Annotated in this window: 63 protein-coding genes and 3 pseudogenes (2 of these 66 running past the window's edge); 48 read left to right on the top strand and 18 right to left on the bottom strand. The window is 41.5% G+C overall.

Annotated features, from left to right (window positions below):
• The 7 genes and pseudogenes from BZ167_RS00650 to BZ167_RS00615 all read left to right on the top strand — a co-directional run.
• On the top strand, window positions 1-330 hold the 3' portion of the coding sequence (locus BZ167_RS00650) for a MerR family transcriptional regulator (RefSeq protein WP_007410366.1). 75 nt of this gene lie to the left of the window's left edge; 330 of the gene's 405 nt are visible here — the last part of the coding sequence; its start codon lies beyond the left edge, outside the window; the stop codon is at window positions 328-330.
• A gap of 57 nt (window positions 331-387) precedes the next feature.
• The gene (gene glnA / locus BZ167_RS00645; protein ID WP_007410365.1) at window positions 388-1722 is read left to right on the top strand and encodes a type I glutamate--ammonia ligase; all 1335 of its coding nucleotides are present in this window, start codon (window positions 388-390) and stop codon (window positions 1720-1722) included.
• Window positions 1723-2334: 612 nt separating this feature from the next.
• Window positions 2335-2589, top strand: coding sequence for a SunI/YnzG family protein (locus BZ167_RS00635; protein WP_033574791.1), 255 nt, complete (start codon window positions 2335-2337; stop codon window positions 2587-2589).
• 49 nt (window positions 2590-2638) lie between these two features.
• Window positions 2639-3196, top strand: coding sequence for an SMI1/KNR4 family protein (locus BZ167_RS00630; RefSeq protein ID WP_031379094.1), 558 nt, complete (start codon window positions 2639-2641; stop codon window positions 3194-3196).
• A gap of 98 nt (window positions 3197-3294) precedes the next feature.
• Window positions 3295-5094, top strand: a complete 1800-nt coding sequence (locus tag BZ167_RS00625) for a T7SS effector LXG polymorphic toxin (RefSeq protein ID WP_060674204.1) — start codon at window positions 3295-3297, stop codon at window positions 5092-5094.
• Window positions 5095-5108: 14 nt separating this feature from the next.
• Window positions 5109-5567, top strand: coding sequence for an SMI1/KNR4 family protein (locus BZ167_RS00620; RefSeq protein WP_060674206.1), 459 nt, complete (start codon window positions 5109-5111; stop codon window positions 5565-5567).
• A 75-nt stretch (window positions 5568-5642) separates the two neighbouring features.
• A pseudogene (locus tag BZ167_RS00615) lies at window positions 5643-6062 on the top strand (SMI1/KNR4 family protein); the annotation flags it as partial.
• A gap of 357 nt (window positions 6063-6419) precedes the next feature.
• Here the strand turns inward: BZ167_RS00615 and BZ167_RS00610 are convergent.
• A complete protein-coding gene (locus BZ167_RS00610; protein ID WP_061890623.1) occupies window positions 6420-7514 on the bottom strand; it encodes an L-dopachrome tautomerase-related protein in 1095 nt (364 codons plus the stop codon).
• A 564-nt stretch (window positions 7515-8078) separates the two neighbouring features.
• Between BZ167_RS00610 and BZ167_RS00605 the strand changes: the two genes are divergently transcribed.
• Window positions 8079-9470 carry an MFS transporter gene (locus BZ167_RS00605; protein WP_061890624.1) on the top strand — a complete coding sequence of 464 codons (1392 nt, stop codon included), beginning with the start codon at window positions 8079-8081 and terminating at the stop codon, window positions 9468-9470.
• Window positions 9471-9512: 42 nt separating this feature from the next.
• Window positions 9513-11114: a xylan 1,4-beta-xylosidase gene (xynB, locus tag BZ167_RS00600; protein WP_060674216.1), complete on the top strand. Its 1602-nt coding sequence runs from the start codon at window positions 9513-9515 to the stop codon at window positions 11112-11114.
• Between the two features lie 143 nt (window positions 11115-11257).
• On the opposite strand, the gene xylR is transcribed toward xynB, so the two are convergent.
• The gene (gene xylR / locus BZ167_RS00595; protein ID WP_015417532.1) at window positions 11258-12412 is read right to left on the bottom strand and encodes a transcriptional repressor XylR; all 1155 of its coding nucleotides are present in this window, start codon (window positions 12410-12412) and stop codon (window positions 11258-11260) included.
• Window positions 12413-12674: 262 nt separating this feature from the next.
• Between xylR and xylA the strand changes: the two genes are divergently transcribed.
• The 3 genes from xylA (at window position 12675) to ppsA (ending at window position 18419) form a co-directional block, all read left to right on the top strand.
• Window positions 12675-14012, top strand: coding sequence for a xylose isomerase (gene xylA, locus BZ167_RS00590; RefSeq protein WP_077391907.1), 1338 nt, complete (start codon window positions 12675-12677; stop codon window positions 14010-14012).
• A 135-nt stretch (window positions 14013-14147) separates the two neighbouring features.
• Window positions 14148-15647, top strand: coding sequence for a xylulokinase (xylB, locus tag BZ167_RS00585; RefSeq protein WP_077391906.1), 1500 nt, complete (start codon window positions 14148-14150; stop codon window positions 15645-15647).
• A gap of 174 nt (window positions 15648-15821) precedes the next feature.
• Complete coding sequence (gene ppsA / locus BZ167_RS00580) at window positions 15822-18419, top strand: phosphoenolpyruvate synthase (protein ID WP_061860574.1); 2598 nt, start codon at window positions 15822-15824, stop codon at window positions 18417-18419.
• Between the two features lie 542 nt (window positions 18420-18961).
• On the opposite strand, the gene BZ167_RS00570 is transcribed toward ppsA, so the two are convergent.
• Window positions 18962-19060, bottom strand: coding sequence for a YjcZ family sporulation protein (locus BZ167_RS00570; RefSeq protein ID WP_072589120.1), 99 nt, complete (start codon window positions 19058-19060; stop codon window positions 18962-18964).
• 813 nt (window positions 19061-19873) lie between these two features.
• Here BZ167_RS00570 and BZ167_RS00560 point away from each other — a divergent pair.
• Window positions 19874-20059, top strand: a complete 186-nt coding sequence (locus BZ167_RS00560) for a hypothetical protein (protein ID WP_003154035.1) — start codon at window positions 19874-19876, stop codon at window positions 20057-20059.
• Between the two features lie 346 nt (window positions 20060-20405).
• Window positions 20406-20867 (top strand): DinB family protein, encoded by a 462-nt coding sequence (locus BZ167_RS00555; RefSeq protein ID WP_051058659.1) that lies wholly within the window; start codon window positions 20406-20408, stop codon window positions 20865-20867.
• Window positions 20868-21017: 150 nt separating this feature from the next.
• Here BZ167_RS00555 and adhP read toward each other — a convergent pair whose 3' ends face one another.
• Window positions 21018-22034 carry an alcohol dehydrogenase AdhP gene (adhP, locus tag BZ167_RS00550; protein WP_077391905.1) on the bottom strand — a complete coding sequence of 339 codons (1017 nt, stop codon included), beginning with the start codon at window positions 22032-22034 and terminating at the stop codon, window positions 21018-21020.
• Window positions 22035-22642: 608 nt separating this feature from the next.
• On the opposite strand from adhP, the pseudogene BZ167_RS20690 reads away from it, so the two are divergent.
• From BZ167_RS20690 to BZ167_RS00505, 10 genes and pseudogenes are all read left to right on the top strand, one after another.
• A pseudogene (locus BZ167_RS20690) lies at window positions 22643-22749 on the top strand (DNA polymerase); the annotation flags it as partial.
• Between the two features lie 437 nt (window positions 22750-23186).
• Window positions 23187-23390: a hypothetical protein gene (locus BZ167_RS20420; protein ID WP_017417852.1), complete on the top strand. Its 204-nt coding sequence runs from the start codon at window positions 23187-23189 to the stop codon at window positions 23388-23390.
• A 92-nt stretch (window positions 23391-23482) separates the two neighbouring features.
• Entirely contained in the window at window positions 23483-23626 is a 144-nt protein-coding gene (locus tag BZ167_RS20415; protein ID WP_007611678.1) for a hypothetical protein, read from the top strand.
• Window positions 23627-23808: 182 nt separating this feature from the next.
• Window positions 23809-24225, top strand: coding sequence for a UPF0715 family protein (locus BZ167_RS00530; RefSeq protein WP_039254920.1), 417 nt, complete (start codon window positions 23809-23811; stop codon window positions 24223-24225).
• A gap of 35 nt (window positions 24226-24260) precedes the next feature.
• Window positions 24261-25022 (top strand): N-acetyltransferase, encoded by a 762-nt coding sequence (locus tag BZ167_RS00525; protein ID WP_077391903.1) that lies wholly within the window; start codon window positions 24261-24263, stop codon window positions 25020-25022.
• A 217-nt stretch (window positions 25023-25239) separates the two neighbouring features.
• Window positions 25240-25782, top strand: coding sequence for a GNAT family N-acetyltransferase (locus BZ167_RS00520; protein WP_077391902.1), 543 nt, complete (start codon window positions 25240-25242; stop codon window positions 25780-25782).
• Between the two features lie 210 nt (window positions 25783-25992).
• A complete protein-coding gene (locus BZ167_RS20025; protein WP_156886060.1) occupies window positions 25993-26157 on the top strand; it encodes a hypothetical protein in 165 nt (54 codons plus the stop codon).
• 322 nt (window positions 26158-26479) lie between these two features.
• A complete protein-coding gene (locus tag BZ167_RS00515) occupies window positions 26480-27100 on the top strand; it encodes a DUF3885 domain-containing protein (RefSeq protein WP_064107776.1) in 621 nt (206 codons plus the stop codon).
• 229 nt (window positions 27101-27329) lie between these two features.
• On the top strand, window positions 27330-28403 hold the full coding sequence (locus tag BZ167_RS00510; RefSeq protein ID WP_012117638.1) for an LLM class flavin-dependent oxidoreductase: 1074 nt from the start codon (window positions 27330-27332) through the stop codon (window positions 28401-28403).
• A 207-nt stretch (window positions 28404-28610) separates the two neighbouring features.
• Window positions 28611-29231, top strand: a complete 621-nt coding sequence (locus tag BZ167_RS00505) for a lytic polysaccharide monooxygenase auxiliary activity family 9 protein (protein ID WP_003154023.1) — start codon at window positions 28611-28613, stop codon at window positions 29229-29231.
• Window positions 29232-29395: 164 nt separating this feature from the next.
• Here BZ167_RS00505 and BZ167_RS00500 read toward each other — a convergent pair whose 3' ends face one another.
• Complete coding sequence (locus tag BZ167_RS00500; RefSeq protein WP_003154022.1) at window positions 29396-29494, bottom strand: YjcZ family sporulation protein; 99 nt, start codon at window positions 29492-29494, stop codon at window positions 29396-29398.
• Window positions 29495-29636: 142 nt separating this feature from the next.
• On the opposite strand from BZ167_RS00500, the gene BZ167_RS00495 reads away from it, so the two are divergent.
• Complete coding sequence (locus BZ167_RS00495) at window positions 29637-30179, top strand: GNAT family N-acetyltransferase (RefSeq protein WP_061860579.1); 543 nt, start codon at window positions 29637-29639, stop codon at window positions 30177-30179.
• A gap of 69 nt (window positions 30180-30248) precedes the next feature.
• Here BZ167_RS00495 and BZ167_RS20575 read toward each other — a convergent pair whose 3' ends face one another.
• The 4 genes from BZ167_RS20575 to BZ167_RS00485 form a co-directional block, all read right to left on the bottom strand.
• Window positions 30249-30383 (bottom strand): hypothetical protein, encoded by a 135-nt coding sequence (locus BZ167_RS20575; RefSeq protein WP_023356917.1) that lies wholly within the window; start codon window positions 30381-30383, stop codon window positions 30249-30251.
• 134 nt (window positions 30384-30517) lie between these two features.
• Entirely contained in the window at window positions 30518-31054 is a 537-nt protein-coding gene (locus BZ167_RS00490) for a hypothetical protein (protein ID WP_015417542.1), read from the bottom strand.
• 284 nt (window positions 31055-31338) lie between these two features.
• A complete protein-coding gene (locus tag BZ167_RS20275; RefSeq protein WP_162492831.1) occupies window positions 31339-31500 on the bottom strand; it encodes a hypothetical protein in 162 nt (53 codons plus the stop codon).
• A 168-nt stretch (window positions 31501-31668) separates the two neighbouring features.
• Window positions 31669-34086, bottom strand: coding sequence for a peptidase G2 autoproteolytic cleavage domain-containing protein (locus BZ167_RS00485; RefSeq protein ID WP_061860580.1), 2418 nt, complete (start codon window positions 34084-34086; stop codon window positions 31669-31671).
• Window positions 34087-34463: 377 nt separating this feature from the next.
• On the opposite strand from BZ167_RS00485, the pseudogene BZ167_RS00475 reads away from it, so the two are divergent.
• From BZ167_RS00475 to BZ167_RS00465, 4 genes and pseudogenes are all read left to right on the top strand, one after another.
• Window positions 34464-34896: pseudogene (locus BZ167_RS00475) on the top strand (dUTP diphosphatase).
• Between the two features lie 405 nt (window positions 34897-35301).
• Window positions 35302-36123, top strand: a complete 822-nt coding sequence (locus BZ167_RS00470) for a poly-gamma-glutamate hydrolase family protein (RefSeq protein ID WP_061860582.1) — start codon at window positions 35302-35304, stop codon at window positions 36121-36123.
• 108 nt (window positions 36124-36231) lie between these two features.
• Window positions 36232-36381: a DUF8570 family protein gene (locus BZ167_RS20270; protein ID WP_007410334.1), complete on the top strand. Its 150-nt coding sequence runs from the start codon at window positions 36232-36234 to the stop codon at window positions 36379-36381.
• Window positions 36368-37198, top strand: coding sequence for a prohibitin family protein (locus tag BZ167_RS00465; RefSeq protein ID WP_007410333.1), 831 nt, complete (start codon window positions 36368-36370; stop codon window positions 37196-37198). Before BZ167_RS20270 ends, BZ167_RS00465 begins: the two co-directional genes overlap by 14 nt.
• Window positions 37199-37225: 27 nt before the next feature.
• Here the strand turns inward: BZ167_RS00465 and BZ167_RS00460 are convergent, their stop codons facing one another.
• Window positions 37226-37675 carry a YndM family protein gene (locus tag BZ167_RS00460; RefSeq protein WP_003154009.1) on the bottom strand — a complete coding sequence of 150 codons (450 nt, stop codon included), beginning with the start codon at window positions 37673-37675 and terminating at the stop codon, window positions 37226-37228.
• A gap of 153 nt (window positions 37676-37828) precedes the next feature.
• Here BZ167_RS00460 and BZ167_RS00455 point away from each other — a divergent pair, with 153 nt between their 5' ends.
• Entirely contained in the window at window positions 37829-38257 is a 429-nt protein-coding gene (locus BZ167_RS00455) for a hypothetical protein (protein ID WP_015417546.1), read from the top strand.
• Window positions 38258-38595: 338 nt separating this feature from the next.
• Here BZ167_RS00455 and lexA read toward each other — a convergent pair whose 3' ends face one another.
• Entirely contained in the window at window positions 38596-39216 is a 621-nt protein-coding gene (lexA, locus tag BZ167_RS00450) for a transcriptional repressor LexA (protein WP_003154004.1), read from the bottom strand.
• A 156-nt stretch (window positions 39217-39372) separates the two neighbouring features.
• On the opposite strand from lexA, the gene yneA reads away from it, so the two are divergent.
• From yneA to BZ167_RS00420, 6 genes are all read left to right on the top strand, one after another.
• Window positions 39373-39684 (top strand): cell division suppressor protein YneA, encoded by a 312-nt coding sequence (gene yneA / locus BZ167_RS00445; protein WP_003154001.1) that lies wholly within the window; start codon window positions 39373-39375, stop codon window positions 39682-39684.
• Window positions 39685-39699: 15 nt separating this feature from the next.
• Window positions 39700-40350, top strand: a complete 651-nt coding sequence (locus tag BZ167_RS00440) for a YneB family resolvase-like protein (RefSeq protein WP_015417547.1) — start codon at window positions 39700-39702, stop codon at window positions 40348-40350.
• A 68-nt stretch (window positions 40351-40418) separates the two neighbouring features.
• Window positions 40419-40652 (top strand): DUF896 domain-containing protein, encoded by a 234-nt coding sequence (locus tag BZ167_RS00435; protein ID WP_003153997.1) that lies wholly within the window; start codon window positions 40419-40421, stop codon window positions 40650-40652.
• Between the two features lie 166 nt (window positions 40653-40818).
• Window positions 40819-42822 (top strand): transketolase, encoded by a 2004-nt coding sequence (gene tkt, locus BZ167_RS00430; protein ID WP_007611727.1) that lies wholly within the window; start codon window positions 40819-40821, stop codon window positions 42820-42822.
• A gap of 151 nt (window positions 42823-42973) precedes the next feature.
• Window positions 42974-43420 (top strand): sporulation inhibitor of replication protein SirA, encoded by a 447-nt coding sequence (gene sirA, locus BZ167_RS00425; RefSeq protein ID WP_003153995.1) that lies wholly within the window; start codon window positions 42974-42976, stop codon window positions 43418-43420.
• A gap of 85 nt (window positions 43421-43505) precedes the next feature.
• Window positions 43506-43724, top strand: a complete 219-nt coding sequence (locus tag BZ167_RS00420; protein WP_003153994.1) for a YneF family protein — start codon at window positions 43506-43508, stop codon at window positions 43722-43724.
• Between the two features lie 73 nt (window positions 43725-43797).
• Here BZ167_RS00420 and BZ167_RS00415 read toward each other — a convergent pair whose 3' ends face one another.
• A complete protein-coding gene (locus tag BZ167_RS00415; protein ID WP_012117647.1) occupies window positions 43798-43971 on the bottom strand; it encodes an aspartyl-phosphate phosphatase Spo0E family protein in 174 nt (57 codons plus the stop codon).
• Window positions 43972-44172: 201 nt separating this feature from the next.
• On the opposite strand from BZ167_RS00415, the gene BZ167_RS00410 reads away from it, so the two are divergent.
• The 3 genes from BZ167_RS00410 (at window position 44173) to BZ167_RS00400 (ending at window position 45898) form a co-directional block, all read left to right on the top strand.
• Window positions 44173-44880 (top strand): cytochrome c biogenesis protein CcdA, encoded by a 708-nt coding sequence (locus BZ167_RS00410; RefSeq protein ID WP_088056486.1) that lies wholly within the window; start codon window positions 44173-44175, stop codon window positions 44878-44880.
• 84 nt (window positions 44881-44964) lie between these two features.
• Window positions 44965-45327: a response regulator gene (locus BZ167_RS00405; protein WP_007410327.1), complete on the top strand. Its 363-nt coding sequence runs from the start codon at window positions 44965-44967 to the stop codon at window positions 45325-45327.
• Window positions 45328-45406: 79 nt separating this feature from the next.
• Window positions 45407-45898 (top strand): CcdC family protein, encoded by a 492-nt coding sequence (locus tag BZ167_RS00400; RefSeq protein ID WP_007611735.1) that lies wholly within the window; start codon window positions 45407-45409, stop codon window positions 45896-45898.
• Between the two features lie 27 nt (window positions 45899-45925).
• Here BZ167_RS00400 and BZ167_RS00395 read toward each other — a convergent pair whose 3' ends face one another.
• The 4 genes from BZ167_RS00395 to sspO all read right to left on the bottom strand — a co-directional run bounded on the left by BZ167_RS00395 (window position 45926) and on the right by sspO (window position 47375).
• Window positions 45926-46354: a DUF2621 domain-containing protein gene (locus BZ167_RS00395; protein ID WP_060674236.1), complete on the bottom strand. Its 429-nt coding sequence runs from the start codon at window positions 46352-46354 to the stop codon at window positions 45926-45928.
• Between the two features lie 233 nt (window positions 46355-46587).
• Window positions 46588-46959 (bottom strand): Hsp20/alpha crystallin family protein, encoded by a 372-nt coding sequence (locus tag BZ167_RS00390; RefSeq protein WP_007410324.1) that lies wholly within the window; start codon window positions 46957-46959, stop codon window positions 46588-46590.
• Between the two features lie 93 nt (window positions 46960-47052).
• Window positions 47053-47199: a small acid-soluble spore protein P gene (locus BZ167_RS00385; protein ID WP_003153984.1), complete on the bottom strand. Its 147-nt coding sequence runs from the start codon at window positions 47197-47199 to the stop codon at window positions 47053-47055.
• 29 nt (window positions 47200-47228) lie between these two features.
• Complete coding sequence (sspO, locus tag BZ167_RS00380) at window positions 47229-47375, bottom strand: small acid-soluble spore protein SspO (RefSeq protein WP_003153982.1); 147 nt, start codon at window positions 47373-47375, stop codon at window positions 47229-47231.
• 231 nt (window positions 47376-47606) lie between these two features.
• Here sspO and acnA point away from each other — a divergent pair, with 231 nt between their 5' ends.
• The 7 genes from acnA (at window position 47607) to BZ167_RS00345 (ending at window position 52403) form a co-directional block, all read left to right on the top strand.
• A complete protein-coding gene (gene acnA / locus BZ167_RS00375; protein ID WP_015417550.1) occupies window positions 47607-50333 on the top strand; it encodes an aconitate hydratase AcnA in 2727 nt (908 codons plus the stop codon).
• A gap of 61 nt (window positions 50334-50394) precedes the next feature.
• Entirely contained in the window at window positions 50395-50904 is a 510-nt protein-coding gene (locus BZ167_RS00370; RefSeq protein ID WP_003153980.1) for a TlpA family protein disulfide reductase, read from the top strand.
• Window positions 50905-50982: 78 nt separating this feature from the next.
• Window positions 50983-51108, top strand: a complete 126-nt coding sequence (locus tag BZ167_RS00365) for an FbpB family small basic protein (protein ID WP_012117651.1) — start codon at window positions 50983-50985, stop codon at window positions 51106-51108.
• A gap of 63 nt (window positions 51109-51171) precedes the next feature.
• Window positions 51172-51318 carry an acid-soluble spore protein N gene (locus BZ167_RS00360; RefSeq protein ID WP_003153977.1) on the top strand — a complete coding sequence of 49 codons (147 nt, stop codon included), beginning with the start codon at window positions 51172-51174 and terminating at the stop codon, window positions 51316-51318.
• Between the two features lie 24 nt (window positions 51319-51342).
• The gene (gene tlp / locus BZ167_RS00355) at window positions 51343-51585 is read left to right on the top strand and encodes a small acid-soluble spore protein Tlp (protein ID WP_003153975.1); all 243 of its coding nucleotides are present in this window, start codon (window positions 51343-51345) and stop codon (window positions 51583-51585) included.
• Window positions 51586-51671: 86 nt separating this feature from the next.
• Window positions 51672-52088 (top strand): YbgC/FadM family acyl-CoA thioesterase, encoded by a 417-nt coding sequence (locus BZ167_RS00350; protein ID WP_003153973.1) that lies wholly within the window; start codon window positions 51672-51674, stop codon window positions 52086-52088.
• Window positions 52089-52103: 15 nt separating this feature from the next.
• A complete protein-coding gene (locus tag BZ167_RS00345; protein ID WP_061860583.1) occupies window positions 52104-52403 on the top strand; it encodes a hypothetical protein in 300 nt (99 codons plus the stop codon).
• A gap of 33 nt (window positions 52404-52436) precedes the next feature.
• On the opposite strand, the gene BZ167_RS00340 is transcribed toward BZ167_RS00345, so the two are convergent.
• Window positions 52437-52724 (bottom strand): HesB/YadR/YfhF family protein, encoded by a 288-nt coding sequence (locus tag BZ167_RS00340; protein WP_007410318.1) that lies wholly within the window; start codon window positions 52722-52724, stop codon window positions 52437-52439.
• 88 nt (window positions 52725-52812) lie between these two features.
• The gene (gene plsY / locus BZ167_RS00335; RefSeq protein ID WP_007410317.1) at window positions 52813-53394 is read right to left on the bottom strand and encodes a glycerol-3-phosphate 1-O-acyltransferase PlsY; all 582 of its coding nucleotides are present in this window, start codon (window positions 53392-53394) and stop codon (window positions 52813-52815) included.
• Window positions 53395-53545: 151 nt separating this feature from the next.
• On the opposite strand from plsY, the gene BZ167_RS00330 reads away from it, so the two are divergent.
• Together BZ167_RS00330 and parE are read left to right on the top strand one after the other, a co-directional pair.
• Window positions 53546-53953, top strand: a complete 408-nt coding sequence (locus BZ167_RS00330) for a CoA-binding protein (RefSeq protein ID WP_077391901.1) — start codon at window positions 53546-53548, stop codon at window positions 53951-53953.
• Window positions 53954-54376: 423 nt separating this feature from the next.
• On the top strand, window positions 54377-56033 hold the 5' portion of the coding sequence (gene parE / locus BZ167_RS00325; protein ID WP_007611767.1) for a DNA topoisomerase IV subunit B. It continues 311 nt past the right edge of the window; 1657 of the gene's 1968 nt are visible here — the first part of the coding sequence; its start codon is at window positions 54377-54379; the stop codon falls past the right edge of the window.

Genomic DNA, 56033 nt, shown 5'->3' with positions numbered 1-56033 from the left:
CGGCAAATTCGATATTATGAGGAAAATGGATTGATATTTCCAGCGAGAAGCGAAGGAAATAGACGATTATTTTCATTCCATGATGTAGATAAACTGTTAGAAATCAAAAATCTGATTGAACAAGGCGTCAATATGGCGGGAATCAAACAAATTCTGGATAAGGCATCTGCCGAACCGGAAGAAAAATCCGAAAAAACCGCCAAACCGATGAAGCACAATCTGTCTGATGACGAACTCAGAAAGCTTCTGAAAAACGAACTGATGCAGGCAGGCCGTTTCCAGCGGGGAAATACTTTCCGCCAAGGTGACATGTCCCGATTCTTTCATTAATCCGTTAGCAACTGTTTTGCTATATACATTTACCTTTTAGAGGAGGAGTTTTACGAAATGGCAAAGTACACAAGAGAAGACATCGTAAAATTAGTAAATGAGGAAAACGTAAAGTATATCCGCCTTCAATTCACAGACATTCTCGGAACGATTAAAAACGTGGAAATTCCTGTGAGCCAGCTTGAAAAAGCACTTGATAATAAATGCATGTTCGACGGTTCTTCCATCGAAGGTTTCGTCCGTATCGAAGAGTCTGATATGTACTTATATCCTGATCTGAACACATTTGTAATCTTCCCATGGACGGCTGAAAAAGGTAAAGTAGCACGCTTCATCTGTGACATTTACAATCCGGACGGCACGCCGTTCGAAGGTGACCCGCGTAACAACCTCAAACGGATTCTGAAAGAAATGAAAGAACTCGGTTTCAGCGATTTCAATCTTGGACCCGAGCCTGAATTCTTCCTGTTTAAATTAGATGAAAAAGGCGAACCGACGCTTGAATTGAACGATAAAGGCGGATACTTCGACCTGGCTCCGACTGACTTGGGAGAAAACTGCCGCCGCGATATCGTGCTTGAGCTTGAAGAAATGGGCTTTGAAATCGAAGCATCTCACCATGAAGTTGCTCCGGGTCAGCACGAAATCGATTTTAAATATGCTGGTGCCATCCGTTCTTGTGACGACATCCAAACTTTCAAACTGGTTGTCAAAACGATCGCCCGCAAACACGGTCTGCATGCGACATTCATGCCAAAACCGCTGTTCGGCGTAAACGGTTCCGGTATGCACTGCAACCTATCACTCTTTAAAGATAGCGTTAACGCGTTCTTTGATAAAGACGCTGATCTTCAGCTGAGTGAAACAGCAAAACATTTCATTGCCGGTATCGTAAAACACGCGACAAGCTTTACGGCTGTCACAAACCCGACAGTGAACTCTTACAAACGCCTTGTTCCGGGCTATGAAGCACCTTGCTACGTGGCATGGAGCGCGCAAAACAGAAGCCCGCTGATCCGTATCCCGGCTTCCCGCGGCATCAGCACGCGTGTTGAAGTCCGCAGCGTAGACCCGGCGGCAAACCCGTACCTGGCGTTAAGCGTATTGCTTGCAGCAGGCCTTGACGGAATCAAAAACAAACTTGAAGCACCGGCTCCGATTGACCGCAACATCTACGTCATGAGCAAAGAAGAGCGCATGGAAAACGGCATCGTAGATCTTCCGGCGACGCTGGCGGAAGCTCTCGACGAATTCAAATCAAACGAAGTCATGGTTGCGGCACTCGGTGAGCACCTGTTCGAACACTTCATCGAAGCAAAAGAAATCGAATGGGATATGTTCCGCACACAGGTTCATCCGTGGGAGCGCGAACAATACATGTCTCAGTATTAATCTCTCATTCCCTTGGCACTATTGGTGTCAGGGGATTTTTTGGTTTTGGTCATAAGATTAAAAGAACAATATTTTTGGTCCTTGACCAAAATATGACCAAAAAAATTTGAAGTTATGAATCTAACTCCGCAATTGATGACTCGTATTTCTCGTGATTCTTTATTCGGTTTTGGTTTGAGTAGACGGCTTCTAAAAATGGGGGCAGCTAACAACGGAATTGATGGCTGTTGCGTTCTGAAAACAGTAACTGCGAAACGTATATATGGCTTGTCTGCTGACGGAGTGTCCGACCAAAAACTAAAGCAAAAATGCTGTCTCTTCTGACATAAATGAAACAGACCTTTAATAGGGCTTACAGGGTACGGTAGAACTGGTGAAATGAAAAAATGAACAAGACTAAAGACTTCCATCCCTCCACCTCCTCTTTGAAACTGAAGACGCCAGGTAAGGCGTTCTTTCGTAATATTTTTTTACAGCTTTTACTAAAACGATTTCACAACATTCTTATTTGAAAATTGTGGGCAATCATTTTCATTTTCCTTAATATGTTATTTTATGCAAACCCTATGTTACAATTTAACTTAGTATATAGACGGAAGGGGAAATGCAATTTTGCTTGGGATTAAAGTTGAAAAATCTGATGGTAAATTAATTATCAATTGGCAACTATCTAAAATTGAAATTCCAATCAAAGAAATCAACGATGTATTACTGGATCCATACTACGGGGGACAGGAGAAAAATGCAGTAAGGATTGGGTTTCCTTATGGCTCTACGGATAGGATAGTAATTAAAACGGCAAAAAACACTTATATTTTGTTTACTTCTAATGCTGCTTCAATTATGAATAAAATTCTTACTGATTAACAAATTCGTATCCTCAGTAATTATTCTGAGGAGTATGGGGGTGTTTTTATTGACTAACTTTGTCCATAAGACTATCAATGGTTTGAAAAGTCTTTTAGATGAAAAAGGGGCCATTAAATTGTTTTGTTCTGAGGGATATATTATAGAGAGTCTTGTGACTTTTTCTCCGAACAAAGCGTCTCTTAGTGAAATCCAAAACTTTCAGTCGAATCATAAATTCACTCTTCCTGATGATTACCTGAAGTTTATTTCTCAGCATAATGGCGCAAAAATTTTCGAAATCCTTTCAAAGGGTGAGAATATTGGCGGAGGGCTTCATTTATTTAGCCTTGAGGAAATAGAGGAAGAACTAAAATATGAGGATTTGTTTGATGGGATCAATGGAATACCTATTGGCTATCTGTTGGAAGAATGTCATTTAATGATCGATAAGGATAGAGTGAATCAAGGTGATCCTAACTATCTATTTATATTTGAAAGTGGTTCAGAATATAATCCATTAAATTTAAACTTTGAAATATTTTTAGACCGATATATTATGTCGAACGGGGATGCTTTTTGGGATTGGAAATACTATACCGCTGAAAATTATTACAGAACGAGATAAAACCGTGTATGACAGTCAGAACAGACTGTATTTTTCTGTTAATCAAATAATAACGCTGTGGTAAAATTTAGATGAGAATTAGTGGAAGGGAGTCGGAAATGAAAGTATTTGAAGCAGCCTCTTTAATTTCAGCAGCGGAAAAGCGAGCAAAAGAATATGATCAGATTAGAGAACAATTTATCAATCTCAGGAAAGCTTTTCAGGGAATGGCTGACTTAGATGACAATGAGTTTTCGGGCAAAGGTGCTGATAACATCAAAGCATTCTTTCAAGATCACGCTAGTGTCACAGACAGCTGGCTTGATCTGATCGATATGAAGATTGCTTTTCTTAACAGTCTTTCTGGAAAAGTAACTGATGCGGGATTGGCCGATTCGTTTGTGGAAGAGTCATTTTTAGAACATGAGCTGATTCATGCGAAGAATAAATCACAAGCCATCATGCAAGAGCAGCGCAATGAAATGAAAGGTATCCTTGATGAAATCAGCGATATCATTCATCTTGATGTTTTCTCTACAGAAGATGTCGATCAAAAGCTTGAGTCAGCAGATAAAAAAAGGAACGATACCATACATAAACTCGGAAAGCTTGATCACGATCTAACGAAAGAATACGCAGAAACCGAGGCAAATGAACATTTCATTCAGGCAGACTTTCAACAGCTCCAAAACGCTACGGGCAAAGGAAAAAACGCCACTCCGCTTCATTATAACGCCAAGGCATACAGGGAAAGTGACATACATAAGAAGAAAGGCGAGATTGCAAGACATTCAGATGCTTATTTGACGATTAAAAAGGAAGAAGCGAAAGAGCGGGAAATCAAGGATTTGAAGAAAAAACTCGCTGACGGTGTGACCGATCCGGAGGAATACTTGGAAATTGCGAAGAAGATCGGTTACGAGAACCTTGGACCTTCCCAACAGCAATATGTCATTCAGCTTGAACAAGCAAAACAGATGGAAGAAGCCGGAGAAGTGACTTGGGATATATTAAAAGGGGCTGGCGTTGGTTTATATGATGTTGGGAAAGACACTGTAACCGGTTTATGGGATTTCATAACCGATCCGGGAGAAACCTTGTCAGCACTGGGGAATACAGTACTTCATCCAGTTGAAACATACGATGCTATTGCAACAGCAATAGAAGAATCGTATCAAAAGGATATGGTGAACGGAGATGCTTACTCCAGATCTAGATGGGTGACATATGCGGTCGGTTCAGTGGCTGTGGCTGTCGTCGGAACGAAAGGAGCAGGAGCCGTTAACAAAGCTGATGCGGCGGGGAAGGTCATAAACAAGGCAGGACAGGTAGGTCAGAAAATTAAGGATGTTAAACTTCCAGATCTGCTTCCGTATAACTCTAAATATAATCTTGCGATGGCAGGGGACGTGCCATACAATGTGGTTGATAGCCAAAACCTTAAAAATGAACTTTTGACCAATGCAAAGAAATTGGATGAAAGCAGAAAGCCATTTACAGGTCAGCAAGTTGATGTCCCTTGGTTAAATAAAGAAAAATATGAAGCATACGAAATAGACGGTAAGGTAAAAGTTAAAGGAGAGCCTAGAGATGTAAGCCGTAGAGTATATACAATGAAAGATATTGATCTTAATCAAAAAAATCGTAAAGGCCTTACGAATCTACAACTGATGAAAAATGGTAATGCTCCGTTTGCTAAAGATGGCACGCAAATAAATTTACATCACTTAATTCAAGAAGAGCCTGGTACTATACTGGAGATACCTGAAAGCTGGCATAATAAGTACAGTGATGTTTTGCATGGATTAAAAGGGAATGGACAGAGTTTTAGAAATGATCTAGTACTTGATAAACAATATAAAAGTTTCAGAAGAAGGTATTGGAGATGGAGAGCTCAGCAATTTGAGAACCAAGAATAAGAGGTGAAAGTTTAATGGATTATTCAAAAATAAAAACTTTCTTTGATGAAAATAAAGAAAATTCAATTCTCACGGGAGGAGTCACTGAGGAGCAGATTAGCGAAATAGAAGAGGATCTCAATGTAACTCTTCCAGACAGCTATAAGTGGTTTTTAACTGAGTATGGTTCAGGGGGAGCATATGGAACAATGATACTCGGATATGACTCTCACGGCGCTGAAGTTGTCGAACAGACCAATGAATATAAAAAATATTATAACCTTTCCGATGGTCTTGTAGTGATCGAATATGTAGATGAATTTTCTTATTGTCTTGACACTAATAAGATGAAAAATGGTGAATGCCCTGTCATTCTTTGGGACAACCAAGAGGGATATGGTAAACAAGTTGGTAGTACATTCCTTGAGTTTTTAATAGAAGAACTGGAAGAAGCGAAAGACGACTGGATTGATGATGAGGACTGGGACGATTAAAACTAAAAAGAAGGTCTATAACTTGTTTTTCCATAGCATATGAAGGAGTATTAAAATGAGCTTTACTAAGATAAGATCGAACAAAAGTTGAAAGAGTTTACGATTGATGCTGGCACAGATCCTAGCATTAATACAAATGAACAACTAAAAGAGCTTGAAATTAACATAGGCAATCAATTACCTTCAGATTATAAGGACTTTTTGAAGATATATGGAGGATGTTATTTAGAAAGGAAAAAAACAACAGATAAAGTTGAGTATGACGTTTGCTATAAACCAATAGAGAAAGACCTTTGGATGGGTAAGGACGATGATACGCAATTGTTAGAGGATATTTACGGTTTAGCGAACGATCATAGCAGTCTTCAGAAAGTGATCGATACATATTCTGATCGGTTTCCTAGAAATATAATTCCTATTGCAAGCAGCTCTGCAGGCGGGAATGAAATATGTATGGATATCGATAATGAAAAGATATTGTTTTGGGATCATGAATAAAGTCATCCAGATAAAGTCTTTTTCCTGCTGTAAACTACAGACGGGTTACAGTGTTTTTCCCTTAATAAAAAGACCGGGGTATCACCCCGGCTCTGTAATAAAAGCTGCCCATCAAAGGGCTTGCTCATCTGATATTCATGATAGACCTATTCCTTCAGGTTCTGAGGCTCAAGGGAAGTCTGTTTTTTTCTTATATACGTCAACAGTGCGTTATAAACGGCTCGAATAAACCATTTATATTAAAATGAGGATATTATATGATTTCCTTCATTTTCTTTTGAAATTTGATTTCTTTTAGGATGAAGGCTAAATGAAGCCAATTATGCTCTAAAATGGAACCGGCCATTTTTATTTTCAAAAAGCAGGAGCAGGAAATTCATCAATTTTGATACGAAGTAAACTATAAGGTTTCTGTCGTAAGTCTTTTCCATAATGAAATCTAGCCTGCCGATGTAATTGGTTCACGATGACATATAAGTATTCATCCGGACCAATCGAAAAAGTATCCGGCCATAAAATTCTCGAATCATGTGCGATGGTTTCCATTGTGCCATTCGGCAGCATCTTTCGAATACTATTGTTCTCATAATCTCCGGCATAAATGGCTCCTTTCGCATCTGTAATCATTCCATCAGACGCGCCTTTTTCTCCCCAATACGCCACATGATAAAGTAAATCCATGTCCGGTATATTTCTATCTCTCAGGGCTTCTGTTGAGATCGAGAACAAATGGCGGCTGGTCAGTGGACAAAAAAATAATACCTTTCCGTCAGGAGAGATCGCAATACCGTCGGATGCCAGCCTGAACGGGGAAGTTGAACCATCCCTGTTACGATTCATCAAAATTTTGCCTTCTATTTTCGGTATAAAATAGGAATCCGGTGAAGTTGGATTTGCTCCATTTAACCGTCTAAATGCGTTTCCGGTTTCTAAATCCACGACGATAATAGCTCCTGGTCCTTTGGAAGAAGAATCCGTTATATAGGCATAACCTGCAGTTCCAACACGAAAATCAAATCGGACATCATTCAGGTAAGTTGTTGGAAGGACAACATCTTCTGTAAAGGTATAAACTCTTCTGATTGTATTGGTTTTTAAATCAACAGCGACTAATTTTGCCCCGCCTTTAATTGGTTCAGAAAAATTGGGTGCCGCCGTATCTAGTACCCAAAGCGTTCCTCTTCCATCAGTAACTACACTTTGGACACTGATGAAAGTCATTTTGATATTCTCAGGGTTAACCAAATTGGTTTGTAAATCAGGATAAGGCTGCAATTTATCCCCAATTATCTCCGCCACCGTAAATTTAACATCGTCTCCCCATTTCGGAAAACAAATGAAAATACGACCAGTTTCTGAAACAGTAACACCGGTAGGCATAGCTCCATAAAATGCATAAACCAGTTCTAAATCCCCAAAATATTTTTCAAAAGGCAGCATAGGTTTCATAATATCCTCCTCAACCAATTAAACGGGATATCACTTATATATGATTCGCATTTTTTCTAGTGCATGTTTCTTAATAAGTTTTTCTAAACCAAAGATGATGGAAGTGCTTATCATTTAATAAGTCAGTCAGGTGACACAGGGGGGTTTACTTAACGTCTGTCGAAGCAGTCGGCAATTACAACATGGTATGTCCTTTGGTCGGTTTTAAATTCTCTGAAAAAAGAGTTGAAAAAGCGGAAAAGATTTTATAATATGAAATCAAGTTAGTTTGTTCGATCAACAAACTAATAAAACCACTTTAATTGTCCATCATGTAAAGGTCTTAAATGGGAGGGGGATAAGAGGCTCGATTTAATTGGAGGTATATAAAAAGCGAAAGCCAAGCTTTTATCCTGTTCACTGCTATCTGATCACCATTTGGATGTTGAAAATGCTCTGTGAAAGTAAACCGCTATCATTTTTTTGAAAGCGCTTTTATAAGCCGCTCACTGGCCGATAATTTTAAAGAAATGTTATACCATTTCATCATGTTCCTTATGTAAAGGATCGAAAAGGGGAGAAATCATGCTCAGTGAAAATGTAAAGAAGATCAGCATGGTTGAAAAAGTTGGATATGCGTCTGGAGATTTTGCATGTAATTTAATTTATGCAACAGTGTCTACGTATCTTTTGTTCTTCTATACAGATGTTTTTGGTTTATCGGCAGCAGCAGCCGGTACGATGTTTTTAGTGGTTAGAATCATCGACGCTCTCGCTGATCCTTTTATCGGAACAATAGTTGACAGAACAAACAGCAGGTTTGGCCGCTTCAGACCGTATCTTTTATTCGGAGCTTTTCCCTTTGTCATATTGGCCATACTCTGTTTTACAACCCCGGATTTTTCGGATATGGGGAAATTAATATATGCCTATATCACCTATGTCGGCTTATCGCTTACATATACCATGATAAACGTGCCATATGGCGCGTTAACATCTGCAATGACCAGAAATAATCAAGAAGTTGTTAGTATAACGTCTGTCCGTATGTTATTTGCAAATCTTGGAGGACTTGTCGTTGCATTTTTTGTTCCCTTACTGGCTGCTTATTTAAGTGATAATTCCGGCAGCGAATCTCTTGGCTGGCAGCTAACCATGGGTATTATGGGAGTTATAGGCGGGTGCCTTTTAATCTTTTGTTTTAAAAGCACAAAAGAGCGTGTCACGCTTCAAAAATCGGAAGAAAAAATTAAATTTTCGGATATATTTGAGCAATTTCGTGTTAATCGGCCTCTAGTTGTATTAAGTATTTTCTTTATTATTATTTTTGGAGTGAATTCAATCAGTAATTCGGTTGGCATCTATTACGTAACGTATAATTTAGAAAGAGCGGATTTAGTGAAGTGGTACGGTTTGTTGGGAAGTTTGCCTGCTTTGGTCATTTTACCGTTTATTCCAAAGCTTCATCAATTATTAGGGAAGAAGAAATTACTAAACTATGCATTATTACTGAATATGATCGGCCTCTTAGCTTTACTTTTCGTTCCGTCAAGTAATGTATTCCTGATACTTTCCTTTCGATTGCTGGCCGCTGCAGGAAGTCTCACTGCCGGGGGATATATGTGGGCGCTTATTCCTGAAACAATAGAATATGGAGAGTATAAGACCGGGAAAAGAATGGGCGGTCTCATATACGCTATTATCGGATTTTTCTTTAAATTCGGCATGGCCTTGGGAGGGGTTGTACCGGGTTTGGTTCTAGATCAGTTTGGATATGTGGCAAATCAGGTGCAAACGCCGGAGGCATTGACGGGAATTTTAATTACAACAACCATTATCCCCGTGTTCTTACTGGTTCTGGCCTTGATTGATATTAATTTCTATAACTTAGATGAGAAAAAATATAAAAGCATGGTTCGAGAATTAGAGAATAGAGACAAAGTTTATTTGGATCATATTGACGATTTCAAAGCTTAAAACATGATGAGTCAACAGAAAATAGCTGAGGAGGAGTTCAAAATGAAGATTATCAATCCAGTACTTAAAGGATTCAACCCCGATCCGAGTATTTGCAGGGTTGGAGAGGATTATTATATCGCTGTATCTACATTTGAGTGGTTTCCGGGAGTCCAGATACACCACTCAAAAGATTTAGTCAATTGGCACTTAGTTGCACATCCATTACAGAGAGTTTCGCAATTAGACATGAAAGGAAATCCTAATTCAGGCGGGGTCTGGGCGCCATGTTTAAGTTACAGCGACGGAAAGTTTTGGCTGATCTATACGGATGTTAAGGTTGTAGATGGCGCCTGGAAAGATTGCCACAATTATTTAGTGACTTGTGACACGATTGATGGTGATTGGGGGGAGCCGATCACATTAAACAGCTCGGGTTTTGATGCTTCTTTGTTCCATGATACGGATGGGAAAAAATATTTATTAAATATGTTATGGGATCAGCGTATTGATCGGCACTCCTTTGGAGGCATTGTCATGCAGGAATATTCTGATAAGGAGCAAAAACTAATCGGTAAACCGAAAGTGATATTTAAAGGAACTGAAAGAAAGCTGACGGAAGCGCCGCACCTTTACCGTATCGGGAACTATTATTATTTATTAACCGCAGAAGGAGGAACGCGGTTCGAACATGCTGCTACAATTGCCCGCTCTGCAAATATTGAGGGTCCATATGAAGTTCATCCTGATAATCCTATCTTAACGTCATGGCATGCGCCGGAAAATCCGCTGCAAAAATGCGGACATGCATCCATTGTACAAACACATACAGGCGAGTGGTATTTAGCTCATTTAACGGGACGTCCCATTCACCCGGACGATGATTCAATTTTTCAGCAGAGGGGATATTGTCCTTTGGGCAGAGAAACTGCTATTCAAAAGCTCTATTGGAAAGATGGCTGGCCTTATGTAGCAGGCGGAAAAGAAGGGAGCTTGGAAGTGGAAGCGCCTTCTATACCTGAAACAATGTTTGAAGAAACCTATCCGGAAGTTGATGAATTTGAGGATGCAACATTAAATATTAATTTTCAAACGTTAAGAATTCCGTTTACGGAGAAATTAGGATCATTAACTCAAGCGCCAAATCATTTACGATTATACGGCCATGAATCCTTAACTTCGACATTTACTCAGGCGTTTGTAGCCAGACGCTGGCAAAGCCTCCATTTTGAAGCGGAAACGGCTGTTGCGTTTTATCCGGAAAATTTTCAGCAAGCCGCTGGTTTGGTGAACTATTACAATACAGAGAATTGGACGGCTCTTCAAGTCACGTATGATGAAGAACTTGGCCGTATTCTTGAATTAACGATATGTGATAACTTTTCTTTTTCACAACCGTTAAAAAATAAAATTGTGATTCCTCGTGAAGTCAAGTATGTCTATTTAAAAGTGAATATTGAAAACGAAAAATATTATTATTTGTATTCATTTAACAAAGAAGATTGGCACAAAATCGACATTGCATTAGAATCGAAAAAATTATCAGATGATTACATCCGCGGCGGGGGATTCTTTACAGGAGCTTTTGTAGGGATGCAATGCCAAGATACGAGCGGTCATCATATTCCGGCCGACTTCAGATATTTCCGTTATAAAGAAAAATAATTAGCACATGAAAAAGGAGATTTCTATTTTAGAACTCCTTTTTCATATTAGAAGGTGCCTTTGTCAGTATTGATTCAGAAATACGCCTAGAATAAAAAAACCCATCTTTAAAGATGAGCGTAAAACATAGATGTATGTACATTTCAGTTATGAACCATGTCGAGAAAATGATCAATAACAATAGAGGACATTCCTAGAGCAGGGGCATTCTTTCCTAAGATAGATGGTAATAATTCATAGCTATTGTCTAGTTGGGAATAAACCCTGGATGACACTTCGCTTTTAATTGAATGTAAAACCATAGGATGCGATTCAATGATGCTGTTTCTTAAAATGATGGCTTGCGGATTAAATGTATTTAAAATATTGGTCAGGCCTATTCCTAAATAGAAACCAAAATTCTGTAATGCCTGTAAAGTTCCAACATCATTCAGATGGGCGAGGTCTATGATATCTTGGCTGGACACTTTTTTCTCTTTCGTCTGAAGAGATGTTACTAAAGCCTTCTCTGAAGCATACAATTCCCAGCAGCCTCGGTTTCCGCAACTGCATTTAGGACCCTTAAAGTCTATTGTCATATGTCCCATTTCTCCAGAGAATCCGCCAACCCCTCTATATAAATGATTGTTGATCATAACGCCGATCCCTATTCCTGTACCGATACTTGCATAAATAATGTTATCGTGATTTTTTGCCGCACCAAATACTTTTTCTCCATATGCGCCGGCATTTGCCTCATTTTCAATAAAAACGGGCACATTGAACTTCTTTTGGATGAAAGATTTTAAGTCAATATCTCTCCAGTTGGCGTTCGGAGCGAAAACAATTTTCTGATTTTTGTCAATCAGCCCGGGCGCGCATATCCCTATACCAATAAGACCGTATGGAGATTGCGGCATATTTGCAATAAAGTGATGAATCATCTCAATTAAAATATCTTTAGTGATTTCTGGAGAATTGCATTCCAAATGGTGGTGTTGATCAAGGACGATCGTCCCTTCAAGATCTGTTAAAATGCCATTAACATAATCCACGCCAACATCTATTCCTACGGAGTATCCTGCTTTTTTATTAAAAACAAGCATGACAGGTCTTCTGCCGCCGCTTGATTGTCCCTGACCTATTTCAAATACGAGGTTTTCTTTCATTAATGTGTTTACCTGTGACGAAACAGTTGATTTATTTAATCCGGTCATTTCAGATAATTTTGCTCTTGAAATAGGAGAATTTTTAAGTATTTCGTTTAGTAATAACTTTTGGTTAACTTTTTTGACAAAGGCTTGATCAGCGATATCCACTTCATCCACTCCATTTGTATAATCTTTAAATTAAGTTGAACGTTCTGTGTTATCGTGCGAAACGCAGTACATAGCGAATCCAACCTTTATTATATCTAATGTGTTCGTAAAAAACTAAAAAAAATATTGAAAATACTGATGAGGTTATATAAGATGAAAATAAGTTAGTTTGTTTAGGCAACAAACTAATGTGCAACATGACATAAAAGCATTTGTATTTGAATGATCATTTTAGAATTTATTTTTAAGGGGGAAATCACACATGGCTCACTCTCATTCCGGTTCAGTTAACTATTTTGAAAGCGTAAACAAAGTGATTTACGAAGGGAAAGAATCCACGAATCCTTTAGCATTTAAATACTATAATTCTCAAGAAGTAATTGGCGGAAAAACGATGAAAGAGCATTTGCGATTTTCTATTGCCTATTGGCATACATTTACCGCTGACGGCACAGACATGTTTGGAGCAGCTACGATGCAAAGACCGTGGGATCATTATAAAGGCATGGATCTGGCGAGAGCGAGGGTAGATGCAGCGTTTGAGCTGTTTGAAAAACTGGATGCGCCATTTTTTGCTTTTCATGACCGGGATATCGCACCGGAAGGAAGTACGTTAAAAGAGACAAATCAAAATCTGGATATAATCGTGGACATGATAAAAGACTACATGAGAACCAGCGGCGTTAAGCTATTATGGAATACTGCAAACATGTTTACGAATCCCCGTTTCGTCCATGGTGCGGCGACTTCTTGTAATGCAGATGTATTTGCGTATGCCGCAGCCCAAGTAAAAAAAGGATTAGAAACAGCAAAGGAGCTTGGCGCCGAGAACTATGTATTTTGGGGCGGACGTGAAGGGTACGAAACTTTGTTAAATACCGATTTAAAATTTGAGCTTGATAATATGGCCAGATTTATGCATATGGCAGCGGATTATGCGAAGGAAATCGGGTATACAGGGCAGTTTTTGATTGAACCAAAACCAAAAGAGCCGACCACCCATCAATATGATACGGACGCAGCAACAACCATTGCCTTTTTAAAGCAATATGGCTTAGACAATCATTTTAAATTAAATCTCGAAGCCAATCATGCCACATTAGCCGGACATACATTCGAACATGAATTACGAATGGCGAGAGTGCATGGCTTGCTTGGCTCTGTTGACGCGAATCAGGGTGATCCGCTTTTAGGCTGGGACACAGATGAATTTCCGACAGATTTATATTCTGCGACATTAGCAATGTACGAAATCCTGCAAAATGGCGGTCTTGGAAGCGGCGGATTAAACTTTGACGCAAAGGTCAGGAGATCTTCTTTTGAGCCTGATGATTTACTATATGCCCATGTTGCAGGGATGGATACATTTGCAAGAGGATTAAAAGCCGCCCACAAATTAATCGAAGATCGTGTGTTTGAAAATGTGATTCAACACCGTTACCGCAGCTTTACTGAAGGGATTGGTCTTGAAATTGCAGAAGGAAGAGCTGATTTTAAAACACTTGAGCAATATGCGCTGAACAATCAGCCAATTAAAAACGAATCAGGGAGACAGGAGCGGTTAAAAGCGATATTAAATCAATACATTTTACAGGTATAACAAATGAAAAAAGAAGCTCCAGATCCCGCTGTAAAAAGATGCAGGCAGCCAAGTTCCCGGAATTGCCCGTCATGAAGTTACTGTTATGGCGGGCCAATTCAATGGGGATCTATTTAGAGAGGAAGGAGTGAAAAAATGAAGTATGTCATTGGAATAGACCTTGGAACGAGTGCCGTTAAAACCATTTTAGTCAATCAAAACGGCAAGGTTTGTGCAGAAACGTCCAAAAGTTACCCGCTCATCCAAGAGAAGGCGGGATATAGTGAGCAAAATCCTGAAGACTGGGTGCAGCAAACAATTGAAGCATTGGCTGAATTGATTTCGATATCCAACGTTCAAGCCGGGGATATTGACGGGATTAGCTATTCAGGACAAATGCATGGGTTAGTACTGCTTGATCAAGATCGGCAGGTGCTGCGTCATGCGATTCTTTGGAATGATACCAGAACGACGCCTCAATGTAGCAGAATTACCGAGACATTTGGCGATCATCTGCTTGATATCACAAAAAACCGTGTCCTTGAAGGGTTTACATTACCTAAAATGTTATGGGTGAAGGAACATGAGCCTGAACTTTTTCACAAAACCGCTGTTTTTTTGCTTCCGAAAGACTATGTGAGATTCCGCATGACTGGCGCCATTCATACCGAATACTCCGATGCGGCGGGAACGTTACTTTTACATATGACCCGCAAAGAGTGGAGCGATGAGATTTGCAATCAATTTGGTATTTCAGCGGAAATTTGTCCTCCGCTTGTTGAATCCCATGACTGTGTAGGATCGCTGCTTCCGAGCGTTGCGGCGGAGACTGGGCTGTTGGAAAAAACAAAAGTGTACGCTGGGGGAGCAGACAATGCTTGCGGTGCTGTCGGAGCCGGTATTCTTTCTTCCGGAAAAACATTATGCAGTATCGGGACGTCAGGAGTCATACTTTCCTGTGAAGAAGACAAAGAAAGGGACTTTAAAGGGAAAGTGCACTTTTTTAATCATGGAAAGAAGGATTCTTTTTATACGATGGGAGTCACGCTCGCTGCAGGGTACAGCTTGGACTGGTTTAAAAGAACGTTTGCGCCGAACGAATCGTTTGAACAATTATTGCAGGGAGTGGAATCTGTTCCGATAGGAGCAAATGGACTGCTGTACACTCCTTATTTGGTTGGTGAAAGAACGCCGCATGCTGATTCTTCTATTCGGGGAAGCTTGATCGGAATGGACGGAGCCCACAAAAGAGAGCACTTTTTGAGGGCGATAATGGAAGGCATCACATTCTCTTTATATGAATCAATTGAACTATTCCGCGAAGCGGGAAAATCAGTTGATACGGTTGTCTCTATTGGCGGGGGAGCTAAAAATGAAACGTGGCTTCAAATGCAGGCTGATATTTTCAATACGAGGGTGGTTAAGTTAGAGAATGAACAAGGTCCCGCCATGGGGGCTGCAATGTTAGCTGCCTTCGGAAGCGGGTGGTTTGACTCTCTCGAAGAATGTGCAGAGCAGTTCATTCATGAAGCAGCTGCATTTTATCCAAAAAAACAAAATGTTCAAACATATAAAACACTATTCGAGTTGTATAAGAACATTTACGTTCACACAAAAGATCTCAATACAGCTTTAAAGAGCTTTAGACAAAAATGAAGAAAGAACCTCGCCAAATTGGCCAGGTTCTTTTTATATTGCACAAAAACAGACACGGTGATATAATCAGAACACGCGCGTTTTTTGTGTGAAAAGTCATAGTTATCCATCTTATATTATGATTATATCATGCTGAAAAGCTCTTGTCAAATTTTTTTGAAGGGGAGATATAGAATGAGTTCTTTGGTTCTCGGCATTCACGAAATTGAAAAAACACAGCCTTTGCTCGTTGGAGGAAAAGGGTTACATTTAGGGGAATTATCAAAAATTCAAGGAATACAAGTACCGGAAGGTTTTTGTGTCACAACCGCAGGATATCAAAAAGCCATTGAACAAAACGAAACGTTACAAGCGCTGTTGGATCAACTGACCATGCTGAAAGTGGAGAATCGGGATCAAATTGGTGAAGTCAGCAAAAAAATCCGGCAAACCATTATGGAAACAGAAATTCCTTCAGATGTAGTCAAAGCAGTTGCTTGCCATCTCTCCCGGTTCGGCGAAGAACATGCCTATGCCGTACGTTCCAGTGCGACAGCAGAGGATTTACCGCATGCCTCTTTTGCCGGTCAACAAGACACCTATTTAAATATTACCGGCGTCGATGCGATCTTGCAGCATATCAGTAAATGTTGGGCGTCCCTATTTACGGATCGCGCGGTCATTTACCGTATGCAAAATGGATTTGATCACAGCCAAGTTTATTTATCCGTTATCATCCAAAGGATGGTGTTCCCACAGGCTTCGGGAATTTTATTTACCGCTGATCCGATGACCGGAAACCGAAAGCTGCTATCCATCGATGCCGGTTTTGGACTTGGTGAAGCACTGGTCTCCGGCTTAGTCTCTGCCGATTGTTATAAAGTACAGGACGGGCAAATCGTCGATAAGAGAATAGAAACTAAAAAATTGGCTATCTATGGACGAAAAGAAGGCGGAACAGAAACACAGGAGATCGCTCTTGATCAGCAAAAGATTCAAACATTGACTGATGAACAAATTTTACAGCTGGCACGTATCGGGAGACAGATCGAAGCTCATTTCGGCCAGCCGCAAGATATCGAATGGTGTTTGGACCGCGATACTTTTTATATTGTCCAAAGCCGGCCGATCACAACGTTATACCCCGTTCCTGAAGCGAACGATCAAGAAAATCACGTCTATATCTCTGTTGGTCATCAGCAAATGATGACGGATCCCATAAAACCCCTTGGATTGTCTTTTTTTCTGTTGACGACTGCTGCACCTATGCGTAAAGCCGGCGGAAGGCTATTCGTTGATGTCACACATCAACTGGCATCCCCTACTGTCAGAGAAGTTTTCTTAAAAGGCATGGGGCAGCACGATCCGCTCTTAAAAAACGCACTTATGACCATAATAGAGCGAGATGATTTCATTAAGCCGATACCTGATAAAACGGCACCGATTCCCGGCAAAGGCAATGCAGATATGCCGGAACAAGCTGAAAACGATCCGGCAATTGTTTCTGATTTGATTAAGAGCAGTCAAGCATCGATAGAAGAGTTAAAACAAAACATCCAGACGAAATCAGGAGATGATTTATTTCGTTTTATTTTGGAAGATATCCAGGAATTAAAGAAGATTCTATTTAACCCAAAAAGTTCGGTGTTGATTCGAACCGCAATGGATGCTTCATCATGGATTAACGAAAAAATGAACGAGTGGTTAGGTGAAAAAAACGCAGCAGATACGCTTTCTCAATCTGTACCCCATAATATTACTTCAGAAATGGGGCTTGCGCTATTGGACGTCGCCGATGTGATCCGCCCTTACCCAGAAGTCATTGCCTATTTAGAGAATGTAAAAGATGATCACTTTTTGGATGGGCTGGTGACGTTTGAAGGCGGGCGGGAAACCCGTGACGCTATCTATGCTTATCTCAACAAGTACGGAATGCGATGTGCCGGAGAAATTGATATGACAAGAACTCGATGGAGCGAAAAACCAACTGCACTTGTCCCTATGATTCTTAATAATCTCAAAAACTTTGAGCCAAATGCCAGCCAGCGGAAATTTGAGCAAGGGCGGCAGGAGGCTTTGAAGAAAGAACAAGAGTTATTAGACCGATTGAAGCAATTACCGGATGGTGAACAAAAAGCCAAAGAAACTAAACGAATGATCCGCATCATCCGGAACTTCAGCGGGTTCAGGGAATATCCAAAATACGGCATGATCAGCCGCTACTTCGTTTATAAGCAGGCTTTACTGAAAGAAGCCGAACAACTCGCAGAAGCGGGCGTTATTCATGAAAAAGAAGACATATACTATCTCACTTTTGAAGAACTTCAGGAAGTCGTACGCACACATAAATTGGATTACCAAATCATCAGCACACGAAAAGGCGAGTATAAAGTATATGAAAAACTAGCTCCGCCGCGTGTTATCACGTCTGACGGTGAAATCGTTACAGGCGAGTACAAACGAGAAAATCTCCCGGCCGGAGCGATTGCAGGGCTGCCCGTTTCCTCGGGAGTCATAGAGGGGAGGGCACGGGTTATTTTAAACATGGAAGATGCCGATTTGGAAGATGGGGATATATTAGTTACCTCCTATACTGATCCCAGCTGGACACCATTGTTTGTATCCATAAAAGGCCTGGTCACTGAAGTTGGCGGACTGATGACCCACGGAGCGGTTATCGCGCGTGAATACGGCTTACCTGCAGTTGTCGGAGTTGAAAATGCAACCCAATTGATAAAAGATGGGCAGCGAATACGCGTTCATGGAACAGAAGGCTCTATTGAAATATTATAATAGCGGGGGTGTGCAGCACGTCACCAGATATTTCCCGCATTTTACTAAGAAAAGCCGGAACCTCTTAGAAGAGGAATCCGGTTTTTTTATATGAAAATGACTTAATGTGTGAACACCGCATTTTGTGGACGGACTCTTTTTAAATGAGTGTGGAAGGCCGCTAAGATACCAAACAAAAAAGATTCAGTGACTAAATCTAACAAATGACAATTTTATAAAGGTGAGTAATATCCTTTTTAAGTTCACAACATCTGTAATCCTGATGAATTAAAAACGCCTTAGTTTTTTAACAACTATTTAGGAGTTTTGTTCATGAACAAGTTTTTATCCGGATTGGATTGTTCGCCTCATTCTTCATAGCGGCAATATTTGCGCAGGCAGGGGTGGAAACTCTCCCGCTTACCAGATTACCAGAGTGAAAATAAAAAATGTTTATCTCAGATTGGTTTTTTTAAAAAGTAAAAACGCCATAAAACTTCTTATGGCGTCTGTCCGAACTAAGGGATGCAATGTTTGGGAGACGAATATAAATCGTCAATGTGCTAGAAAAGGAATGCAGCACCTACAATGATTAACAAAATGAACAGCACAACGATCAATACGAAAGAGTTTCCGCCATAATTTCCACCGTAGTTCCCCATATTATTGCCACCTCCTGTTGTTAGGATAGTACATAATATGCCGGACGATAAATTTCGACATAGATTTAAGTCTAAATAAGAAAAAATGGATGTTATGTCTAAAATGAAGAGCTTCTAAAACAATAAAATAATGGGAGGTTAACTGAAAGAGAGAAATGGATGGGACGGTTTGCTGTTTAAAGAGGAGGGATATGGCTAAACATGCAATAAAACTGTGTATGAAAGTGGTGAGCATGAAGTTACTTCATCATGCAGAGTCACATACGAAGAGGTACAGGGAAATTATAGTTAACGAAAATATTCATCATTTCCCGGGCAAGCGCAGTATACGACAAATCAAAACAAATCACAAAGGAACGGAAGGTACGATACAAGGAGGCTGCTTGCGGGTTTGTGGTGCAGATAAAGTTTCCGTTTCAAAAAGGTCGTATGTTTATTCGGAACTTTACGTTTATTCCTGAAGAATGCTTGTAAAAGAAAGTCGGCAAAACTGCCGACTTTCCTAACGGAATTTAGATCTCAACAGATCTCTAAAGAAACCATCGACACTATCACCGGTGCCGCTATCATATTTCAGGATGTATTCTCCTTTTTGGTTAACGCTGAATTCCTGAATGAACGTTTTCCCCGCATTTAATGTCGTGGAGGATATAAGGAAGAAGCTGCCTGATTGAGCGAGGGTATAACGATGCCGGGGCGGCTGCGGATCAACTGAAACGAAGTATATTCCCAGGCAAGGAGTATTTCTTTAACCTGAAACTTTTATAAAGCATTAACGTATTACTTTATAAAGGTAAATAAGGAGGCTTATGAATGGGATTAAAAAATTTCTTTAATACTGAGTTAAAATGCTCTATCTGCGGAAAAACATTAAAATCAGGGGATGAGATAACAGCTTATCTTACACTTCCGAGTGAGAAGAAGATGCCTGTGGGGAGAATGGATAAAGTGTTAAGCAAACACTCTGATAAGGTCTGCTGTAAAAAGTGCAGTGAGTAGGTTTTTAGTGTTATGAGGAACCTCTGGCGGGTTTCCTCATAACAAATATCAACCAATTAAATTAGAAAAAAGCGAAATTGTGATGATTAAAGTAGATAAAGAACTGAGGGATACCAAAGGGATCATTTTTCGTTTACTTTGCTTTTTTGAAGGTTTGTTTAGCTCGTGGATCACTGCACCCCATAAAAGCATGGATGCTAAAATGATAAGACTCATATGTAACAACACTCCTTTGTTTCTATAAATTTTACCATAAATATCACAAGGATGTCGATTGAACGAACATCTCTATAAAAAGAAGATGTTTATCTAAAATTGTTGAGAGATTCAGTGAACTATTATGTAGATTAAATTAGAGAAGTTCGAAAAAGGCCTCAAATTACTCAGTGAAGATGAATATGAAGAGGTTCACAGTTCATATCCTACAATTGCTCAAACGTTCAGTCACATCTGCGCGGTGGATGTTATGTGGCTGCAAGTACTTAAAGGAATAGACATGCAGGAAGCATTGGAAGGTTCTATGGCTTATGCTGAAAGGGCTCATTTATATTCTGCAGATGAATTTGCGGCGTCTTATGAAGAACTGGCTTCACAGTTTGAAGAATGGATGAATAGCCAAACCGATGTAGAACAAAAAATGAACTTAAATAACCCTTGGTTAGGTTACAGAGAAACTGCTTACTCAGAAATTTTATTCCATGTTGCCAATCACGGAACTTATCATCAGGGCAGCATAACAACTATGTTAAGACAGCAGGGCTACGCTTCGGCAATGAATGACCTTGCATTATATTGGTATCAGGATTAGTTCAGAGAGTACTTGCAAAATGCATAACCGCCGAATGATCTGTAGAGCTTCTTTTCTGAACTAAATGACAAAGTCTCATTCAGTCTGGGTGGGGCGCCGAGCAAGAATCGAGATCAAAGGCTGCCGTATCATTCCCGGCAGCCTTAATGATTAGGAAGTAAAATCGATAACCATGCGGCCGGTCACTTTACCTTGCTCCATTTCTTCAAAAATATCATTCACATCTTCAATCGGGCGTTTTGTCACTTTAGGTACAACTTTACCGTCTGCAGCAAATTGAAAAGCTTCCTTCAGGTCTTCTCTGGTACCTACTAATGAACCTACTACCTGAATTCCATCTAACACGAGACGGGGAATATCTAAATCCATTTTGTCCACCGGTAAACCGACAGCGACTACACGGGCTCCTGCTTTTACAACATCAATCGCTTGATTAAAAGGGGCTTTAGAGACAGCCGTGATGACCACAGCATCAAGCCCTAAATCGTTAGTCACTTCTTTTGCTTTAGCGACGGGGTCTTCGTTTAAACTGTTTACAACCGCATCAGCGCCTAAGCTCTTAGCAAAATTCAATTTTTCGTCGCTAATGTCGAAAGCAATTACTTTAGCGTTAAAGACATTTTTTGCATATTGAACAGCCAAGTTGCCTAAACCGCCGACTCCAAATACACCGATCCATTGACCTGGTTTAATTTCACTGACTTTAACCGCTTTATAAGTTGTTACACCTGCACAAGTAATGCTGCTTGCTGCTGCAGGATCTAAATTTTCCGGCACCTTTATTGCATAATCAACCGCTACGATTGCTTCTTCAGCCATTGCGCCGTCAACTGTATAGCCGGCATTTTTTACATCGCGGCACAAGGTTTCACGGCCAGTTAGGCAATATTCACAGCAGCCGCAGCTTTCAAACATCCAGGCAATAGAGACGCGGTCGCCCTTTTTCAGACTTGTTACACCTTCACCGATCTCAGTTACAATGCCTATTCCCTCATGACCTAGAGTGACGCCAGTAACATCCCCGAAATCAGCATTTTTAACATGTAAGTCAGTATGACATACACCACAGTATTCCATCTTAACTTTGGCTTCACCATATCGCAAAGGACGTAATTCTTTTTGTACGATCGCTATACTTTTGTCTTTTGTAGCTACTACTGCTTTCAAATCATGCACCCCTTTCGAATATTAGCAGAAAATTTTTACTTATCTTACAATTTAGCACACTGTTCTTATTTTGAAAACCCTTACATTTTTTGTGGACAAGTGTCTCTACAAAAGTTGAGGGAGCTATGCAGGGGGATTCTATGGATATCATGTGTCATCTCCAAATGCACAGAATTTACATATATACATAAATAGATGCGTTTTCAAAAGAGGCTTTTTTTGAGCGATAAAAAGCTGACGGAAGATAAATTTGACAATCACCGGCTCACTAAGTTTTTGCCCTTTATCAGCCCTAACCCTGCTACATCATGTAATCCGGTTCAAAGATATCTTAAAATCGATAAAACTTCGTTCATAAGTCTGTTTTCCAGCGTGAAAGGAGACGCGAGTTTAAGTAGCGCCAAATACTGCTATTCGTGCGATTGGTTCAAATACAAATCTTCAAGAGGGAGTCATTTTACATGATTTGTTAAAACAATTTGTTTCAGTCAAAGATAAGATGATCTCATTCATGGCCCTTGTTATCTTGGAAATCACACGTTCATCGGACGAAAAGCAAAATGCGAATATCCTGAATTAAATTGATGCATGAGAATTGGCGCTCCACGATGCAAGGCCAGATCAGTTTTGGGAAGAGTCAGATTTCGGTCAGGGATTCGCAAAGGGAAGAGTTAAAAGCTGTTCATCGGATATTTGTGGGGAAGCTGCAAGAAGGGTCGAAGGTGAGCAGGGCGGCGGATTAAAACTGACCTTCCCTCAAATTTTATCCCAATAGGATTGACAGGAGGATACAATCATAAAAATAAAATGATGCTTCGCGAATGAGCCTAAAAGCGGCTCTTTTATGATGCTTCTTTGACGCTTTAATGGGAAACGCAGCACTCATGGTTCTGCTGGATAAGACAACTTTTCTTATACAATTAGCATATTGAAGTTACTTATTTTTACATAACTGTTGGAAATCATCTTTCCATCTGAGATAATAAAATTCATCTTGATTGATTCATGGGGGAGTAAGGATGGGCTGTTTTTATCAAACGCAAACCATTTTACAAACAAATTCCTCAAGCGGTTTTTATAACCGAAGAAATTAGTGCTTTGGATAAACGCTGTAAGAAGGACTCTCTGTTTAAATAAACGAGGTGAAAATCAATGAATGGTATAGAATTCTTAGAATCTGTGTCGCGACTTGGACAACTCATTTTGGTGTTTTCCTGCTACGCCGTTTATTGGAAATTGGGTAAAACGAAAAGGGAGCGAAGACTTACAAAATTCGAAGCTTTGCTTAGGTTCTTTGTAATGTTTGGTCTATCCGCATGGGGGCTGTCGTTTCTTGCTTTGAATTTGTGGTCGTAATCTTTCTGCCGATATTTGAGCTTAAACTGCAGAGAATTACACTGGCAGGATATGATTTTACCCTTAGTGAAAAGAATTTCACGGGTAATCATTTGAACTTGAGCGCGGCTGATAAGGTGAATGGTGATGCAAACAGAAATCATTACTTATTGATCACAAAAGGAGCCGGCTGCGGAGATGTGTGGATTAAAGGCTTTTACGGATTCGAACACGATGAGCCGGATGCAGATTGGTGAGCGATATACAGTCAAGGTATTTCCTTGACCTTTTTTAATGGCAATAAAATTTCTGGATATTAAGATAGTGAATTGATGATCTGCCAAAAAAACATAGATCTTTTAAAGTGATGGATATATACTGATTTTAAACAATAGGAAAAAAATGAGAAATGTATTTTTATAAAAAGCAGGTGAAATATATGGGAGCGGCGTCTTGGAGCAAAAGTCAAAGCTATACTTACACATTGGCTTTTTCAAGTTTGTCGTATGGTTTGATCTTCGGGCTATATATGTTTGTATACTCGGGTTTTGTGCCATTTGCATTGGTTACTGTAGTTATCATTGCTTTTTACGCATTTATTATTTACTTTTTGTTTGCTGTTCCTGTGCAACTATGGTTAAGAAAGAAGCCTAAAAAGTTTAGTTTGGTTCATCTTTTCATTTATACAGCAGTCGCTTTTTTAGCTGTGTTCTTGTTCTGGTACATAGATAATCCGCCAATTGATTTCACAGTTTTCAGAATGCCCATTTATTACATAATGAGCATTGTTGCTGCGTTCATATATTGGTTCTGGGACTCTATATTTCTGAGAAATTACAATGTTCACTGCAAGTAAAGCTGATGTTTCCAAAAGAAAGCGGGTGAGGAAAAATGGAGTACATTGAGTTGACTAGGGACAATATTGATGACAATCATATTTGCTGTGCATTAGGTACGAAACAATATGAGGATGCGGTAAATGAAAAGAAGAGCTGGCTCAAAGATCGGATGATTGATGGCTTGGTGTTCTATCGCCTAAACGAACGGGCAAAAGTTTTTATTGAATATTTACCTGCAGAAGAAGCGTGGGTTCCGGTAAGCGCACCTCATTTTATGTTTATTAATTGTCTTTGGGTCTCAGGTAAATATAAGAATAACGGACATGCGAAACACTTGTTAGAAAAATGTGTGTCAGATGCAAAATCCCGCGGTATGGATGGGATAGTTCATATAGTGGGGAAGAAAAAGCTCCCTTATTTAAGTGATAAGCATTTCTTTGAACATATGGGATTTGCTGTGCAAGATGAAGCAGAACCCTATTTTCAGTTGATGTCACTGACGTGGAATGAACATGCACATCCTCCTGTATTTAAAAAACAGGTGAAAAGTAATTTCGTTAATGATGAGGGAATCACAATATTTTATACAGCCCAATGCCCATTTGCAGTCGGATTGTTAAAGGATTTAAAGGAACTGACTGAAAAGAAAGGACTTCATTTTCAGGCCCGGCGAATAACGTCAAAAGATATGGCGCAAAAATCCCCGGCAGTTTGGACGACTTTCAGCGTGTTTTATAATGGGACATTTCTCACTCATGAGATGATGAGCGTGAATAAGTTTGAAAAAAAACTCAATAAGCTTGTAATGGCTTAACTTTGTTTTATTACTATTCCTCGTTTCTATATTCGATACTGAGGGTTTTTCACGAAAATTGTTCAGTACTTTACATCGCGGGCGGCAAATGAATGATTATTGTTTTTGACAAAGATGATAACGTCCATCATTATAGTAAAAATAGATTGAGATAAGTTCTTCAACAAACGAAGAAGTTCTTTTCAAAGATCGATAACAATGAAACAGGAGACTGCAAATGCAAAAAATTGAAACCCTTCGCTTAATTTTAAGAAATTTTACCGAGAGAGATGCGCAAGGTCTGTTGGAATATTCGGCACATCCGAGAGTGAATTGCTTTCTTGATGACAGAATATCTACGTTAGAAGAAGCTGCAGCAAACGTTCAAAAAAGAAGCCGAGATGACTCTTATATTGCAGTTTGTTTAAAAGACAGTAATGATCTAGTCGGAGAACTATTTTATTTAAAAGAAGAGCCAGATACCTATTCCGTTTGTTGGAATTTCAATGCCCGTTTTGAAGGGAAGGGATACGCAAGTGAAAGTGCGAAGGCTTTCTTTGAGTATCTCTTTATGCAAAAAGAAGCAAGAAGGCTTTATGCATATGTTGAAGATGATAACTGCAGGTCACAAAAACTATGTGAAAGATTAGGAATGCGTAAAGAAGGTTATTTTCTTGAATTTATTTCATTTACTGCACACGAGGATGGAACACCTAAATATGAAAACACTTACCAATACGCATTGCTAAAGAAAGAATGGTTAAAACAAAAACATAGTTAATAGAATTTGTGGGGAAATAACCTCCCCTTTGTCGAAAAAACCTTGCTGAAAGCAGGTTTTTTTGTATTAGTTCATTAGGTTACCGACATACCAATGGATTATGGAATTGAAAAAAGTACTTAGATTAGTAACGATCAAAAAGATTAAGCTGAAGGTTGGGGAAAACATGAAATTCATTATAGCAACGTTGTAAAATTGGAGAGAGGATGAATGGGATGGACATTTTGCAGTTTAGCGACAGAAGGAGCGGGAAGTAATTCGAATCAGCAATGTTCAATTCATTTTGATGAATTAAAAGATGCGCTCGAGAATGGAAAAATGGTTGATACTCAAAATGTGAAAAGCTGTTCAGAGTTTAGACCTATTTTACAGTGAGACCGGAAATATTCTCTTAAACTTCTGATGTTGTTCAAAGCTGACACCTCTTGATGCTTATGCATGAGAAAATAATACCATTGAAATATATGTAATATCAATGAATAAGGTTGGAAACGGAGGGGTTCAAAGTTGGGCGATCTTGTGTAAAAGAAAGAATCAGGATGAATGTGACCAGCATCCACCCTGATCAATGGGGTTCACAGTGTTCTATTTCATTGTATTCCAATCGGAATAATATTACAAGGGTGAAAAAGAAATAAGCGGAATGTTTTCGGCTTCTTCTGCCTCTGGAGCGGGAAAAGGAAAGTGAGATGTTTGAATGAAAATAAATGATTATCTGAAGGAAAGGTTTCCGACTTTAAAATTAGTGCCCGGCATTTATCATCAATGGGACGTGGGAATTCATTTTTCTCTCGGCGGCAATATGTATCAATTTAATGAAAGCGGTGCTTTGAATCTTGAGTATTTTCAGCTTGTCCATCATCAAACCGCCGCGCTTTTCAATGAGCTGTTTGAACATAGCGATGACTTATTTCTTGTTGCCAACGTGTATAAGCACAAATCTCAAGGTAATCATGCGAGAAAATTAAAGGTTTATCAGCCGTTTCTGAAGTGTAAGGATGACTTATATCGGATTCAAGTGAAGACCTGTTCATGCCCGGTCGAAGAAGAATATGAAATGCAGCAGTTTTCTTTATTATGTAAACGGAAAGATCTGCGTATCCCCCAATTACTTAAGGCAGCCGTCCACGAAGATTTTCCGCTGAAGCCAAGGTTCGGGGGCTGTTCCGTTGGGTATCCCGATGTTTTCTTTGTGAATATGACAAAAGATATTATTTTCTTTCTGTATGATGACAGAGGGTGTGAAGTCATTGCTCTTGATGCCGGAAGAATACGAAAGCTTTATGATCAATATCACGATTGGATTGAATTGGACTGAAAATGAACACATGAATTCGAATCCGCTTGTGCCGGCTTTGTTCTTGCCTAGTCCGGCTGCATGAGTATAATGGGCAGAATTGAAGGACGCCTGAAACTTTTTTTTCTCTCATACCGACCTTCTGCATGTTAAGCTTCTGTATTTATTTATTTTGAACGAATTCCTATTTGTAAAACGGCTGAATAGAATAACATAAAAGCTTTTTTACACAGTGCAGGAGGAGAGAAATGTGAGGGCTGAACACCGTGATTGTATGGAAATTGGAATTTATTCATTTGCAGAATTATATCCCGATCCTCTGACAGGGAAAACAGTCAGCGCAAAGCAGCGGATAGATGAATTGATGAAGCTGGCGAAACTGGCTGACGACGCAGGGCTTGATGTATTCGGTGTAGGCGAGCATCATCGTCTTGATTATGCGGTATCTTCGCCGCCGGCCATCTTATCAGCGATTTCACAGATCACTGAAAATATTAAGCTGACCAGTGCCACGACTGTATTATCCACCGCAGATCCCGTCCGTTTATTTGAGGATTTTGCAACGCTTGATCTGATTTCAGACGGCCGGGCGGAAATCATTGCGGGACGGGGCGCATTTTTAGACTCGTTTCCTCTTTTCGGTTATGACGTAGGCCATTATAAAGAACTGTTTGAAGAACACATTGACCTTTTTTTAAAATTAAATTCCGGGGAAGAATCGGTTACCTGGAAAGGACGTTACCGGCCGCCGCTGCGCGAGGCAGAAATTTCTCCTCGGCCTTTTCGCGGAAGCATTCCGCTATGGTTAGGTGTTTCGGGGACTCCGGAAAGCGCAGAACGGGCCGGGCGTGCAGGTGCGGGGTTGGCATTAGCTGTACTGAGCGGTGATCCGATGTCATCTAAGCCGCTTGTTGACAAATACCGGGAAGCGGCTTCTAAAGCCGGTCATCCTCCGGAAAATGTGAAGGTTGCCGTAACCGGACATATGTTCATTTCAAAAACGAATGAACAGGCAATACAAGAATTTTACCCGTATCATTCAAATTACTGGTCTCACGTTCATTCATATCACGGGATCGATGAGCCTTTAACGAAGGAAGATTTTGAGCGGGCGTCCGGAAAAGAAACAGCTTTATTTGTGGGAAGCTCACAGCAGATCATTGAAAAAATCATGCATCAATACGAGTTGTTCGGACATCAGCGATTTCTCGCGCAAATCGATATAGGAGGTATGCCGTTTAAAAAAGCCGCGGAAAACATCGAACGATTAGCAGCGGAAGTAGCACCGGTTATCCGAAAGGAAACCGGCAAATCCAGCGAATGAAGTTCTGAGCAAAAGGGGCGGGCCGGTCAACCGCGGATTCGATAACAGAATCGGCCCGGCTTTTTCTTTATGATTATAAAAAACAAAGGGAAAAGCGCCAATCTCATTGCTTTTTCCTATCAAGAAAAGGAAGGTCATTTCATCCTCCATCGTGAAGTGTATACACTGAAGGGTTTTTATTAACAAAAGAGGGAGGATGATGCAGTAATGAAAGGTTTAGTCAAAGCTGCAGTTTTAACTGTTACTCTTGGTATTGGAGGCGCTTTCTATTCAAGTGATGCATCTGCACACGGGTATATAAAAGAGCCCGTCAGCAGAGCGTACATGGGAGCATTAGAGAAACAAACATTGGGCTGGACGGCCGCTGCGCAGAAATATGGCTCCGTCATTGATAATCCTCAGTCTGTAGAAGGGCCGAAAGGATTTCCGGCTGCAGGTCCGCCGGATGGAAGAATCGCGTCTGCAAATGGGGGATCGGGACAAATTGACTTCGGTTTAGACAAGCAGACTGCAGATTATTGGGTGAAACAAAACATCCGCGGCGGTTTTAACACCTTTACTTGGTACTACACGGCCCCTCATGCGACATCAAAGTGGCACTATTATATCACCAAGAAAAACTGGAATCCGAATAAACCTTTGTCAAGAGATGAATTCGAATTAATCGGAACGGTAAACCACGACGGTTCCAAGGCAGATACGAATCTGACTCATAAGATTTTTGTGCCGACTGATCGAAGCGGGTATCATGTCATTTTAGGGGTATGGGACGTTGCGGATACTTCCAATGCCTTCTATAACGTCATCGATGTAAACCTTACACAATAATCTATGAATTACTGATCGGCTGCATGTTGATACATCGGCCGATCTTTTTAATTTTAATGTGTGAATGAAAAGGGGAAAAACAGCAGAGCGCCATAAACATTTCATTTATGGCGCCGTACGATCATGGAGGTGCTGCTGACATGGATGCGGAGGTAAGAGGATTCTTAATAACCGCCGAGGAAAGAAGCCCCAACGATGATTAATAAAATGAATAGCACCACGATTAACGCAAAGGAGCTACCATAACCACCTGAGAATCCCATATAATCTCACCTCCTAAAGAGGATTAATACATATTATGCCGAAATGAAAAGTTTGATAGGGATGCTAGTTTACTTTTTGAAAAAAAGTTTTTTTAGTCTGCATATATTTTCTTCTCACATTTCTTTTAAAGGGGGACCGTAAATGCTTCCTGTAATAGAAACGGACAGACTTATTCTTAGAGAAGTTGAAAAGAAAGATGCAAAGCAAATATTTGCTTGTTTTTCAAATGCAAATGTAACACGCTATTATGGTTTGGAACCTTTTGATTCAATGGAACAGGCTGAAAAAATGATTGGCTGGTTTAAAGATCAATATCATGATAAAAAGGGAATGCGATGGGGAATCGAGAGAAAAGATGCGAAGGGAATAATCATAGGAACTATTGGTTTTAACTCTTGGGTGCCCAAGCATAAGCGGGCGGAGGTCGGTTATGAGATTCATCCGAATTATTGGAGGAATGGCTATGCTTTTGAAGCGTTGGAGAATGTTCTTTCTTTTGGGTTTGAAAAGCTTGGGCTGCATCGTATAGTCGCTGTTGTTTTCATTGAGAATGCAGCGTCTCATCAATTACTGATAAAGGCGGGGTTTCAATCTGAAGGAATTTTGAGAAGATATATGTATCAAAACGGACTGCCCCATGATACACGTGTATATTCTATACTGAATGAGATCGTTAACGAATAAATTGAAAATTCGTCGTTTTGTCAAGTGTTCTGCGGTAAATAAAAAAAGCCGATGAAGGCTTAACATTGATTAGACGCTGTAAAGCATTCTTTTTGCTGCGCTTTCTGCAGACGGAGTTTGATTGTAAGAAACGATTCCGATAATCACTAACAAGATGATGAACACCAATATGCTCCACAACACTATTTTTAAAGACTTTGACATGGTATACCCTCACTTTGAAAGACTTTACCGGGGCTGCGATCGGAGCCCGCACTTCAAGTATAGTCGTTATAACGGTGAAAAATGTGCAGTCCAGTTAAAAAAACTTGCGGGCGCTGCCGCAAGTTTTCTCCGTATTAAGGTCTGTGGAATTCAATATGCTGATTATCACGATCGAACCACCCTCTGAATGCCCAATTGATCCAGCCCCCGTCTCCTTTGTTATCGAAGGACCCGTCTTCGAAGACCCAGATTCCGTAAGTAATACCGTCATAAACGGCTGATCCGTAAAATTGAACGCCGTTAAACCGGTCTTCATATTCTTGATTTAAATTGAACACCATGACGTTGTACTTCTGTCCTGATGCGTAAAATGTTGTTTCCATGACATTTTTTACCCAGCCGGTTCGGTTTTGATCTGACTTAACCGCTTCAGCAATGCGATCTGAGATTCCGAGAACATCTACGTTTACGTTCAGCCCGGCATCAACACCTGCTGCTTTTACGTTTTGGTCTGCTGTTTGGGATAATTTACTTTCTAACGGATTTGCAACGGGTGAAACGTGAGGCGCGTTTGCGTGTATAGACTGACTGGCTGCTGAGGCACTGGCTGTGAAAGGAATTGTTAGAGATAAAGCTAAGCATGATCCGACTATCGTTCTGGCGATTTTCATGGCAATGACCTCCTGAGGAAATTTTTAAAAATTGTTGCAAATTCATGGTATCGCAGAAAAATTGACCAAGCAAAGAGTAGATTTTCTCAAAAGTCATGTCATTCTATTTGTGTTGTTTTCTGTAAATGAAATACTTTTCATTAGGCGAAAAGGGAAGAAAATAATAGAGTCTTTTTATGTATTGTGATAGGATGACCGGATTTTGGGTGAAAATAGCCCGGAGAAACGCCATAATAAGAAAAACACCCGGAGTTTACCGGGTGTAAAAATGTTGATATGTCAAGTTAGCAGCATTTTTTACATTTTTTGCATTTTCTTTTATAAACAACGATGTAATCATAATCAAGATGCTTTTTATCTTGTTTCTTCTTTTTTTGTTTAGGCTGTTTTGGGTGGTGATCATAATGTCCGTTCATATCCATATCCATTCCCATACCCATATCCATACTCATATTCCTCCTTTTTTCATCTGACGGTAGTATTCTATGACAGAAAGCATGGATGGCTTGGACAAATGAAACGGTATGCTGAAAAAGAGGCATCTCATTCGGTATAAAAAACAGGATCATACCCGCCCGATAGAAAAGAGAGGAGATGATCCTGATATTGAGACCCTATTTGATAACCGCAATTGCAATGCCGTACCCTTTTTCAGCACTGTATAAGGCTGTCAGTTTCAATACCTTCCAGCCTTCCGCGGCTTTAGTCCCAATTCCGTTATGAGCCGTGATATAATCTCCCGGGCTGACCGTACTGTCGACCCGTACGTAATGCCGGCCGTTGAGTCCGACAATGTGCCATTCGTCTCTGGCCGCTCGTGCTTCATAGTCAGCTTCAAGAGCCGGACTGCAGTCCGGGTTTTGTTTCGGCACGCGTACCGTTTCTCCTGTTTCCTCGTCAGTCACATTTTCGTAAATGAAACCGCCGAACTCGTTTGTCAAAAAGCGGCTTTGCCATCCGAAGCTTGCGGCTCCTGAGATAAAAGCGGCTGTTTCTGAAATGACGCCGAGCATGTAATCACCGACGTGAGCCGATTCAATTTTTTCGCCTTTCACTGTGACGATTGTCCCGGCGGGAATTGTCTGGCCGGTTACACTTTCAAAGTATTCTCCGTACCCTGACAGGGAAGAGGTGACAGCTCCGGCGAACGTACCGTGGCCGCCCGCTGAATCCAATTTCCATTTGATGGACTGATGCCCTCCGGCAACCGTGTATGGTTCTTCCAATGTAATGCTTTCTGATGACAGAATCGTTCTGGAGACTTTGCTGCCCGTAATATGGGCATTGTTTGAAGCGGCGATAAATGCCCTTGAACCTTCAGAACTTGAACCTCCGGAAGAGCTGATGATCGCATTTCTGTCACCTCTGGCCGTAATATCGCCTGTTCCCGCAATAACGGCGCTTGTCGGGTTGAATGCAAAACCGGAGCTGGTCGCGAGCTGTGCGCCTCCCTTTAAATTGACGGGGATCTGATCATAAGTCTGTCCTTTTATAGATGCGGCCGCGCTGTAACCTTCCGCTTGCACCCCGAGAATGACGGCCTGACTGTTAGGGGACGTAATTCCGACGGAACCGCCGTCTCCGATCATCGTACCGTTTATAATATTTACGTTATATTGGCCTCCGCCGATTGAGATGCCTTTAGGAGATGACTTGTATATATCAAAATTTAAAATTTTAACATAATCGGTTTTATTTGATCCGCCGGATATATTGATGTCAACACCGGCTTGTGTAAAGCCGCGTATTTTAATGCCGTTGATCGTAATATTTTGACTGCGGTATTGAAGAGCTACGACTGGATTCCCGCCATAGTCGTATGAGGGATCACCAATAGCTGTGAATCCGTTTACATTAACGTTTTTATAGGCAGAGATGACCAGCGCCCTCGGGGTCACACCGTCATAGAGAGCATTGAATACCGGTTCAATCGCGGTGCAATCGGTTAAAGTAACATCATAAGCCGTCGTGCTTTCGGGATCTGAGGCCTGATGATGGCCGATATGACGAATATCAAATGAACGTACATCACGATACGAAACATGACCGATAATATGAACATTTTGAGAAGCCGGCCACAGGCTGTGCGCCTTTACCTCAATCCCGCGGATATTACCGCTCGTATAGTTATTTAAAAGCCAAACATGTTTAGAGCCGTCGTCAATTTCAATGCCGTTCGAGTTTGCGCTGCCCTCAGCATGCTCTGTGCCGCGGGGGTTTCCGGAATGGCAGTTGGAAATGAAAATATACTCGCTGTAATGGGTGGTAATGCCGTCGTCTCCGGCGCCGTATGCCACACAGTTATCAATCCATATATATCGGCAGCCGTCTTTCGTCCATTCTGTTTCAGGCAAATGATCGTAAGTCGGAGATGTAATATCAATACCATGGAGACCCGCGTTAACCGTTTCAACATTCTTAATCCAGCCGTATTGCACATTAGCAAACGTTAAACAGCTGGAAAACTGTCCTCCGGGGTTCCTGGCCCCGCATTGACGATCAGGATTCCAGTCTAAAGTCATGTTCTGGACAAAAATATTACGGTTTCCATTTTCGTAATCATCGTTAGTAATGACCCATTCGTATGCGGGAGTGTCCTCATGAAGCTTAAGCACGGTAATCCCTTGTCCCTCACCGGAAATGGTAGTCCATGAGGGGAGTTTTATCCCTTGAACCAAAAATTCTCCTGCGGGAACATTTACTTTGACCCGGCCGTTCCCGATCGCTCTCCGAAAGGCTTCCGTATTGTCCCGGCCGTCAGGGACCGCTCCGTAGTCCTCCACATTCACTTCCCGGGTGATTTTATTCATAAGCATTTCGTATTCGGTATCAAGCCGTTCTTTTAAAAGTGAGGTGACCATTCCTTCCGCCGTCACCCGGGCATCTGCGATCTCAAGATTATCATCCGTTGCGGAATGCTTAATAAAATTCTGCATCCTTGCTTTGAGATGCTCCAATTCAGAGGGCTGTGCAGGGTGAGACTGCAATGGGGCGTTTAAAGACGGATCAGGAAAGTTTTTAAATTGAACCATTCTAAAGACACCTCTTTCTTTTGATATAAGCGCCTGAGGCAGGGGACAGAAAAGAGTCGCGCGCCCTTTAAGCGCTTATTCTTCAAATTCTTTATTCAGAACGAAATTCCTTTTGAAACCAAGGTGAAATTTTAAAAACTCTGTTGAAAGAACGGATATAAAGCTTTGCATTATTGTAATTGAAGCTGTCATGTGAAAATGGAGGAAAAAACTGATAGGAGAGGCCCTCATTTTAGGTTTATTCTCATTGGCTTCGCAGTGCTTCCTCTTCGGCTGCATATACACCAAAATCAACATTCTTATCAGTTAAATGGTATAATGGGGCACGGATTGGTCATCAATACGACTGAAATAGGGAAGCAAAAGGAGCAGCGAAAATGACTTTACAAATCAAAATTAAATATTCAGATGATACGCAAACGAGAATCAGTAAAATTGAACAGGGCGATTGGATTGATCTGCGGGCAGCTGAAGATATAACAATCAAAAAAGGTGAATTCAAACTTATCCCGCTTGGAGTTGCGATGGAACTGCCGGAAGGATATGAGGCCCATCGTTCCGCGTTCAAGTACATATAAGCATTTCGGTATCATTCAGACAAATTCAATGGGAGTCATTGATGAATCATATAAAGGCGACAATGACTTCTGGTTTTTTCCTGCATTCGCGCTTCGGGATACTGACATTTCCAAGGGGGAGCGGATCTGCCAATTCAGAATCATGAAGAAAATGCCTGAAGTGGAGCTGATCGAAGTAGACAAGCTCGGGAACAATGACCGCGGCGGACTGGGATCAACAGGCACGAAATAAAACGAAAAAAGACTGCTTAACAGCAGTCTTTTTTTATGGAAACAGCAGTTACATTCAATTTGTTTCGGGGATTCTTGAATTGAGAAATCATACGTCACGTTCGAATTTGGCTTCGAAATAACCGGCCGCTCCGTAACCGTCTATGCCGGAGCAAATATTTGAGCCGGGCGTCAGCCCAGCTCAGCATATTGATAAAATGATTTCCCTGCAGTCCTCACTCTCCTCCAAAACTGGAGAAGGGTTTCATTTTTATCATTTAAGCCTTCCGTCTCTTTGAACAGAAAGACTTTTTTAGGTTAAAGGATAGAAGTTGTTTTGATGTTTTTATTCTTCAAGATGAACGGAGGTTTTGTCCAACGTATATAATATTGTGACAAAAGTGTAAACAAAAGAAAGGATGATGTTATGGCAAAAAGGGTTAGAAGAATAGACCGTAAAGCAGCTGGCAAAGAGGCAGAGCAGAAGAAACCGTCCAAAGTCACCCTGTTCTGCCGTTCGCTTCAAAGGCTGAAGCATTTGTATTGTAACATAAACATACAAATGCCATCAATAACCAAAAAAGGAATTTTAGTTTTAATTTTACCGTTTTTGCTTCTGCCGTTCTTTCGGGCTGATGCCGCTTCAGATATTTACGGCAGTTTCGAGGAATTAAAGCTGAATGAAGATTCTTCCGATTTTTCCATTTCAACGCGAGAGCATGACCCTTCTGTCCTCATATTAGCTATACACGGCGGAGGCATAGAGCCGGGGACCAGTGAGTTAGCCAGAGAAATTGCTGAAAACCGGAGTTTATATTTATTTGAAGGGTTAAAACCAGCCGGTAATGCGGCTCTGCATTTGACAAGTTCGCATTTCGATGAACCTAAGGCCGTGCAAATGGTGAAAGAGCACTCTCATGTCATTTCATTGCACGGTTACGGCAGTGACGATAAAAAGATAAAAATCGGCGGTACAGACAGAGAACGGGCCGAACTTTTGACCGATGTGCTGAAACGGCACGGGTATCCTGCCGTTCTTCTTGGCATAAATGATCAATATGCGGGCGTCAGTCCGAACAACCTTGCCAATCAATCTTCATCCGGATTGAGTATTCAAATCGAAATGAGCACCGGCTTCAGAAAATCACTATTTGACACTTTTACGCTGAAAAGCAGAGCATCCACACAAAATGGGACCTTTTATCAATTCACAAAAACGGTTTCTGATTTTATCAGTGACAATTATTAATAAGCTCGCCTATTTTGCCGGCGGGGCTTTTTCTTTTGAAATTTATGAAACTTTAAGTTCTTAAGATCGTATACATAATTGACAGGATGAAAGAAAAGAGGTGGGCAAATGAAAGTGATGATCGGGTCTATCATTCTTCTTGTCATCATCGGATTCGGTTTATGGCTGATGCTTAGTCCAATCTTTAAACAAGTGGGAAGCGGAGCCAAAAAATTCAAAAAGTCATGGGAGGAAGAAGATCAGCATGAGCGAAAATAAGCGCGGAAACACAAAAAAAATTATCGGCGGTGTGATTATAGGTGCAGCCCTTTTAATTGCGGGCGTTACAGCGTCACTATTCATTGAAAAAATACCGAACGGTTATGTCGGGGTTGTATACTCACCGAATGGCGGGGTAAAATCCGACACATTGGACCAAGGCTGGCACTTAGTCGGGTTATTTAATAAAGTAACGGAATATCCGGTGCGTATGCAGACAGTGAATAATGAAAATATAAAAGTGGCAACCTCAGACGGTAAAAATATAGAAATGGATATCGCTTACAACTATGTCGTGCAGCCTGATAAAGTAGTCGATCTGTTTAACAAATTCGGAGCGGTAGACGTTGAAACGATTGAAAATACATATTTAAAAACAAGGCTGTGGGATGCGGCGCGAAAATCAATCAGCAAATACTCGGTTATTGACACATACGGGCAAAAATCTGCAGAAGCCGCTGCCGATGTTCAAAAGAGATTTGCTGATGATATGAAGAGTCTTGGATTTTTAATTGATGATCTGACACTTGGCGTACCGAAGCCGGATAAAGCCACACAGGAAGCTATCGATGCAAGGGTGAAGTCTTCACAGGAACTTGAACGGACACAAACTGAAATTAAAATAGCCGAAGCCGAAGCGAAAAAGAAAAAAATTGAAGCGGAAGGGATCGCTGATTATAACGAAATCATAAAGAAATCAATGTCCGATGAGATGATCAAATATAAATGGATTGAAAAATGGGACGGAAAAACACCGAAAGCGACAGGCACAGACTCACTGCTGCAGCTGCCGCTGGACGATCAGAAGCAAAAATAAAAAGAGAAGGAGGCGATTGCCTCCTTTTTATGTTTTTTCCTGAGGGTCTTTTTCCGGCACTAATTCTTCAGACGCCTCGGTTTGATAGCTCCATAGCGTGCTATCCGTCTCTGTTGTGTCCTGATAATCTTCGGGAAGTACATATTGCTGCAAATACCGGTGAAAAAATGCCTCAAAAACAGAAATGCAAAGTGCAGAGATAACCGATGCCGCGGCAGGCGAGACATTAAATCCGCCAATGTTCATAAGGAATATCCATAATATAATGAATGAAATCCCGAAATCAGCTGCAACGGCTGTGAAATTGCTTGTTCTCGGCAGAATCATGCAATCACCCGCAAAATAAGTGATTAAACTTAAGATCACTGTAATAAACAGAACGTTTAAAAAGGTTACTTGGTACATAAGATCCAGAACAATGTACAGTAAAGCAAGTGTGAGCGCCGTTTTAGAAGCGAAAGCAATTACGTGTTTCATTTGAACCACCTTCGTTATTTCGTTTAGTCTTCATTGTAAGCAATCCGCAAATTTTTAAACTGGTATATAGTGGTTATAAAGTATACGTTTTAATAAAATGTGAATAGACATCACAGGATTCACAAGTTAAAATATGTAAAAAGGGGGATGCAAATGAAAAAATACTGGTTATGTATTGCTGTTTTTTTATTATGTTTTAGCGGAATACACTCAGCTGAAGCGGCTACCACTGAATTCGGATCAAAAACAAGCTTCACTTTGGAGGGAAATGCAAAAGAGTTTCATATTGAAAATCCGGGGGCTGTAGCTGCCGACGATTACTTTTTAGGATATAAGTTCACCATAATGAACAACTCTTCGTGCGGTTTAAGCATGAAACTCCAGCGGATGGCGCTGAACGGGAATTTTTATACATTAAGTTCTAAAAACTACAGCGGCAGCTGGTTAAACCTCAGTGCCCAGGATAAAAAATCAATTGATCCGTATCACAAATACAGAATTCTGGTTGAAAGTTCTTCAAACGTCTGTGGCCCCGTCTATATTAAAGGGTTTTACGGTGTAGAATATTATCATTTTGATTGAAAATAGATACTCGCTAAAGGCAGCGGGTTTTTTTATATTTAAATATAACTTATTGCACTATGTACTAAATATTCATAGATAAATTTTAATGCATCCGCCCAAAGGAAACATAAATAAAAGTAAATTCATCACGCACAAATATACAAAGTTAAAAAATGAATGAAAAGTTTCTCTAAGGAAACATTATTAGTTGACTTCAAAAGTGTGATGTCGGATAATAAGAATGTAAGTTTTTCCTCCTTAGCAGATTCGTTTCTTAAGCCAGGGCGAATCTGCTTTTTTTATGCAAAAAAACCCCTCTTTAAGGGGTTTTTTACAATAAATGAAGTTTAATAGAATTAATGTACGGCTCTGAATACGCCGATAACTTTCCCCAAAATGCTTACGTTTTGCAGGATAATCGGCTCCATCGTCGGATTTTCCGGCTGCAGCCGCACATAATTGTCTTCTTTATAGAAGCGCTTGACCGTCGCTTCATCATCTTCGGTCATAGCTACGACGATTTCTCCGTTATTGGCCGTGTTCTGCTGTTTGACAATGACGTAATCTTTGTCAAAAATACCGGCGTCGATCATACTTTCTCCCATGATTTCTAACATAAAGACATGTTCGCCCGGAGGAACCATCCGGTCAGGAAGCGGAAAATACTCGTCGATATTTTCAACAGCCGTAATCGGAATACCCGCCGTCACTTTCCCGATGACCGGAACGTTTACGACCTGGCTTTTCGGAATGTGGACTTCTTCTTCATCCAATACCTCAATCGCCCTCGGTTTAGTTGGGTCCCGTCTGATCAGGCCTTTTGTCTCCAGCCGCGCCAAATGGCCGTGCACGGTTGAACTGGAAGCCAGTCCTACTGCTTCTCCTATCTCTCTTACAGAAGGCGGATATCCTTTCGTTTTTACCTCTTCTTTAATAAAACGCAGGATATCAAGCTGCCTTTTTGATAGCTTCGTCATATTTCGCACCTCAAAACGTCGATTTTAAGTAGATTATAGCATGATTTTCCTGACAGTGCAAACATAGGTTCGAAAAAAACGATTGACAGAAACGTTTGTTCGTATATACTGAAAGGTATAAAAAGCGAACAAACATTCTTATCGGAGGTTGTTTACATGGCGAAAGAATCTATTATATTTGTAGGGCTGTTTACTGCGATTTTAAGTGCCGCTATTTTACTTGTCTCATGTGCGGGAAATGATCAGTCCCTCAGCCAATATGTTAAAATAAAGGTTCAGGACGGCGATACACTCTGGTCACTTGCGGATCATGTAGCAGAAAAGAAACACATTAATAAAGAAGATTTCATTGAGTGGGTGACGGAGAATAATCATCTCCAAACTGCTGATATAAAGCCCGGAGACGAACTTATTCTTCCGGTTAAGAAAAAGCATCCGGCCGTATATCAGCTGGCCATTGTCAATTAGAGAGGAAAGAGAGAAATGAAGGCACTCATTTATGCCCGCGTAAGCACAAACAAAGAACAGCAGCAAACGTCATTAAAAAGACAGGAAGAGGAGCTCAGTGAGATCGCTGCTGCAAACGGCATGGAAGTCGTGAAAGTCATTTCTGAGAAAGCCAGCGGTTACGAAATGGATCGCGACGGAGTATTTGAAATGCTTGATGAAATTAAAAAATCACATATTGACGCGATATTGGTGCAGGACGAAACGAGATTAGGAAGAGGAAACGCCAAGATTGCGCTTTTGCATTGCATTTACAGGGAGAACGTAAAAATATATACGACGGCTCATAAAGGTGAACTGGCGCTTTCCGAAGCTGATTCGATGGTACTCGAAATCGTCAGTATTGTTGAGGAATATCAAAGGAAAATTCACAATATGAAAATCCGGCGGGGAATGAAAAGAGCCGTGAAAAACGGCTACAAACCTGAACGGAATCTGAAAAACAGACATGAAAACAGCGGAAAAGAAAAAAAAGAGGTTCCGGTTTCGGAAATTATCAGGCTGAGAGCCAACAAGCTTACCTTTGCAGAAATCGCAGCGACCTTAAGGGGATTCGGCTACGATGTGTCCAAAGCCACGGTTCACCGGCGGTTTCAGGAATATACCGCAGACACAGAAGGCAGCTGACGCGCATCAGTTGTAAAAAAGACTGCGTTTTAGTAGTATATAATCAACACGCACCAAAGGAGCTTATTATGATTTCTAAAGAAAAAATCGCAAGAATTAACGAATTGGCTCAAAAAGCTAAATCAAACACGATAACGGATGAGGAAAAAGCTGAACAGCAAAAGCTTCGCCAGGAGTATTTGAAAGGATTCCGCTCCTCAATGAAAAATACGTTAAAGAGCGTAAAAGTGATTGATCCGGAAGGCAACGATGTCACCCCTGAAAAATTAAAAAGAGAACAACAGAAAAATAATCTTCATTAAACAGAAAGAATACGGCAATACGTATTCTTTTTTCGTATATACTAATATCAGGATGTGATTTACGACAATTTTCAACAAGTTTATCTCAAATTTAAGCTGAAAGAGTTGAGAAAAAGTCAGCATCGCTTTATGATGAAAAGGTACAACAATAAGGAAGGGGATTATAATGGATACAATTGAAAAGAAATCAGTTGCCACCATTCGTACACTATCTATAGACGCAATTGAAAAAGCGAATTCCGGACATCCGGGCATGCCGATGGGAGCCGCTCCGATGGCATATACGCTGTGGACGAAATTTATGAATGTAAACCCGCAGAATCCGGGCTGGTTTAACCGCGACCGCTTTGTTTTATCAGCAGGCCACGGTTCAATGCTTTTATACAGCATGCTGCATTTAAGCGGATATGACCTCAGCATTGAAGACTTGAAACAGTTCCGTCAATGGGGAAGCAAAACACCGGGACATCCGGAGTTCGGGCACACAGCCGGAGTAGACGCAACGACCGGGCCGCTTGGACAGGGTATTGCAATGGCAGTGGGAATGGCAATTGCAGAACGCCATCTGGCTGAGACATATAACCGTGATTCTTTCAACGTAGTTGATCATTATACATACAGTATTTGCGGAGACGGTGATTTAATGGAAGGCATTTCTTCCGAAGCCGCTTCTCTTGCAGGCCATCTTGAATTAGGCCGCCTGATCGTATTATACGATTCTAATGACATTTCCTTAGACGGCGATTTAGACCGTTCTTTCTCTGAAAATGTAAAGCAGCGTTTTGAAGCAATGAACTGGGAAGTTCTTTATGTTGAGGACGGAAACAACATCGCTGAATTGACGGCTGCAATTGAAAAAGCGCGCCAGAATGATAAAAAACCGACTTTGATTGAAGTGAAAACCACGATCGGTTTCGGCTCTCCAAACCGTGCGGGCACATCCGGCGTTCACGGCGCTCCGTTAGGACTAGAAGAGAGCAAGCTGACAAAAGAAGCGTATGCTTGGACGTTTGAAGAAGATTTTTATGTTCCGGAAGAAGTATACGGGCATTTCAATCAAGCTGTAAAAGAAGCCGGCTCGAAAAAAGAACAGGAATGGAATGAACTGTTCGCGGCTTATAAAGAAAAATATCCTGAGCTTGCTGAACAGCTGTCACTCGGCATGAAAGGCGAGCTTCCTAAAGACTGGGATCAGGAAGTTCCCGTTTATGAAAAAGGCAGCAGCCTTGCTTCCCGCGCATCTTCAGGTGAGGTGCTGAACGGGATCGCCAAGAAAATTCCTTTCTTTGTCGGGGGATCTGCTGACCTTGCGGGTTCAAATAAAACGACAATCAAAAATGGAGGAGACTTCACGGCCAAAGACTACGCCGGGAAAAACTTCTGGTTCGGTGTCCGTGAATTTGCGATGGGCGCTGCATTAAACGGAATGGCGCTTCACGGCGGCCTCCGCGTATTCGGCGGCACATTCTTTGTGTTCTCTGATTATTTAAGACCTGCCATTCGTCTGGCGTCATTGATGGGTCTTCCCGTCACTTATGTATTCACGCATGACAGTATTGCCGTAGGAGAGGACGGGCCGACTCACGAACCGATTGAGCAGCTTGCTTCTTTACGCGCACTTCCTAACCTTTCTGTGATCAGACCTGCTGACGGAAATGAAACCGCAGCTGCATGGAAGGTTGCCGTTCAAAGCCAAGATCATCCGACAGCTCTTGTATTGACACGCCAAAACCTGCCGACGATTGATCAGCAGGCTGAAGAAGCGTATGCGGGCGTGGAAAAAGGGGCTTATATCGTTTCAAAAGCCCAAACGGAATCACCGGCCGCTCTTCTTTTAGCGACAGGTTCTGAAGTCGGACTTGCGATCGAAGCTCAAGCGAAACTGGCTGAAGAAAACATTCACGTATCTGTAGTCAGCATGCCGAGCTGGGACCGCTTTGAAAAACAATCGGCCGAGTACAAAAACAGCGTGCTTCCTCCGAATGTGACGAAACGTCTTGCGATCGAAATGGGTTCAAGCTTCGGATGGGGCAAATTTACCGGTCTTGAAGGAGACGTTCTCGCAATTGACCGTTTCGGTGCTTCAGCTCCGGGAGAAACAATTATGAAAGAATACGGGTTTACTGCAGAAAACGTGGTTGACCGCGTGAAAAAACTTTTAAACAAATAACGAGACAAAAGAGGATGAGTCAAATCATCCTCTTTTTCCTGTTTATGCGACAAAAATAGAAGGGGCGGCGTAACAGTAATAGACAATTCTTTCTTTTCTCCTTTTGTATAATAGAAAGCAATAACGAAGCGCTGTAAAAGGGGATGAGGAAATGGAACGTCATTACTATACGCACCTGATAAAGGATGAGTTTGCGAACCACTACTTCGGGCGGGAAACGGCTATGTTTGAGTTGTTTCGAGACTATCATTGGACAGACCTGACACCCCAGGAATATCAAATGACAGAAAAGCAAGTTCAATATATAACGGAACCGATTCCGGTGATACATATGCATCAGCGTCTCCAGCTGCATTTAAACCGAATGAGTTACAGCCGTTTGGATTCCATTTACCGGCTTACACTGCCCGGAGAAAAGGGCCGCGCCACCTTCATGATGAAAGACAGTTTAATTGAGATTGCGGCTTCGGGAGATTATGAGGCGGAAACGATTTTCTTTGAGATTCTGCGTAAAATCAGCCCCTGTTTTCTTGCAATGGATTTCAAGACACGGCGCTACGGGTGGTTAAATCCGGTCAGAGAAAGAAATTTTGTCTAAAAACGAGGAAAAAGAGATGTAAATGTTGTATAATAGCCTTTGGTTTAGTACACTTTAAACTAGACAACATGAAGGAGGAAATAAAATGACTTTATGGGTTGGCATCCTAGTGGGCGTTGTCGCATTGCTCATAGGTGTTGCACTCGGGTTTTTTATTGCTCGTAAATATATGATGAGCTATTTGAAAAAGAATCCGCCTATTAATGAACAAATGCTACGCATGATGATGATGCAAATGGGAATGAAACCTTCTCAAAAGAAAATTAATCAAATGATGAAAGCCATGAATAATCAAGCGAAATAATACGTACAGATTATGATATAGAGATACATGGTTATAAAAATAAAAAACCCGGAGAGGGTTTTTTATTTTGGCGTCATGTTTCACCCCAACTGCCGGTGTGCAGTTCTTTTTGATATTGTATGAGAAGGTGGTCAAGCTCCTGGCTGAGTTCTATCGTAATGTTTGATGTCATTCCGTTTGTCATGACGATTTTAAGCAGCTCTGCCCGTTTTTTTTCAATTTCATTTAATAGATGCTCTCTAATCACAGGGATATATCCTTTCATACATAAATCTTTCACCTGAGTCGCTATTATTATATCCACATTTATACTGTTTTTCAAATAAGAAGGAGTATAATATCTCGATGTCAAATTAAATTATATAAGCTTTTTCTATAAAAAGTAATCCTTCTCGGGAAAGTGTTAAAAAAATGAAATGATTTTGTCATAACTCGAAGGGAGTGTGTCATCGTGAGTTTTAATTACTTTTTGACGTTTGGGGCCGGATTTCTGTCTTTCATTTCTCCATGCTGTCTGCCGTTGTACCCCGCCTTTTTATCTTACATAACTGGTGTCAGTATGGACGAGGTGAAAACAGAAAAGGTGATGCTGCAAAAGCGCGGCCTCGTGCATACACTTTGTTTTTTGCTTGGTTTCTCCGTGATTTTTATCGCATTGGGATATGGAACTTCGTTTATCGGCAGTTTTTTTACCCAATATCATGAAGCGATCCGCCAGTTTGGCGCTATCATGCTGATCCTTTTCGGGCTGATTACTGCCGGTGTGTTTCAACCGAAATTCATGATGAAAGAGCGGCGCATTCACTTTAAACGCCGTCCGGAGGGGTTTATCGGTTCGGTTCTGATCGGTCTTGCGTTTGCAGCCGGCTGGTCGCCGTGCAGCGGGCCCATTTTAGGGGCCGTGTTTTCGCTGGCCAATACAAATCCTTCTTCAGCAGTGCCGTATATGTTTTTATATGTTCTCGGATTTGCGATTCCTTTTCTTGTTCTTTCATTTTTTATTACCAGAATGAATTGGATCCGCAAGCATCAGCTGCTTATCATGAAAATCGGCGGCATTCTTATGATTCTGATCGGAGTTATGCTGTTTTTTAACTGGATGAGCTACATTCTGATCGTTCTGTCAAATCTTTTCGGAGGATTTACGGGTCTGTAACGGATTAATAACTTTTGAACTATTATATACCCTTTTGTTTTTGGTACAATAAGACTAGTTAATGTTAAATATGTGGAGGGGAATATGACACGAGTTTTAGTTGTAGATGACGCCAAGTTCATGAGGGTGAAAATCAGAGAGATTCTGGAATCGGCGAATTACACAGTGGCCGGGGAAGCGGCTGACGGTGAGGAAGCTCTGGCAGTATATCAAAAAATCCGTCCCGACCTGGTGACAATGGATATTACCATGCCGGTCAAAAACGGTATACAGGCCCTGCAGGATATTTTAGCTTTTGACCCGAAAGCCCGGATCATCATGTGCACCGCCATGCGGCAGCAGCGGATCGTTCTGGAAGCGATTGAATTAGGCGCTAAAGACTTTATCGTTAAACCGTTTGAAGCATCTAAAGTGCTGGAGGCCGTAGGCCGGGTAACGGGAACGTAAACGTGTTCTCTTTTCAAATTGGTTTTTTTTATGTTTTTGGAGTATAGTATATAGTATCAAACTCCGTGCAAGCAAAGGAATGATAAAGATGATGATTATAATTTCATCCGTTATTGCAGCGGCCATGGCAATTTCCGTGATGATCGTCAGGATTAAATCCTCCGACAAGCCCGCTTCACCTAAAAAAATAATTCTCCCGCCGATTTTCATGAGTACGGGAGCGCTTATGTTCCTTTTTCCGATTTTCAGAGTGACGGGCGAAGAATTTTTGGAGGCCATTACGCTGGGCGTGATCTTCTCTATTTTTCTGATTAAAACATCTAAATTTGAGATTAAAAATAATGAAATCTATTTAAAACGGTCAAAAGCGTTTGTGTTTATCCTGATTGGTCTCTTGGTTATCAGAATCGCTATGAAATCCATTTTGAGCACGACGATTGATTACGGAGCTTTAAGCGGAATGTTTTGGATTCTGGCTTTCGGAATGATTGTCCCGTGGCGCATCGCGATGTTTTTGTCTTACCGCAAACTTTCGAATGAACTGAAGACCGCTGATATTCAGATGAATTAAAACCTTTCCGTCCGCCGGAAAGGTTTTTTATTTGAGCAGGGCTTGATAAGGATTAAGATCAATCTGTTTTTCACGGAGATGCTTTTTTAAAAATTGATGATCACGCTTAGGAGTGGCCAGTATGTAACCCCTGATGATTAAATCACGGTTTATTTGTTCAGCTTCCTCCGCTAAGGAAAGTTCACCGATTTTTCCGGCGATTTTCGCTTTGGCTACATCCCGAAAGAGCTCCGGTACGGGGGCGACCAGTTCATCCAAAAACGCCTTGTCACCCTCATTCCATAAGTGCCTGCTTTTTTCAATATAATAGTCCTGCCAATCCAGTTCTGACCGGCCGTCTTCTTTCGGTAAGCGTTTTAAAAATTTTCGAAACATAAAAAACCCGCCGATAGACAGCAATCCGATCATCACGATGACCCAAAATAAAATAAACCACATAAACCAGCCTTCCAGCATTGTTCTATCTCCTCCTTACTTTAACCATATTGTAAACGAAGACAGAATAGAAGAACACATGAAAAAAAGAATAGAAAAAATGATAGATGTCCAGTCATTTCAGTTGCTAGAACATATTCTATCGTATAGTGATTCTGCTATTTGGCCATGGGAGATTCACTTTGAGGGTATATGACTGATATGACCGGACAAAAAAGCCGCTTCCATTGAGGGATGAAAGCGGCTTTTTTATGTTATAGAGGAAATTGAAAGGAAAAAGAGGCAGGAGTCTCATTTGGCTCCTTGTTCATGGAGACGGTCAGAATATGGTTGGTGAAATCAGTGAAAATATGTTTGTCATTCAGATAAAAAGGAAGCATCATTTGTTTGTTTAACGTCCGTTCAAGCGTTTTAACAGAGAGCATAAACTCATTCCCCGAAAGAGTGACGGTTATCGCTTGCACCTGCTTCAGCGCCGTCAGGTCGGCTTCAATGATATATTGACGGCTTGTTTCATATAGATCGATCGGCAGCGTCTCGTCATACCAAGCATACGGGTCCTCGTAAAACTGCCGCAGCCATTCTTCCGTATCATCAAATTCTTCAGCGTTTTTTGAGTGATTCATGGAAGCATCCCTCCATATTAAAAAGCCTTGCTATAACGTATGCAGAAGCTTTGAATGGGTGAATGGCACAAAAAAACAGACACGGGGTCTGTTTTACATATCGTGGCTTGTATTATGTTTTTGTCTTGTATGGTTGCGGTTTTTCACTTTTTTGCTTCCGCTCAGCGGTTCCGGCTGGCCGGGGTTATGGCCCTTCGGAGCATTTTTATGCATATCTTTACTCGTATTTTTATTTGTCATGTTAATGCCTCCTTTTTAAGGTGTTCCGGCTATTGGTTTGTTTTTCTTTTTTTATTGTTCTGCCGTTCTTCTTCCGTCAGGACGAGCTGGTCATTTTCTATATAACCCGCGCCTTTGCCTTGGCTTTTCGCATCATTCATGCCGTTAATGACATGATTGGCTTTCCGTTTTACCATGATCATCACCTCAACATTAATATGGCTCTTTACAGCCCGTTGTATGAGGCGGAAAATCGGACAAAATTTACCGAAAATCATGCTGATAAGACGATCTTATTGTATTTAATAAAAACATTGATATTTACTTATGTATGATTTTATACTAAGATGAAATTGTGAGAAAATTGTGATGGAATGTGAACATTCATCTAAAGAACGATCTTGATCATTGAAGGGGGATTTTGGAGAATGACAAATCAGCAAAAAGTCGCAACACAAGACGTTTTCCAAGCAAGAAAAACATTTTCTTCAAATGGGAAAACATACAACTACTATTCATTAAAAGCATTGGAAGACGCAGGGGTCGGCAATGTTTCAAAACTTCCTTATTCTATTAAGGTTCTTTTGGAATCCGTTTTGCGTCAGGTAGACGGACGCGTCATTACAAAAGAACATGTTGAAAATTTAGCAAGATGGGGTACTGCTGAATTAAAAGATATCGATGTGCCGTTTAAACCGTCACGGGTTATTCTACAGGACTTTACCGGTGTTCCGGCCGTAGTTGACCTGGCATCTTTAAGAAAAGCCATGGCCTCTGTCGGCGGAGACCCTGATAAAATCAATCCTGAAATTCCGGTTGACCTGGTCATTGACCACTCCGTACAAGTCGACAAAGCCGGTACGGAAGACGCGTTAGCCATTAATATGGACTTAGAATTCGAAAGAAATGCAGAACGTTATAAATTTTTAAGCTGGGCAAAGAAAGCGTTTAACAATTATCAGGCCGTTCCGCCTGCAACAGGTATCGTTCACCAGGTAAACCTTGAGTTTTTGGCAAGTGTCGTTCATACGAAAGAGGAAGACGGAGAACTTGTGACATATCCTGATACATTGGTGGGAACAGATTCCCATACAACAATGATTAACGGAATCGGCGTCCTCGGCTGGGGTGTCGGCGGTATTGAGGCGGAAGCGGGAATGCTCGGCCAGCCTTCATATTTCCCTGTTCCTGAGGTCATCGGCGCGAAACTTGTCGGAAAATTGCCTAATGGAACGACGGCGACTGACTTGGCGCTGAAAGTCACTCAAGTGCTGCGCGAAAAAGGCGTAGTCAATAAATTTGTTGAATTCTTCGGTCCTGGTGTTGCTGAGCTTCCGCTTGCGGATCGTGCGACTATTGCCAATATGGCGCCGGAATACGGAGCGACTTGCGGATTCTTCCCGGTTGACGAGGAAGCACTTTCTTACCTGCGTCTGACCGGTCGTGAAGAAGAGCAGATCGATATTGTAGAGGCATACTGCCGCAACAACGGTTTATTCTATACGCCTGACGCGGAAGAGCCGATTTTTACAGACGTTGTGGAAATAGATCTGTCAAAAATTGAAGCGAACCTTTCAGGCCCGAAACGTCCGCAGGATTTAATCCCGCTTTCCGTTATGCAGGAAACGTTTAAAAAACATCTTGTCAGCCCGGCCGGAAACCAAGGATTCGGAGCGGATGCTGCTGAAGAGAACAAAGAAATTTCATTTAAACTTAACAGCGGTGAAGATGCGGTTATGAAAACAGGGGCGATTGCAATCGCCGCTATTACAAGCTGTACGAATACATCAAACCCTTATGTATTAATCGGTGCCGGATTGGTAGCCAAAAAAGCGGTAGAATTAGGCTTGAAAGTGCCGAATTATGTTAAAACATCACTTGCACCGGGGTCTAAGGTTGTTACTGGATACTTAGTCAACTCGGGCCTGCTTCCTTACATGAAGGAGCTCGGCTTTAACCTCGTAGGGTATGGCTGTACGACATGTATCGGGAACTCCGGCCCGCTTTCTCCAGAGATTGAAGAAGCGGTTGCTAAAAATGATCTCTTGATCACTTCTGTCTTGTCGGGTAACAGAAACTTTGAAGGCCGGATCCATCCGCTTGTCAAAGGAAACTACCTTGCGTCACCTCCGCTTGTTGTGGCATACGCATTAGCAGGCACTGTGAATATCAACCTGAAAACGGATCCGATCGGTGTCGGAAATGACGGACAAAATGTTTATTTCGATGACATCTGGCCGTCCATGGATGAAATCAATTCTCTCGTCAAACAGACTGTTACGCCGGAATTATTCCGCAAAGAGTATGAAACGGTATTTGACGACAACCAGCGCTGGAACGAAATCGAAACGACGGATGAAGCGCTGTACAAGTGGGATCAGGATTCCACTTACATTCAAAACCCGCCGTTCTTTGAGGAAATGTCTGTAGAGCCGGGAAAAGTTGAGCCTTTAAGAGGACTTCGCGTTGTCGGCAAATTCGGCGATTCCGTGACGACTGACCACATTTCTCCGGCCGGAGCGATCGGAAAAGACACACCGGCGGGCAAATACCTGCAGGAAAAAGGCGTTTCTCCTCGTGACTTTAACTCTTACGGCTCACGCCGCGGAAACCATGAAGTCATGATGAGAGGAACATTCGCCAATATCCGCATTAAAAACCAAATCGCACCGGGTACAGAAGGCGGATACACAACACATTGGCCTACCGGGGAAGTGACATCTATTTATGATGCCTGCATGCGGTATAAAGATGATAAAACGGGTCTTGTCGTCCTGGCCGGAAAAGATTACGGAATGGGCTCTTCACGTGACTGGGCTGCAAAAGGAACAAACCTGCTCGGCATCAGAACAGTCATTGCCGAAAGCTTTGAAAGAATTCACAGAAGCAACCTCGTCTTCATGGGTGTGCTGCCGCTCCAGTTCAAACAGGGTGAAAACGCGGATACACTCGGCTTAACCGGTAAGGAAGTCATCGAGGTGGATGTTGATGAATCTGTACGTCCGCGCGACTTGCTGACTGTCAGAGCAATCAGTGAAGACGGTACGGTAAAAACATTTGAAGTTGTTGTCCGTTTTGACAGTGAAGTGGAAATTGATTACTATCGCCACGGCGGCATTTTACAAATGGTGCTTCGCGATAAAATGAAACAGTAGCAGAATGAACAAAGGAGAGAAAGCAGTCTGCTTTCTCTCTTTTTATGCGGGAGGCCTTGAGATGCTTGCGAAATGGCTGGGCGGAATGTTACTTATCGGGTTGTTAGTGTATGCGGGCTGGAACATTTATTCTGTACAAAAAAGTCCGAAAGAAGGGACAGAAGAAGGGATGAAAGCCCCTGACTTTACACTTGATACATTGTCAGGAAAAAGTATCTCCCTTTCTGATTATAAAGGAAAAAAAGTGCTCCTCAATTTCTGGGCGACGTGGTGTAAGCCGTGCCGAATGGAAATGCCCGATATGCAGGAGCTGCAGAAAGAATATCCTGATATTGCGGTAGCAGCCGTTAATTTTACGTCCTCTGAAAAAAATATACAGGCTGTGAAATCATTTGCTGATCATTATCAGCTGACCTTTCCTATTCTGATTGACAAAAGCGGAATTAACGGAGATTTCAACGTGCTTTCTTATCCGACAACATACATATTAGACGAAAAAGGAACCATTCAGCACATTCGCGTAGGCACGATGACAAAAAAAGAAATGAAAGAAAAACTGGATCTCAAATAGAGGTTCAGTTTTTTTATTGTGAAGGACTTAGGTTTTGAAAAATTGGAAAAAATGAATGAAAACACGGAGGTGAGAAGATTGAAAAAAATGCGAAAACGTTCTTTTCATGAATTGGTTATGGAAAATAAACGTGAGCTGATGACCAATACGGAATATTTGAATCAGCTTGAAGAAAAGCTGGAGCAGCGGTTCAAACAAAAATAACCTTTAATTTGCAGTCATGTTTGCACCTCCTTTTGCAAAATATACTCTTAAGGAGGGATGAACATGGGCATAAACAAGAAAGACGGCCAGCCGCAATACGCTCCGAGCCACTTAGGGACAAAACCCGTTAAATATAAACGCAACAAAGGGGAAAAGTTTCATGACAAGTCAAACGGACATCCGATTGTCATGCAGACGAAAGGCGAATAACATCAACAAAGGAGAGCAGACATTATGACAAACAATGATCAAAAACCAAATCCGGATGACCGTTCCGATAACGTTGAAAAGCTGCAGGATATGGTCCAGAATACAATTGAAAATATAGAAGAAGCCAAAGAATCAATGGAATTTGCGACAGATGAGGAAAAACAGCGCATTCAAGAGAAGAATGCCAGACGCAATGAAAGCATTGAATCGTTCCGCAGTGAAATCCAGGATGAATCGGCTGCAAGAGAAAACGGCTATCAATCATAATAAAAACCAGGGAAACCTGGTTTTTTTCTCTTTCCGGCTCGTTGTGATAAAATGGGGCTAATCTGATAATAAGGGAGCAGAGAACGTTGCATGTGTCAAAAAAAGAAATAGAAGTGCGTTATGCGGAAACAGATCAAATGGGCATCGTCTATCATGCCAATTACTTAGTCTGGATGGAGGTTGGCAGAACGGCGCTGATTAAGGAACTCGGATTCCTTTACAAGGATATGGAAGACAGAGGAGTGCTGTCCCCTGTATTGGATATCAGCATTTCTTATAAAAAGCCGCTCCGCTACGGAGAAACGGCTGTCGTACATACTTGGATTGAAGAATATAACGGATTTAAAACCGTTTACGGCTACCACATCTATAATCCGGATCAAGAACTTGCCATCAAGGCGACATCCTCTCATATATGCGTTGATAAAGAGAGTTTCAAACCGATTCAGTTTCGCAAGGCTTTTCCTGATTGGCATGCCGCTTACGAAAAGGCAAAAAAATAAGGAGCGGCTGCAGTTATGGCATTTGGAATTACGCGCAGGGAACTGGAAAGATGGAAGCGGGATGTATCGGAAGGGAAAATCGCTTTTTTAACGCATTACTGGCTGGACGACCGCTTTCCGGAGGCTAAGACCGTGACGAAGGCCGGTTCAAGCGATCTCAATAAACTGATCAGATGGGGAGCGGAGTACGGGCTGAAGCCGGAGTGGATTCACCATAAAAATGAATTTCCCCACTTTGACCTGCTCGGTGATACGCAAAGAAGCATATTAGAAAAAGAACGTCTGACTGATCATCTCAAAAGGTTCAGGCTGTAAAAAAAAGAACGCATCCGCTGCGTTCTTTTTTTCTTACACGTAATCAAATACCGGCTCTTCTGCCTGATCTGAATATGTGACTGACAAATCGTGATTATCAAAGTACCATAAGTCGCTTTCTTCAATAAAAAAGGTAATGCCTTCAACTTCCGTGCTGGTGCCGATGTTCATCGGCCGGTCTTTTAAAATGCCGAGAGAAAAGCCTTTCTGAACGTTGCTGCATCCCCCGTAACGGACAAAGAAACGGACATGGTCGCCTGTTTCCAGATCGAGCTCTTCTTTGTACCAATCCAGCGCGCCTTTCGTTACTTTCATGTTCATCCGGAACACTCCCTTTTTGTTTCTCATATAAAGAAATTATCTCTATTATAAACGCATATGGCATTTTGATGTCAAAATTGAAGTTTCATCAAAACCATTTGATCTTCGGTTCTGTTTTGTTTATAATCCGTTTGATGTTTGCCCTGTGTCTGTAGATAACAAACGCGGTCAAGAGCGTCACTACGACTAATAAATAAGGGTCTTTTACAAACAGACAGTAAATAATCGTATAAATCCCTGTTAACATTGAAGACAGAGAAACAAATTTCGTAAGGAATAAAAATACGAAAAATACTGCAACCATCGTAACGAATAACAGCGGAGCATAAAACAGCAGGACGCCCCCTGATGTGGCTACGGCTTTGCCTCCCTTAAACTTTGCGAACACGGGGAATACATGGCCGATTACTGCTGCCACCCCTGCGAGAAGAGGATGAATGGGGACGTGCAGTAAATATGGGAGCGCCGCGGCCAAGGTGCCTTTTAAAATATCGGCTGCGATGACAACAGATCCCGCTTTAACGCCAAGCGTGCGAAAAGCATTTGTAGCGCCCAAATTGCCGCTTCCGTGTTCTCTAATATCGATCCCTTTCGCAAGTTTGCCTACGATTAAACCTGACGGGATGCTGCCTATTACATAGGCCAAAATAATCAATAAAGCAATCAACATCTACATTTCTCCTTTTCAATGTCCCTTCACTCTATTTTAACACGAGTTGTTACCGTCTGATGACAAGTTTTTTGAGAATTAAGCTGACAAAGCGCTTTTTTTGATTCCGGCGAAGCGGTCATGTACAATATATCAAAAGGAGATGGTAAAGATGCAAAATCCTTCAAAATCAGAGATTAAAGAAATTCTGGACCGTAGCAAACGGATCGCAGTCGTCGGGCTGTCAGAGCGTCCCGACCGGACTTCTTACATGGTTTCCAAAGCGATGCAGGATGAAGGGTATGAAATTATTCCCGTCAATCCAACGATTGATGAGGCGCTTGGCGTTAAAGCCGTCGCTTCATTAAAAGACGTGGAGGGACCGATTGATATCGTGAATGTGTTCAGACGCTCTGAGCAGCTTCCCGGCGTCGCTGAAGAATTTTTACAGACGGACGCTCCCGTTTTTTGGGCGCAGCAGGGCCTTGCAAATGAAGAAGCGTATCGCATGATTACAGACAAAGGACGGACGGCTATTATGGATTTATGTATAAAAGTCGCCCGCGCTGTTATAAAATAGGAACAAAAAAAGCAAAAATCCTTGGCAAATCAGGGGTTTTTGCTTTTTTATTGAAAGAATACTCTTTGCGTATGATGATGAAACAGATACAATAAAGCATGAACAGCTTTTTTAGAAACCCCTTTATACAGGGGTTTACAGTCTGTTTGCGATGGCCGGCATAAAGCTATATAATAGAAAGCGAACTCATGTTCTTATTCGCTGAAAAGGGCACCAGAAAGATGAAAAGCCGTTCGAATGTATGTCTTGCGGCCTAAAAAACGAGCCATTCGCTTAAATATGTTGCGAAATCAAGCATATTGGTTATAATTGTGAGTCCGAGGAGAATTGGACCGAAGCTTGCGCATACTGAAAAACAAAGACATGAAAACATTTAAAAAAGAAAATGATTAAGAGCAGGTTTTTTGAAAGGGGTTTGTACGTTTGGCTAGAAAACAGCAATTTGATTACAACGAAGATGCCATACAGGTGCTTGAAGGCCTGGAAGCCGTCAGAAAACGACCGGGAATGTACATCGGTTCGACGGACGCACGCGGCCTGCACCATCTGGTATATGAGATCGTCGACAATTCCGTCGATGAAGTTCTTGCCGGCTACGGAGATCATATTATCGTAACGATACATAAGGACAACAGCATCTCTGTACAGGACAGAGGACGCGGAATGCCGACCGGGATGCATAAGCTAGGAAAGCCGACGCCGGAAGTTATTTTCACCGTGCTGCATGCCGGGGGGAAATTCGGACAGGGCGGCTATAAAACAAGCGGCGGTCTGCATGGTGTCGGCGCATCTGTCGTAAACGCATTATCGGAGTGGCTGACGGTTACTATTGAGCGTGACGGATATGTGTATAAACAGCGGTTTGAAAACGGCGGCAAGCCCGTGACTTCACTTGAAAAAATCGGTACGACCAAAAAAACGGGAACGCTTACCCATTTTAAACCTGATCCGTCAATGTTCAGCGCAACGGTTTATAATTTTGACACGCTGTCAGAACGTCTGCGCGAATCGGCTTTCTTGTTAAAAGGTTTGAAAATAGAATTAATAGATGAACGGAACGGCGTAAAGGAAGTATTTTATTATGAGAACGGAATTGAAGCATTTGTCGCTTATCTAAACGAGGAAAAAGACGCTTTATGCGAAGTGGTTTCCTTTGAAGGCGAGCATCATGACATTGAAGTCGATTTCGCGTTTCAGTTTAATGACGGGTATTCAGAAAATATGCTGTCATTCGTTAATAACGTCAGAACAAAGGACGGCGGCACCCACGAATCAGGAGCCAAAACGGCAATGACAAGGGCGTTTAACGAGTATGCGCGAAAGGTCGCCCTTTTAAAAGAGAAAGACAAGAACCTTGAAGGCGCCGATATCAGGGAAGGTTTGTCCGCAATCATTTCCGTGCGTATCCCGGAGGAACTGCTGCAATTTGAAGGACAGACGAAAGGGAAGCTTGGCACAAGTGAGGCGAGATCCGCCGCGGATGCCGTCATTTCCGAGAATCTTGCTTATTTCCTGGAAGAAAACCGCGATACGGCAACCCTGCTTGTCAAAAAAGCGATTAAAGCAAGCCAGGCCCGTGAAGCGGCCCGTAAAGCGAGAGAAGAAGCGAGAAGCGGCAAAAAACGCAAAAAATCAGAAGCGACGCTGAGCGGAAAACTCACACCGGCCGGTTCCAGAAATCCGGCGAAGAATGAATTGTATCTTGTGGAGGGAGACTCTGCGGGAGGTTCTGCAAAACAGGGAAGAGACCGGAAGTTCCAAGCCGTGCTGCCCCTTCGCGGAAAGGTCATCAACACAGAGAAAGCAAAGCTTGCAGACATCTTTAAAAATGAAGAAATCAATACGATTATTCATGCGATCGGAGGCGGTGTCGGCGCAGATTTTGAGATAGACGACATCAACTATGACAAGATCATTATCATGACGGACGCGGATACCGACGGCGCGCACATTCAAGTCTTGCTGTTAACGTTTTTCTACCGCTATATGAAACCTTTAATCGAGCACGGAAAAGTCTTCATCGCCCTTCCGCCTCTTTACAAAGTGAGCAAAGGAAGCGGTAAGAAAGAGATTATTGAAT

The sequence above is a fragment of the Bacillus sp. 275 genome (assembly GCF_001999205.1).
Lineage (GTDB): Bacteria > Bacillota > Bacilli > Bacillales > Bacillaceae > Bacillus > Bacillus velezensis.
Note: the sequence above shows the minus strand (reverse complement) of the source record. Positions and strands in the feature narration are given on the sequence as shown.

Excerpts from the sequence above, each read along its gene's own strand:
- BZ167_RS00605 (WP_061890624.1), top strand. The coding sequence starts at position 8,079 with ATGCTCAGTGAAAATGTAAAGAAGATCAGCATGGTTGAAAAAGTTGGA.
- BZ167_RS00495 (WP_061860579.1), top strand. The coding sequence starts at position 29,637 with ATGCTTCCTGTAATAGAAACGGACAGACTTATTCTTAGAGAAGTTGAA.
- sspO (WP_003153982.1), bottom strand. The coding sequence starts at position 47,375 with ATGGTAAAACGGAAAGCCAATCATGTCATTAACGGCATGAATGATGCG.
- BZ167_RS00395 (WP_060674236.1), bottom strand. The coding sequence starts at position 46,354 with ATGCTGGAAGGCTGGTTTATGTGGTTTATTTTATTTTGGGTCATCGTG.
- BZ167_RS20420 (WP_017417852.1), top strand. The coding sequence starts at position 23,187 with ATGAATGGTATAGAATTCTTAGAATCTGTGTCGCGACTTGGACAACTC.
- ppsA (WP_061860574.1), top strand. The coding sequence starts at position 15,822 with ATGAGTTCTTTGGTTCTCGGCATTCACGAAATTGAAAAAACACAGCCT.
- BZ167_RS00560 (WP_003154035.1), top strand. The coding sequence starts at position 19,874 with ATGGGATTAAAAAATTTCTTTAATACTGAGTTAAAATGCTCTATCTGC.
- plsY (WP_007410317.1), bottom strand. The coding sequence starts at position 53,394 with ATGTTGATTGCTTTATTGATTATTTTGGCCTATGTAATAGGCAGCATC.
- BZ167_RS00340 (WP_007410318.1), bottom strand. The coding sequence starts at position 52,724 with ATGAACATGAAAGTAACGAAAGGCGCGCTGGATTGGTACAAAGAAGAG.
- BZ167_RS00405 (WP_007410327.1), top strand. The coding sequence starts at position 44,965 with ATGACACGAGTTTTAGTTGTAGATGACGCCAAGTTCATGAGGGTGAAA.
- xylB (WP_077391906.1), top strand. The coding sequence starts at position 14,148 with ATGAAGTATGTCATTGGAATAGACCTTGGAACGAGTGCCGTTAAAACC.
- BZ167_RS00530 (WP_039254920.1), top strand. The coding sequence starts at position 23,809 with ATGGGAGCGGCGTCTTGGAGCAAAAGTCAAAGCTATACTTACACATTG.
- BZ167_RS00370 (WP_003153980.1), top strand. The coding sequence starts at position 50,395 with ATGCTTGCGAAATGGCTGGGCGGAATGTTACTTATCGGGTTGTTAGTG.
- tkt (WP_007611727.1), top strand. The coding sequence starts at position 40,819 with ATGGATACAATTGAAAAGAAATCAGTTGCCACCATTCGTACACTATCT.
- BZ167_RS00500 (WP_003154022.1), bottom strand. The coding sequence starts at position 29,494 with ATGGGATTCTCAGGTGGTTATGGTAGCTCCTTTGCGTTAATCGTGGTG.
- BZ167_RS20025 (WP_156886060.1), top strand. The coding sequence starts at position 25,993 with ATGGGATGGACATTTTGCAGTTTAGCGACAGAAGGAGCGGGAAGTAAT.
- BZ167_RS00455 (WP_015417546.1), top strand. The coding sequence starts at position 37,829 with ATGAAAAAATACTGGTTATGTATTGCTGTTTTTTTATTATGTTTTAGC.
- BZ167_RS00525 (WP_077391903.1), top strand. The coding sequence starts at position 24,261 with ATGGAGTACATTGAGTTGACTAGGGACAATATTGATGACAATCATATT.
- BZ167_RS00400 (WP_007611735.1), top strand. The coding sequence starts at position 45,407 with ATGATAAAGATGATGATTATAATTTCATCCGTTATTGCAGCGGCCATG.
- BZ167_RS00625 (WP_060674204.1), top strand. The coding sequence starts at position 3,295 with ATGAAAGTATTTGAAGCAGCCTCTTTAATTTCAGCAGCGGAAAAGCGA.
- xynB (WP_060674216.1), top strand. The coding sequence starts at position 9,513 with ATGAAGATTATCAATCCAGTACTTAAAGGATTCAACCCCGATCCGAGT.
- BZ167_RS00485 (WP_061860580.1), bottom strand. The coding sequence starts at position 34,086 with ATGGTTCAATTTAAAAACTTTCCTGATCCGTCTTTAAACGCCCCATTG.
- tlp (WP_003153975.1), top strand. The coding sequence starts at position 51,343 with ATGACAAACAATGATCAAAAACCAAATCCGGATGACCGTTCCGATAAC.
- BZ167_RS00470 (WP_061860582.1), top strand. The coding sequence starts at position 35,302 with ATGGCAAAAAGGGTTAGAAGAATAGACCGTAAAGCAGCTGGCAAAGAG.
- BZ167_RS00620 (WP_060674206.1), top strand. The coding sequence starts at position 5,109 with ATGGATTATTCAAAAATAAAAACTTTCTTTGATGAAAATAAAGAAAAT.
- BZ167_RS00435 (WP_003153997.1), top strand. The coding sequence starts at position 40,419 with ATGATTTCTAAAGAAAAAATCGCAAGAATTAACGAATTGGCTCAAAAA.
- acnA (WP_015417550.1), top strand. The coding sequence starts at position 47,607 with ATGACAAATCAGCAAAAAGTCGCAACACAAGACGTTTTCCAAGCAAGA.
- sirA (WP_003153995.1), top strand. The coding sequence starts at position 42,974 with ATGGAACGTCATTACTATACGCACCTGATAAAGGATGAGTTTGCGAAC.
- BZ167_RS00420 (WP_003153994.1), top strand. The coding sequence starts at position 43,506 with ATGACTTTATGGGTTGGCATCCTAGTGGGCGTTGTCGCATTGCTCATA.
- glnA (WP_007410365.1), top strand. The coding sequence starts at position 388 with ATGGCAAAGTACACAAGAGAAGACATCGTAAAATTAGTAAATGAGGAA.
- yneA (WP_003154001.1), top strand. The coding sequence starts at position 39,373 with ATGGCGAAAGAATCTATTATATTTGTAGGGCTGTTTACTGCGATTTTA.
- BZ167_RS00515 (WP_064107776.1), top strand. The coding sequence starts at position 26,480 with ATGAAAATAAATGATTATCTGAAGGAAAGGTTTCCGACTTTAAAATTA.
- BZ167_RS00505 (WP_003154023.1), top strand. The coding sequence starts at position 28,611 with ATGAAAGGTTTAGTCAAAGCTGCAGTTTTAACTGTTACTCTTGGTATT.
- BZ167_RS00460 (WP_003154009.1), bottom strand. The coding sequence starts at position 37,675 with ATGAAACACGTAATTGCTTTCGCTTCTAAAACGGCGCTCACACTTGCT.
- BZ167_RS00330 (WP_077391901.1), top strand. The coding sequence starts at position 53,546 with ATGCAAAATCCTTCAAAATCAGAGATTAAAGAAATTCTGGACCGTAGC.
- BZ167_RS00385 (WP_003153984.1), bottom strand. The coding sequence starts at position 47,199 with ATGACAAATAAAAATACGAGTAAAGATATGCATAAAAATGCTCCGAAG.
- BZ167_RS00345 (WP_061860583.1), top strand. The coding sequence starts at position 52,104 with ATGGCATTTGGAATTACGCGCAGGGAACTGGAAAGATGGAAGCGGGAT.
- BZ167_RS00570 (WP_072589120.1), bottom strand. The coding sequence starts at position 19,060 with ATGGGGAACTACGGTGGAAATTATGGCGGAAACTCTTTCGTATTGATC.
- BZ167_RS20575 (WP_023356917.1), bottom strand. The coding sequence starts at position 30,383 with ATGTCAAAGTCTTTAAAAATAGTGTTGTGGAGCATATTGGTGTTCATC.
- xylA (WP_077391907.1), top strand. The coding sequence starts at position 12,675 with ATGGCTCACTCTCATTCCGGTTCAGTTAACTATTTTGAAAGCGTAAAC.
- lexA (WP_003154004.1), bottom strand. The coding sequence starts at position 39,216 with ATGACGAAGCTATCAAAAAGGCAGCTTGATATCCTGCGTTTTATTAAA.
- BZ167_RS00520 (WP_077391902.1), top strand. The coding sequence starts at position 25,240 with ATGCAAAAAATTGAAACCCTTCGCTTAATTTTAAGAAATTTTACCGAG.
- BZ167_RS00610 (WP_061890623.1), bottom strand. The coding sequence starts at position 7,514 with ATGAAACCTATGCTGCCTTTTGAAAAATATTTTGGGGATTTAGAACTG.
- BZ167_RS00360 (WP_003153977.1), top strand. The coding sequence starts at position 51,172 with ATGGGCATAAACAAGAAAGACGGCCAGCCGCAATACGCTCCGAGCCAC.
- BZ167_RS00465 (WP_007410333.1), top strand. The coding sequence starts at position 36,368 with ATGAGCGAAAATAAGCGCGGAAACACAAAAAAAATTATCGGCGGTGTG.
- BZ167_RS20275 (WP_162492831.1), bottom strand. The coding sequence starts at position 31,500 with ATGGATATGGGTATGGGAATGGATATGGATATGAACGGACATTATGAT.
- BZ167_RS00490 (WP_015417542.1), bottom strand. The coding sequence starts at position 31,054 with ATGAAAATCGCCAGAACGATAGTCGGATCATGCTTAGCTTTATCTCTA.
- BZ167_RS00390 (WP_007410324.1), bottom strand. The coding sequence starts at position 46,959 with ATGAATCACTCAAAAAACGCTGAAGAATTTGATGATACGGAAGAATGG.
- BZ167_RS00440 (WP_015417547.1), top strand. The coding sequence starts at position 39,700 with ATGAAGGCACTCATTTATGCCCGCGTAAGCACAAACAAAGAACAGCAG.
- BZ167_RS20270 (WP_007410334.1), top strand. The coding sequence starts at position 36,232 with ATGAAAGTGATGATCGGGTCTATCATTCTTCTTGTCATCATCGGATTC.